61 protein-coding genes and 1 pseudogene (1 of these 62 cut by a window edge) are annotated in these 54,907 nt (G+C 64.1%); 28 read left to right on the top strand and 34 right to left on the bottom strand.

The genetic code is table 11. From position 1 onward, the window contains the following. From AB0876_RS32660 to AB0876_RS32645, 4 genes are all read right to left on the bottom strand, one after another. Positions 1-74 carry the start of a hypothetical protein gene (locus AB0876_RS32660; RefSeq protein WP_526044076.1) on the bottom strand. It extends 175 nt beyond the left edge of the window, so the window shows 74 of its 249 coding nt (coding positions 1-74); its start codon is at positions 72-74; its stop codon lies beyond the left edge, outside the window. Between the two features lie 208 nt (positions 75-282). After that, a complete protein-coding gene (locus tag AB0876_RS32655; protein WP_526044075.1) occupies positions 283-861 on the bottom strand; it encodes an ATPase in 579 nt (192 codons plus the stop codon). Positions 862-898: 37 nt separating this feature from the next. Beyond that, positions 899-1,288 carry a TA system antitoxin ParD family protein gene (locus tag AB0876_RS32650; protein WP_491841650.1) on the bottom strand — a complete coding sequence of 130 codons (390 nt, stop codon included), beginning with the start codon at positions 1,286-1,288 and terminating at the stop codon, positions 899-901. 67 nt (positions 1,289-1,355) lie between these two features. After that, positions 1,356-2,372 (bottom strand): TIGR03617 family F420-dependent LLM class oxidoreductase, encoded by a 1,017-nt coding sequence (locus tag AB0876_RS32645; protein ID WP_491841649.1) that lies wholly within the window; start codon positions 2,370-2,372, stop codon positions 1,356-1,358. A 163-nt stretch (positions 2,373-2,535) separates the two neighbouring features. Between AB0876_RS32645 and AB0876_RS32640 the strand changes: the two genes are divergently transcribed. The 4 genes from AB0876_RS32640 (at position 2,536) to AB0876_RS32625 (ending at position 6,976) form a co-directional block, all read left to right on the top strand. Next, positions 2,536-3,891: an alpha/beta hydrolase-fold protein gene (locus AB0876_RS32640; protein WP_491841648.1), complete on the top strand. Its 1,356-nt coding sequence runs from the start codon at positions 2,536-2,538 to the stop codon at positions 3,889-3,891. A 397-nt stretch (positions 3,892-4,288) separates the two neighbouring features. Continuing rightward, complete coding sequence (locus tag AB0876_RS32635; protein WP_491841647.1) at positions 4,289-4,699, top strand: transglycosylase family protein; 411 nt, start codon at positions 4,289-4,291, stop codon at positions 4,697-4,699. 500 nt (positions 4,700-5,199) lie between these two features. Beyond that, positions 5,200-6,450, top strand: a complete 1,251-nt coding sequence (locus AB0876_RS32630; RefSeq protein ID WP_526044099.1) for a S1C family serine protease — start codon at positions 5,200-5,202, stop codon at positions 6,448-6,450. Positions 6,451-6,580: 130 nt separating this feature from the next. Beyond that, positions 6,581-6,976 (top strand): tautomerase family protein, encoded by a 396-nt coding sequence (locus tag AB0876_RS32625; protein WP_491841646.1) that lies wholly within the window; start codon positions 6,581-6,583, stop codon positions 6,974-6,976. Here the strand turns inward: AB0876_RS32625 and AB0876_RS32620 are convergent. From AB0876_RS32620 to AB0876_RS32610, 3 genes are read right to left on the bottom strand one after another with little or no spacing between them, the layout of a single operon-like run. Continuing rightward, complete coding sequence (locus tag AB0876_RS32620) at positions 6,960-7,595, bottom strand: methyltransferase family protein (protein WP_491841645.1); 636 nt, start codon at positions 7,593-7,595, stop codon at positions 6,960-6,962. The two genes, AB0876_RS32625 and AB0876_RS32620, sit on opposite strands and share 17 nt — an antisense overlap. A 14-nt stretch (positions 7,596-7,609) precedes the next feature. After that, positions 7,610-8,248 (bottom strand): cation efflux transmembrane domain-containing protein, encoded by a 639-nt coding sequence (locus tag AB0876_RS32615; RefSeq protein WP_491841644.1) that lies wholly within the window; start codon positions 8,246-8,248, stop codon positions 7,610-7,612. Further along, positions 8,248-8,577 carry an ArsR/SmtB family transcription factor gene (locus AB0876_RS32610; protein WP_491841643.1) on the bottom strand — a complete coding sequence of 110 codons (330 nt, stop codon included), beginning with the start codon at positions 8,575-8,577 and terminating at the stop codon, positions 8,248-8,250. The genes AB0876_RS32615 and AB0876_RS32610 overlap by 1 nt, the downstream gene beginning before the upstream one ends. 140 nt (positions 8,578-8,717) lie before the next feature. Between AB0876_RS32610 and AB0876_RS32605 the strand changes: the two genes are divergently transcribed. Beyond that, a complete protein-coding gene (locus AB0876_RS32605; RefSeq protein ID WP_526044074.1) occupies positions 8,718-9,365 on the top strand; it encodes a hemerythrin domain-containing protein in 648 nt (215 codons plus the stop codon). A 5-nt stretch (positions 9,366-9,370) separates the two neighbouring features. On the opposite strand, the gene AB0876_RS32600 is transcribed toward AB0876_RS32605, so the two are convergent. Both AB0876_RS32600 and AB0876_RS32595 read right to left on the bottom strand, forming a co-directional pair. Further along, positions 9,371-9,706, bottom strand: coding sequence for a hypothetical protein (locus AB0876_RS32600; RefSeq protein ID WP_491841641.1), 336 nt, complete (start codon positions 9,704-9,706; stop codon positions 9,371-9,373). A 254-nt stretch (positions 9,707-9,960) separates the two neighbouring features. Then, positions 9,961-10,872 (bottom strand): MBL fold metallo-hydrolase, encoded by a 912-nt coding sequence (locus AB0876_RS32595; RefSeq protein ID WP_491841640.1) that lies wholly within the window; start codon positions 10,870-10,872, stop codon positions 9,961-9,963. Between the two features lie 120 nt (positions 10,873-10,992). On the opposite strand from AB0876_RS32595, the gene AB0876_RS32590 reads away from it, so the two are divergent. After that, positions 10,993-11,427: a VOC family protein gene (locus AB0876_RS32590; protein ID WP_491841639.1), complete on the top strand. Its 435-nt coding sequence runs from the start codon at positions 10,993-10,995 to the stop codon at positions 11,425-11,427. 37 nt (positions 11,428-11,464) lie between these two features. Here the strand turns inward: AB0876_RS32590 and AB0876_RS32585 are convergent, their stop codons facing one another. Together AB0876_RS32585 and AB0876_RS32580 are read right to left on the bottom strand one after the other, a co-directional pair. Continuing rightward, positions 11,465-11,977 (bottom strand): mycothiol transferase, encoded by a 513-nt coding sequence (locus tag AB0876_RS32585; RefSeq protein WP_526044073.1) that lies wholly within the window; start codon positions 11,975-11,977, stop codon positions 11,465-11,467. A gap of 109 nt (positions 11,978-12,086) precedes the next feature. Continuing rightward, a complete protein-coding gene (locus AB0876_RS32580) occupies positions 12,087-12,827 on the bottom strand; it encodes a cutinase family protein (RefSeq protein ID WP_526044072.1) in 741 nt (246 codons plus the stop codon). Positions 12,828-13,083: 256 nt separating this feature from the next. Here AB0876_RS32580 and AB0876_RS32575 point away from each other — a divergent pair, with 256 nt between their 5' ends. Together AB0876_RS32575 and AB0876_RS32570 are read left to right on the top strand one after the other, a co-directional pair. Then, positions 13,084-13,845, top strand: a complete 762-nt coding sequence (locus AB0876_RS32575) for an alpha/beta hydrolase (protein ID WP_526044071.1) — start codon at positions 13,084-13,086, stop codon at positions 13,843-13,845. A gap of 63 nt (positions 13,846-13,908) precedes the next feature. After that, a complete protein-coding gene (locus AB0876_RS32570) occupies positions 13,909-14,412 on the top strand; it encodes a GNAT family N-acetyltransferase (RefSeq protein WP_491841635.1) in 504 nt (167 codons plus the stop codon). 10 nt (positions 14,413-14,422) lie between these two features. On the opposite strand, the gene AB0876_RS32565 is transcribed toward AB0876_RS32570, so the two are convergent. The 3 genes from AB0876_RS32565 to AB0876_RS32555 form a co-directional block, all read right to left on the bottom strand. Beyond that, positions 14,423-15,286 carry a hypothetical protein gene (locus tag AB0876_RS32565; RefSeq protein ID WP_526044070.1) on the bottom strand — a complete coding sequence of 288 codons (864 nt, stop codon included), beginning with the start codon at positions 15,284-15,286 and terminating at the stop codon, positions 14,423-14,425. Positions 15,287-15,323: 37 nt separating this feature from the next. Further along, entirely contained in the window at positions 15,324-15,974 is a 651-nt protein-coding gene (locus AB0876_RS32560; RefSeq protein WP_526044069.1) for a maleylpyruvate isomerase family mycothiol-dependent enzyme, read from the bottom strand. Positions 15,975-16,039: 65 nt separating this feature from the next. Then, positions 16,040-16,495, bottom strand: coding sequence for a DUF1942 domain-containing protein (locus AB0876_RS32555; RefSeq protein WP_491841632.1), 456 nt, complete (start codon positions 16,493-16,495; stop codon positions 16,040-16,042). 136 nt (positions 16,496-16,631) lie between these two features. On the opposite strand from AB0876_RS32555, the gene AB0876_RS32550 reads away from it, so the two are divergent. After that, the gene (locus tag AB0876_RS32550) at positions 16,632-17,033 is read left to right on the top strand and encodes a type II toxin-antitoxin system VapC family toxin (protein WP_526044068.1); all 402 of its coding nucleotides are present in this window, start codon (positions 16,632-16,634) and stop codon (positions 17,031-17,033) included. 27 nt (positions 17,034-17,060) lie between these two features. Here AB0876_RS32550 and AB0876_RS32545 read toward each other — a convergent pair whose 3' ends face one another. Continuing rightward, positions 17,061-17,522 (bottom strand): DUF805 domain-containing protein, encoded by a 462-nt coding sequence (locus tag AB0876_RS32545; RefSeq protein ID WP_491841630.1) that lies wholly within the window; start codon positions 17,520-17,522, stop codon positions 17,061-17,063. Between the two features lie 34 nt (positions 17,523-17,556). Continuing rightward, positions 17,557-18,294 carry a hypothetical protein gene (locus AB0876_RS32540; protein ID WP_526044067.1) on the bottom strand — a complete coding sequence of 246 codons (738 nt, stop codon included), beginning with the start codon at positions 18,292-18,294 and terminating at the stop codon, positions 17,557-17,559. A gap of 838 nt (positions 18,295-19,132) precedes the next feature. On the opposite strand from AB0876_RS32540, the gene AB0876_RS32535 reads away from it, so the two are divergent. Further along, complete coding sequence (locus AB0876_RS32535; protein ID WP_491841628.1) at positions 19,133-19,561, top strand: cellulose-binding domain-containing protein; 429 nt, start codon at positions 19,133-19,135, stop codon at positions 19,559-19,561. Positions 19,562-19,996: 435 nt separating this feature from the next. Further along, positions 19,997-20,683: a hypothetical protein gene (locus AB0876_RS32530; RefSeq protein WP_526044066.1), complete on the top strand. Its 687-nt coding sequence runs from the start codon at positions 19,997-19,999 to the stop codon at positions 20,681-20,683. Between the two features lie 18 nt (positions 20,684-20,701). On the opposite strand, the gene AB0876_RS32525 is transcribed toward AB0876_RS32530, so the two are convergent. Continuing rightward, entirely contained in the window at positions 20,702-21,385 is a 684-nt protein-coding gene (locus tag AB0876_RS32525; protein ID WP_526044065.1) for an MspA family porin, read from the bottom strand. 272 nt (positions 21,386-21,657) lie between these two features. On the opposite strand from AB0876_RS32525, the gene AB0876_RS32520 reads away from it, so the two are divergent. Next, positions 21,658-22,266 carry an LGFP repeat-containing protein gene (locus tag AB0876_RS32520; protein WP_526044064.1) on the top strand — a complete coding sequence of 203 codons (609 nt, stop codon included), beginning with the start codon at positions 21,658-21,660 and terminating at the stop codon, positions 22,264-22,266. Between the two features lie 2 nt (positions 22,267-22,268). Then, entirely contained in the window at positions 22,269-22,817 is a 549-nt protein-coding gene (locus AB0876_RS32515) for a nuclear transport factor 2 family protein (RefSeq protein WP_491840041.1), read from the top strand. A gap of 13 nt (positions 22,818-22,830) precedes the next feature. Here AB0876_RS32515 and AB0876_RS32510 read toward each other — a convergent pair whose 3' ends face one another. The 13 genes from AB0876_RS32510 to AB0876_RS32450 form a co-directional block, all read right to left on the bottom strand. Beyond that, on the bottom strand, positions 22,831-23,397 hold the full coding sequence (locus tag AB0876_RS32510; protein WP_526044063.1) for a dihydrofolate reductase family protein: 567 nt from the start codon (positions 23,395-23,397) through the stop codon (positions 22,831-22,833). A gap of 99 nt (positions 23,398-23,496) precedes the next feature. Next, positions 23,497-26,106, bottom strand: a complete 2,610-nt coding sequence (locus AB0876_RS32505) for an excinuclease ABC subunit UvrA (protein WP_526044062.1) — start codon at positions 26,104-26,106, stop codon at positions 23,497-23,499. Between the two features lie 150 nt (positions 26,107-26,256). Next, entirely contained in the window at positions 26,257-27,942 is a 1,686-nt protein-coding gene (locus tag AB0876_RS32500; RefSeq protein WP_526044061.1) for a GMC family oxidoreductase, read from the bottom strand. A 48-nt stretch (positions 27,943-27,990) separates the two neighbouring features. After that, positions 27,991-28,905 carry a decaprenyl-phosphate phosphoribosyltransferase gene (locus tag AB0876_RS32495; RefSeq protein ID WP_491840045.1) on the bottom strand — a complete coding sequence of 305 codons (915 nt, stop codon included), beginning with the start codon at positions 28,903-28,905 and terminating at the stop codon, positions 27,991-27,993. A 145-nt stretch (positions 28,906-29,050) separates the two neighbouring features. Further along, positions 29,051-29,860 carry an LLM class F420-dependent oxidoreductase gene (locus tag AB0876_RS32490; RefSeq protein ID WP_526044060.1) on the bottom strand — a complete coding sequence of 270 codons (810 nt, stop codon included), beginning with the start codon at positions 29,858-29,860 and terminating at the stop codon, positions 29,051-29,053. 95 nt (positions 29,861-29,955) lie between these two features. Next, complete coding sequence (locus AB0876_RS32485; protein WP_526044059.1) at positions 29,956-30,813, bottom strand: aldo/keto reductase; 858 nt, start codon at positions 30,811-30,813, stop codon at positions 29,956-29,958. A 43-nt stretch (positions 30,814-30,856) separates the two neighbouring features. After that, positions 30,857-31,171, bottom strand: coding sequence for an SDR family NAD(P)-dependent oxidoreductase (locus AB0876_RS32480; protein WP_526044058.1), 315 nt, complete (start codon positions 31,169-31,171; stop codon positions 30,857-30,859). A 59-nt stretch (positions 31,172-31,230) separates the two neighbouring features. Then, positions 31,231-31,842, bottom strand: a complete 612-nt coding sequence (locus AB0876_RS32475; protein WP_526044057.1) for a TetR/AcrR family transcriptional regulator — start codon at positions 31,840-31,842, stop codon at positions 31,231-31,233. A 108-nt stretch (positions 31,843-31,950) separates the two neighbouring features. After that, positions 31,951-33,108, bottom strand: a complete 1,158-nt coding sequence (locus AB0876_RS32470; protein WP_526044056.1) for a serine hydrolase domain-containing protein — start codon at positions 33,106-33,108, stop codon at positions 31,951-31,953. Between the two features lie 131 nt (positions 33,109-33,239). Continuing rightward, a complete protein-coding gene (locus AB0876_RS32465; RefSeq protein ID WP_526044055.1) occupies positions 33,240-33,722 on the bottom strand; it encodes a nitroreductase/quinone reductase family protein in 483 nt (160 codons plus the stop codon). Between the two features lie 23 nt (positions 33,723-33,745). Continuing rightward, positions 33,746-34,288, bottom strand: a complete 543-nt coding sequence (locus AB0876_RS32460) for a VOC family protein (protein ID WP_526044054.1) — start codon at positions 34,286-34,288, stop codon at positions 33,746-33,748. Between the two features lie 109 nt (positions 34,289-34,397). Beyond that, positions 34,398-35,015 (bottom strand): helix-turn-helix domain-containing protein, encoded by a 618-nt coding sequence (locus tag AB0876_RS32455; protein ID WP_526044053.1) that lies wholly within the window; start codon positions 35,013-35,015, stop codon positions 34,398-34,400. Positions 35,016-35,229: 214 nt separating this feature from the next. After that, positions 35,230-35,991, bottom strand: a complete 762-nt coding sequence (locus AB0876_RS32450; RefSeq protein ID WP_526044052.1) for an IclR family transcriptional regulator — start codon at positions 35,989-35,991, stop codon at positions 35,230-35,232. 177 nt (positions 35,992-36,168) lie between these two features. On the opposite strand from AB0876_RS32450, the gene AB0876_RS32445 reads away from it, so the two are divergent. Together AB0876_RS32445 and AB0876_RS32440 are read left to right on the top strand one after the other, a co-directional pair. After that, entirely contained in the window at positions 36,169-37,446 is a 1,278-nt protein-coding gene (locus tag AB0876_RS32445; protein ID WP_526044051.1) for a DUF6986 family protein, read from the top strand. Further along, a complete protein-coding gene (locus AB0876_RS32440; protein WP_526044050.1) occupies positions 37,443-38,270 on the top strand; it encodes a bifunctional allantoicase/(S)-ureidoglycine aminohydrolase in 828 nt (275 codons plus the stop codon). The genes AB0876_RS32445 and AB0876_RS32440 overlap by 4 nt, the downstream gene beginning before the upstream one ends. Before the next feature lie 19 nt (positions 38,271-38,289). On the opposite strand, the gene AB0876_RS32435 is transcribed toward AB0876_RS32440, so the two are convergent. Together AB0876_RS32435 and AB0876_RS32430 are read right to left on the bottom strand one after the other, a co-directional pair. Then, complete coding sequence (locus AB0876_RS32435) at positions 38,290-39,012, bottom strand: aspartate/glutamate racemase family protein (RefSeq protein WP_491840057.1); 723 nt, start codon at positions 39,010-39,012, stop codon at positions 38,290-38,292. Between the two features lie 12 nt (positions 39,013-39,024). Further along, positions 39,025-40,530 carry an NCS1 family nucleobase:cation symporter-1 gene (locus AB0876_RS32430; RefSeq protein ID WP_491840058.1) on the bottom strand — a complete coding sequence of 502 codons (1,506 nt, stop codon included), beginning with the start codon at positions 40,528-40,530 and terminating at the stop codon, positions 39,025-39,027. Between the two features lie 224 nt (positions 40,531-40,754). On the opposite strand from AB0876_RS32430, the gene allB reads away from it, so the two are divergent. From allB to AB0876_RS32410, 4 genes are all read left to right on the top strand, one after another. Then, positions 40,755-42,122, top strand: coding sequence for an allantoinase AllB (allB, locus tag AB0876_RS32425; protein WP_526044049.1), 1,368 nt, complete (start codon positions 40,755-40,757; stop codon positions 42,120-42,122). Between the two features lie 59 nt (positions 42,123-42,181). Further along, positions 42,182-42,835 (top strand): DUF4304 domain-containing protein, encoded by a 654-nt coding sequence (locus AB0876_RS32420; RefSeq protein WP_491840060.1) that lies wholly within the window; start codon positions 42,182-42,184, stop codon positions 42,833-42,835. A gap of 87 nt (positions 42,836-42,922) precedes the next feature. Then, positions 42,923-43,162, top strand: coding sequence for a type II toxin-antitoxin system Phd/YefM family antitoxin (locus AB0876_RS32415; RefSeq protein ID WP_491840061.1), 240 nt, complete (start codon positions 42,923-42,925; stop codon positions 43,160-43,162). Then, a complete protein-coding gene (locus AB0876_RS32410; protein ID WP_526044048.1) occupies positions 43,159-43,584 on the top strand; it encodes a type II toxin-antitoxin system VapC family toxin in 426 nt (141 codons plus the stop codon). Before AB0876_RS32415 ends, AB0876_RS32410 begins: the two co-directional genes overlap by 4 nt. 45 nt (positions 43,585-43,629) lie before the next feature. On the opposite strand, the gene AB0876_RS32405 is transcribed toward AB0876_RS32410, so the two are convergent. Then, positions 43,630-44,181 (bottom strand): YaeQ family protein, encoded by a 552-nt coding sequence (locus AB0876_RS32405; protein ID WP_491840063.1) that lies wholly within the window; start codon positions 44,179-44,181, stop codon positions 43,630-43,632. 256 nt (positions 44,182-44,437) lie between these two features. On the opposite strand from AB0876_RS32405, the gene AB0876_RS32400 reads away from it, so the two are divergent. Continuing rightward, on the top strand, positions 44,438-45,226 hold the full coding sequence (locus AB0876_RS32400; protein WP_526044047.1) for a ParA family protein: 789 nt from the start codon (positions 44,438-44,440) through the stop codon (positions 45,224-45,226). 268 nt (positions 45,227-45,494) lie between these two features. Next, on the top strand, positions 45,495-45,635 hold the full coding sequence (locus AB0876_RS32395) for a hypothetical protein (protein ID WP_526044046.1): 141 nt from the start codon (positions 45,495-45,497) through the stop codon (positions 45,633-45,635). A gap of 63 nt (positions 45,636-45,698) precedes the next feature. Here the strand turns inward: AB0876_RS32395 and AB0876_RS32390 are convergent, their stop codons facing one another. Then, entirely contained in the window at positions 45,699-46,355 is a 657-nt protein-coding gene (locus tag AB0876_RS32390) for a TetR/AcrR family transcriptional regulator (protein WP_526044045.1), read from the bottom strand. A 107-nt stretch (positions 46,356-46,462) separates the two neighbouring features. Here AB0876_RS32390 and AB0876_RS32385 point away from each other — a divergent pair, with 107 nt between their 5' ends. From AB0876_RS32385 to AB0876_RS32355, 7 genes and pseudogenes are all read left to right on the top strand, one after another. Beyond that, entirely contained in the window at positions 46,463-47,593 is a 1,131-nt protein-coding gene (locus tag AB0876_RS32385; protein WP_526044044.1) for a VOC family protein, read from the top strand. Further along, entirely contained in the window at positions 47,590-48,528 is a 939-nt protein-coding gene (locus AB0876_RS32380) for a fumarylacetoacetate hydrolase family protein (RefSeq protein WP_526044043.1), read from the top strand. The genes AB0876_RS32385 and AB0876_RS32380 overlap by 4 nt, the downstream gene beginning before the upstream one ends. After that, on the top strand, positions 48,519-50,411 hold the full coding sequence (locus tag AB0876_RS32375) for an acyl-CoA synthetase (protein WP_526044042.1): 1,893 nt from the start codon (positions 48,519-48,521) through the stop codon (positions 50,409-50,411). Before AB0876_RS32380 ends, AB0876_RS32375 begins: the two co-directional genes overlap by 10 nt. Beyond that, positions 50,408-51,928 (top strand): FAD-dependent oxidoreductase, encoded by a 1,521-nt coding sequence (locus AB0876_RS32370; RefSeq protein ID WP_526044041.1) that lies wholly within the window; start codon positions 50,408-50,410, stop codon positions 51,926-51,928. The genes AB0876_RS32375 and AB0876_RS32370 overlap by 4 nt, the downstream gene beginning before the upstream one ends. 49 nt (positions 51,929-51,977) lie before the next feature. Then, a pseudogene (locus tag AB0876_RS32365) lies at positions 51,978-52,448 on the top strand (DUF5131 family protein); the annotation flags it as partial. 223 nt (positions 52,449-52,671) lie between these two features. After that, positions 52,672-54,267, top strand: a complete 1,596-nt coding sequence (locus tag AB0876_RS32360) for a DUF6119 family protein (protein ID WP_526044040.1) — start codon at positions 52,672-52,674, stop codon at positions 54,265-54,267. A 51-nt stretch (positions 54,268-54,318) separates the two neighbouring features. After that, on the top strand, positions 54,319-54,648 hold the full coding sequence (locus AB0876_RS32355; protein WP_526044039.1) for an antitoxin VbhA family protein: 330 nt from the start codon (positions 54,319-54,321) through the stop codon (positions 54,646-54,648). Positions 54,649-54,907 lie beyond the last annotated feature (259 nt).

Below are 54,907 nucleotides of genomic sequence, written 5' to 3'. Positions count from 1 at the left end.
AGGCCAACGTGAAACCAGCGATACGCAGCTACCCGCACAACACCGTTGCGCACAGCCCACGCCGGCAGATTCATACACCCGTTCCTACAGCACACCACCGACAACAAACGACCACTCACACCGCAACAGCTGACAGCCCCTGGCGTCGGTCGGCTATGTCAACTTCGCGGGGAAAGCCGGCAGCATCACCACTTTGTACGAGGATGACCGCTTTCGTAACCGCCAGGTGCTGGAACTCTCCGCGACACAACACCTGGCAGCCGCGGACCCGAGCTGAGGTCGCTACCGGTTCCATCGGGCATTGAGCGTCGCCGGCGTCCATGTCGGCCACCTGGGTGATCCGACGACGAACCCGCCGGCGATCTGAGCGACGATCCGCGGACCCGTGACAGTGCTGTTGTCGTAGAACGTTGCCAAGTCCACCCGGGTCGCGGCGATTGCGACGAGATCCCAAAGGCGTTGGTAGCGTTCACGAATCTTCGCCTCGGGGACATGGTGGCCGCCCGCCTGCACACGGTGGCGCACTCGTAGCACCGCCAGTTCTTCAGGAATCAGGATGCAATGCAGGATCACGGTGTATCCGGCGGCCTGGGCGTCGTCGATGAGTACGAGTTTGGAGGGATGGGAGAACACGGTCTCAGCGATGAAGGACTCGCCGAGTTCGATGAGTTTGCTCCGGGTTTCGGCAGCGACCAGCGCAGCCTCATACGAGTGCGGGGCCGGATCCGCGGGCCAGCGACGCTTGGCGATCTCGTCCGCGTTGACGAAAGGGCTGCCCGGAAGCAGAGGGGAGAGAGTGAGTTCGACGAAAGTGGACTTGCCGGCGCCGTTACATCCGACGACGAGATCGAGACGCTTCACTGCGCGACGGTGCGGCCCGTGTCAGCGTGAGGCGGGATCACTGCTGCGGCGTCAGCACCGTGGTGCTGCCGTCGGGCTGGTACTGCACCATCTCGCCGTGCTCGTCGAGGGCGACCGTGGTGATGCCGCGGGCGGCCAGCGTCGCACCGTAGTCGGCGCGGGCCAAACTCTCCTCGATGGAGGCCGCGATCTCGGCGTCGAACACCGCGCCTTCCTCGGCGGTCAGCTCCCGAAGCGCGATATCGCCGGCCAGGGCGGCCTCGACCTTCCGGCGGGCGGCGCTGTGCCGGCTCGACACGGCACGACCCACCCGCGCCCAGTGGTCGAGTTGCTGCTTGGCCGACCGGCTCTGACGTGCACCTTCTGCGGCCGCACTGTCGACGAGGTCCGCGGCGAAACGGGTCACCCGATCTGCGGTCTCGGTCATGAGAACCTCCCTGGTAGCACTCTGAAACAAGCGTAGCAGAATGCAACGGGGTTGGCTCGGACCTGCATCATCCTGCCGCCAACTGCTTGGCGATCTCGCCGTATCGTTCGAGCCGTTCGGGCCCGCCGAGCGCGTTGTAGAGCACGACGCGGGTGGCGATTCCTCCATATTTGGCGGTCAACGCATCCGCCAGTCCGTCCCACGTGGATTCGGTGGCGAAGGCGGCGATGTGCTCATCGGTGATCTGGGCTGCCATGCCGGCGATGTCACCGGCCTTCTGCTTCTCCCGAAGGCGGGCGGTCGTGCCCTCGAAGCCGGCCTCGTCCCAGATGAACGCGTAGTTCGGTGTGCTTCCGTAGAAGCTCATGCTCACCCGCACGAGCTCGCGCTCGTTGGCGCGTTCCTCGTCGCTGTCGCCGACGATCGTCATGACCGGGATGATCCGGGCGATGTCGGCGGCGGAGCGGCCCGCCTTGGCCGCACCGGCGGCCAGATTGGGCAGCACGTGCCGCGCGATGTAGCCCGGTTCGCCGATCGGATGGATGTGCACGCCGTCGGCCACCTCGCCGGCCATGCGAAGCATCCATGGATTCACGGCGGCGATGTCGACTTTGGGATCGGGAGCATCGATCGGTCCGGGGTTCCACTGCGGAGTGATGAAGTCGAGGTCATAGAAATCACCGTGATGCTCGAGCTTGCCGGTGCGGAAGGCAGCGAAGCATGCCTTGACTGCCGACACGTAGTCGCGCAGGCGTGGACCCGGCTGTTCGAAGGGCATTCCGTAGCGGCGCACGACATGCGTGCGGACCTGGGTACCGATACCGAGCCGGAATTTGCCGCCGGTGGCTTCCTGGAGCTCCCACGCCGATGCCGCGGTGACGAACGGGCTGCGCGGAAAGGCAACGGCGACACCGGTCGAGAGCTCCAAACCCGGCGCGGACTGCGAGGCGACCGCCGCGTTGAGATACGCGGTCCGGCCGGTCTCGGTGAGCAGGAGTCCGGAGAATCCGGCCGACCGGGTACGGCGGGCAAGGTCGCCGATTTGAGACAGCGGCTGCGGAACGGTCATCACGTCGACGTACACGTGGGGAGCGTACGTGAGTGAGCGTGCCAGGGACCCGTAATGCCTTAGAAGTCAAGCATTTCACGCTGTCGGCCACAGGCCTAGACTTGTTGACATCAGGGCAACCGGCGTCGTTACGACAAGCGCCAGGACCAGAGCTAGTTGCGACTGAAGGAGGGGAACGATGGTCAGGATTCATACGGTGGTGCCGGGGGAAACGCTGTCAGCGTTGGCATTGCGGTTCTACGGGGATGCCGAACGGTACCGACTGATCGCCGCGGCCAGCGGAGTGCCGGATCCCAACGTCATCCAGGTGGGGCAACGGCTGCTCTTTCCTGACTACGCGCGATACACCGTGGCCGCGGGGGATACGTTGCCCGGTCTGGCGTCACGCTTCTATGGGCAGGCCGATCTGTCGCGGTTGATCGCCGCCGCAAGCGGCGTCGCTCCGGATGCCGGTATCGATCCTGGCCGGCAACTGATCATCCCGGAAGTCAGAAAGTACCCGGTTGCCCCGGGAGATACGTTGTCGGCGTTGGCATCACGCTTCTACGGGGACGCCACGTTCTATCCACCGATCGCCAGCGTGAACGGCATCTCCGACCCCGGCGCGATCACCCCCGGGCAGACGCTGGTGATATTCACCGGGCGCGGCGACGGATTCGGTCTGCGGATCGTGGATCGCAACGAGAATGATCCTCGCCTGTGGTACTACCGATTCCAGACCGCGGCCATCGGTTGGAACCCCGGCGTCAACGTCCTGCTTCCCGACGATTACCACACGAGCGGGCGTACCTATCCGGTGCTCTACATGTTCCACGGCGGCAACGACGATTTCCGCTCGTTCGATTTCATGGGCATCCGCGACTGGACCGCCGGAAAGCCGATCATCGTGGTGATGCCCGACGGTGGGCATGCCGGCTGGTATTCCAACCCGGTCACCTCGTTCGTCGGCCCGCGAAACTGGGAGACGTTCCACATCGCCCAACTGTTGCCCTGGATCGAGGCGAACTTCCGGACGTACGCCGAGTACGACGGCCGCGCGGTCGGCGGATTCTCGATGGGCGGCTTCGGTGCGCTGAAGTACGCGGCCAAGTACTACGGGCACTTCGCCTCGGTCAGTGCCCACTCGGGCCCGGCAAGCCTGCGCCGTGATTTCGGGCTCGTCGTGCACTGGGCGAATATCACGTCGGCAGTTCTGGATCTGGCCGGTGGAACCGTGTACGGCGCGCCGCTGTGGGACCAGGCCAGGGTCAGTGCCGACAACCCGGTCGAACGGATCGAGAGCTACCGCAACAAGCGGGTTTTCCTTGTCGCGGGCACCAGCCCCGACCCGATCAACTGGTTCGACAGTGCCAACGAGACGGAGGTACTCGCCGGCCAGCGCGAGTTCCGCGGGCTGCTCGACCACGCCGGAATCCCATACGAAGCGCACGAGGTGCCGGGAGGCCATGTCTTCCGCCCCGATATGTTCGCCGTCGACCTCGACGGAATCATCGCTCGACTGCGGCCTGCTGCCGTGGCGAGCAATGTGATGTAACAACAACCACATCCATCCCATCAGTCACATTTGCAACAGAATTCAATTCTTTCACTGCTATCGCAGTGGAAACTGAATTCACAATAGACTGCAAACTTCACACCGCCGACGCCGAACTCTGTGAGACGGAACGCGGATGCACGTTGGCTGCCGATCTCCTGCGGTGATGGACCTGAAGTGCAGTTTTATGGTTGAAGGGCGGTATCGAACTGTTCCCAACGGCCACACCAGGCCCATAACTATTAAATAAACTCAAAGAAGATAATTAGACTCTCTAGCACGGGTATTTTACTTTCGCCCCATCGGTAAACTCAGTATCACGATGGGCTGAAAATGGTCTGTCGCCCCGCCATTACCGGCGCGCACCGCAAGTGCACGCCGCCATGAAGGGATCGACATGCGCATGCGCAAGGTCGTCACCGTATTCGGGTTCGTCGGTGCGATCGCCCTGGCTCAGACACTTGTGGCAGTTCCGAACGCCGGCGCCGAACCGAACTGGGATGCGATGGCTCAGTGCGAATCGGGCGGAAACTGGGCGGCGGACACCGGCAACGGCTTCTATGGCGGACTGCAGTTCACCCCCGCCACGTGGTCCTCCCACGGAGGAATGGGGTCGCCTGCCGCGGCGAGTCGCGAGGAACAGATCCGGGTGGCACGCAACGTCCTGCAGACGCAAGGCCTTGGCGCCTGGCCGGTCTGCGGCGGGCCGATCGGTCAGGCTACGGGAACCTGTCGCCAGGTGATGGTCTGGATTCCGCTGAGGAATCTGCCGCGGCTGTGCACCTTGGTGCTCAATCCGCTGGGCTGAGGCCGATTAACGCAGCGGGCGCGGCAAACCTCGCGGCGCTTCGCCTCGCCGACCGGCCGGGGTTCGCCCGAGCCGGAGTATTCGAGCAATTCAATGCCGAGCAGGTGCTGGCCACCGCTCGACTGGGGGCCGTCCTGCGGCACTGGCGCTTTCACGCGTCGAGAAAGTCTTGGGCAGCACCGAGCCCACTCTCAGCAAACCCTCAGTAGTGCACTGCACCATCTAGGGAGGCGCCGGCACGGCGCATATATGTCGGTGTCGCAAAGGAAGAAGCATCACGAATGAATCAATGGCCTGGGATGTCACCGCAGAGTAGTAACCCTCAGTGGGACGCCAAACAGGCGGCAGAGCAAAGGAATCCAACTTCAAGCCCGTGGAGCCGGACCGGTTATCAGCAACCGTCCCCGCCGTATGGTCTGCATCCCGAGATGACCCACAGGTTCGATGCACCTCCGGTGCAAGACGTTTCGCCGCCGAGAAAGAAGTCCCGGGTCGGCGTACTGGTAGCAGGCACGGCCGCGGTGGCCATGGCCACCGGTGCCGTCGCAGCGGTCGCGGTGTTGGATCAGTCCGGAAAGCCCGCGACTGTCGCGCAGGCGCCGGCCGCTGACCACGCGCGTCTCCCGGCGGCCGGATCCGTGCCGGTGCAGCCGAATGCATCCGCGCCCGCGGGTTCGGTCGAACAGGTGTCGGCCAAGGTGCTGCCCAGTGTGGTGAAGCTGCAGATCGAGACCGGGCAGGGACGTGAGGAGGGATCCGGAATCGTCCTCAGTGAGGACGGGCTGATCCTCACCAACAACCATGTCGTGGCGGCCGCCGCCCGCGGCGCGGGTGGCCAGGGGCCGCTGGCCGCCGAGGACTCACCGGGCGGGCAGTTCCCCGGCTTGCCGCGTGGCATGTACCCCGGTGGACAGTTCCCCGGTGACGACCAGTATTCGCCTGACGGACCGTCGGCCAGGAATTCCGGTCGGGCCGGCGGCGCAATGCGGGCGACTGTGACCATGTCGGATGGGCGCACGGTGCCGTTCACCGTCGTCGGGACCGACCCCGACGACGACATCGCGGTGGTGAAAGCGCAGAACGTGTCCGGGCTGACGCCGATTGCGATCGGTTCCTCGAAGGATCTGAAGGTGGGGCAGAATGTCGTCGCGGTGGGCTCGCCGTTGGGCCTGCAGGGGACTGTGACCACCGGCATCATCAGCGCCCTGGATCGTCCGGTTGCCACCGGCGATGAGCAGAGCGGCCAACACTCGGTGATGAGCGCCATCCAGACCGACGCTGCGATCAATCCGGGTAACTCGGGCGGTGCACTGGTCGACATGAACGGTGACCTGATCGGGGTCAACTCGGCGATCGCATCGTTGGGCGGCGGCCAGGGTTCGCAGGGCGGTGGACAGGCCGGTTCGATCGGTCTGGGCTTCGCGATCCCGGTGGATCAGGCCAAACGCATTGCCGACGAACTGGTTTCGACCGGAACCGTCCAGCACGCCTCGCTGGGTGTCCAGCTCTCCGGTAACGACTCGAACGGTGCAGCGGTCGCCGGTGTGGTCGCCGGGGGCCCGGCAGCCGCGGCCGGTCTGCCTGACGGTGCGGTGATCACCGAGGTCGACAATCAGGTGATCGACGGTGCCGATGCCCTGGTCGCTGCTGTGCGGTCCAAGGCACCGGGGGATACCGTGACGCTGACCTACGAGGACCCGTCGGGCGCTTCGCGCACCGTCGACGTCACCCTCGGGCAGGTCCAGGCGTAGCGCAGAAGCAGTCAGTGGGCCCCAGTCGGTGTTCCGGGCTGGGGCCCACCGCTGTGTCGGCTGTCAGTACGGCAAGGTGGACCGAGAAATTCGGGTGACCGCGCCGCCGGCTGTGTGTGACGATTCCCGGATGCCCAGCACACTCATCGAGGTACGACGGCCCTACCGCCCGTCCGAAGAGGTGGCCATCATCGACGCGGTGCACGACGCACTTGTGGTCGCCTTCCAGATCCCGGCCGGCGACAAGCATGTCCGGCTGATATCCCATGAGCCGCACCGGTTCTCTCATTCGCCGGGCGTGGAGCAACCCGAGCTGTACACGCTGGTGACGATCGACTGCTTTTCTGGTCGGTCTGTCGACGCCAAGCGAAATCTCTACCGGCAGATAGTCAATCGTCTGGAGGCGCTGGGCATCCCACCGAACCACGTCACCATCCTCGTTCGCGACAGCGAGCTGCAGAACTGGGGCGTTCGTGGCGGACAGGCAGCCTGCGATATCGACCTGGGTTTCAACGTGAACGTGTGATCGGCTCCTGGCGGCCCCCATCGCGTCCCACACCGGGCACGAATCGTCCGACGGCGACGCAGTAGTCACGATAGGCCTGACCGTGGGTCCGCATCAGGTAGGGCTCTTCCACGACACGGACCTGCAATTCGATGGTGGTCGACAACACGATGAAGGCCAAGAGCGCCACCGGGTTCGGTGTCATCAGCGTGACACCGCCGGCGAAGACCAGCATGGCGGTGAAGATCGGGTTGCGGACCAATCCGAATACTCCGTTGCGCACCAGTGTTGTTGTCTCGCTGGGATCGACCCCGATACGCCAGGATTCACCCATGTCCAGCTGGGCGTAGACGGTGGCGGCGATTCCGGCAACGGCGAGCACCGTACCCAGCGACTGGATCCATGGAGCCTGCAGGAAGGCGATCGGTGCGGTCAGTCCGAGATATTGCAACACGGGCGCTGCCACGCCGACGATGATCGACACGATGAAGCCGACACCGGCGAACCATTCCAGCGAGCCCGGCCGTCCGTTGATGCCACGAAATCCCGTCGACCCCGTTTGTCGGTACTGGACCCAACTACGCCAACCGAACCCCAGTACCGCGAAGATCAGGTAGAGAATCAGTGCGGTCACGGCCATGTTCATCTCCTCGGTTATCGGTCTCCACAGCAGGTTTCGCCGCGCCACGCCTCGCGTCCTTCGTTGACGGCAACGCCGGCGAGGATGAGTGCGGCAATCGGATCGGCCCAGCTCCAGCCGAGCAGGCTATTGAGCACCAGTCCGGCGAGGACCACCGCGGACAGATAGGTGCACAGCAGCGTCTGCTTGGAGTCGGCCACGGCTGAGCGGGAACCGAGTTCACGGCCCGCACGGCGCTGGGCCCAGGACAGCAGCGGCATGATGACCAGGCTGGCCGTGGTCAATCCGATGCCGATCGCCGAATGCCCGGCCTCAGCTGCTCCGCTGAGCGATCGGATCGATTCGATGGTGACGTAGCCCGCGAGTGCGAAGAACGACACCGCGATGATCCGCAGTGCGGTCTTCTCGCGTGCCTCCGGATCCGGGCCGGAGAACTGCCAGGCGACGGCGGCAGCCGAGGACACCTCGATCACGGAGTCGAGTCCGAAGCCGATCAGTGCGGTCGACGACACTCTGGTGCCCTCGCCGATCGCGACGATTGCCTCGATCACGTTGTAGGTGATGGTTGCGGCGACGAACCATCGGATCCGCCGATGCAGCAACGCCCGACGCGCGGGTGCCAGGGGAGACGGAACCGGGGTATCCGGGGTCATCAGCAGCAGCCATCCGATGCCGAGTCGGGGCACTGCTCGGGGTCGCCGGCCAGCACCACGTGCAGCAGATCGTTCAGTGCGTGGGCGAGTTTGGGATCCGCGAGTTCATAGCGGGTTCGTCGGCCTTCCGCGACGGCGACTACCAGTCCGCAACCACGAAGGCAGGCAAGGTGATTGGACATGCTCTGCCGAGAGACGCCCGCCGCCTCTGCCAGGTCAGCCGGATATCCCGGAGCGTCCTTGAGTGCGAGCAGAATCTTGGACCGGGTCTGATCCGACAGGGCATGACCGAACCGGGCCAGCACTGCGACCTGCGTCAGCGTCTCCATGGGCCTGACAGTACATCAGTTTCTGAATTCAGAAAATAATGAACTAAAAATGTGGGGTAGCCGCATACTCGTGGCGAGGCCCCACGTCCGGCGCATGCTGGCCCTGAATGGTTGGCGCCGTTCATCGAAGGGAGCTTGCGATGCCGGTCAACGACTTGGACATGTTGCTCGTCCACCGCGTGTTTCGTCGCGAGCTCGACGACCTGGCGTGGCTGATCGCCAGGGTGCAGCCCGGCGACAACTCACGTGCGCGGGTAGTCGGTAGCCACCTGCGATTCATGACAGAAGCACTGCATCACCACCACGCGGCCGAGGACGAGCTGGTCTGGCCGATCGTCGCGGTCAGGGCGTTGGATCGGAAATCGGACATCGAGCGGATGCAAGCGCAGCACGGGCAGATCGCAACGGCGCTCGAGGAGGTGCAAGCAGCTCGTGTGGCGTGGACGAAGTTCGTTCAGCGATCGACGACTGCCCGGATGAGGGAGGCCTTCGCGCAGCTGTCCGAACTGGTGTTGGCCCACCTGGACGAGGAAGAACGTGACGCATTGCCGGTGATCGTCGAGTATCTGACCCCGACGGAGTGGGGAACCGCTGTGAAGAGGGGAGCGTCGTTCTTGACCAAGAACCCACGGTGGGGCGTCGTCCTCGGTGGTCTGGTGCTGGATTACGCCACCCCCGAAGAGGGCCGCTCCTTCCTGGGGGGAGTGCCACTGCCACAACGGTTTTTGGTCAAATCGCTGGGACCGCGGTCACTGGCTGCGTACCGCAGGAAGTTGTACAACGTGTGATGCGACTAGATGGCTCCGGGTGTGCCGGGCGGGCTCATCGACCCGTCGACATTCGGCACCATTGCCGGGGCCGGAATGCCTCCGTCCGCCGCGTTGTCTCCTGGTATCCCGTCGTCTGGCGTCTGGTCGTACATGCCTCCCCAGCAGGCGGGATTCCATCCTTCCGTGGCGCACGCCGGATCATCTGGGCTGTTGGGGGAGTCGAGAGCGGCGGGTATGCGGGGTGCTGCCGAGGCGACGGCCACCGGAGTGACTGCGCCCAGCACCGCAATCCCCGAGATTGCCGCCAGCGCCGATCTCGTCAGCAGGCGTCGCACCTCAGAAGTCATCATCGTACGCATCTTCCGCTCCTTCATCCCGGCTGAACACGGCAGATCAACGTTTGCCGACGCTGCGCCGTTACGGCCATGCTCGCAGTTCCGCGCCCGCTGCGGGTGGAAACCGCGACTTCGCTGGCGGAAACTCCAACGCTGCCTTGAAGTTTGACGCGGATGTCAAAAATGAAGAGGCGGCGGTGCCGCCGTCCGAAACGTGGATGGCCGGCGGCCTCCGTGGAGAACGCCGGCCGATCACGACCGGTGACCCGGTAACCCGATCAGTAATCCCAGGCGGCGGGCACACACCGGAAGACGTCGCCGGCGGTCGCCACGTGGCACACGGACGGGAATGGCAGGTGGGTGGCCACCAGCGCTTCTCCGGTCGCGGCCAATTCGCGCAGCAGCTCGATGCGGACGCGGGCTGCCTCTTCGGGGTCGTGTTCGAATCCGTTCTGCCACTCGGGGTTGTCGAACCCGGGGGCGAACACGGCATCGCCCGCGAATGTCAGTTTCTCGCCGCCGGAATCCAGGCGGACCACACTGTGTCCGGGGGTGTGACCACCGGTGCGGGTGACGAGTACGCCCGGCGCCACCTCGTATTCCGTCTCGAATGTGCGCAGCTGGCCCCGGTAGTCGTCCAGGAACTGCGAGGCGACCCGTCGGAGTACATCCGGTATCGGCTGCGGCATGACAGTGCGGGAGAAATCAGGCTTCTCCCAGAACTCCGCCTCGGCGGCCGCGGCGTGGATCCGCAGATCGGGCCGCAGCCGTTCCTTAACTCCTTCGGTGATCAGTCCGCCCACGTGGTCCATGTGCATGTGGGTGAGCACGACGTCGGTCACCGAACCGAGGTCCACACCGGCGGCCTCCAGGCGCTGGACCGTCTGGCCGGCCCGGGGGAAGTCGGGGAATTCCAGGCCCAGCCCGGCGTCGACGAGGATGGTCCGATCGCCGCTGCGGACCACCACGATGTTCAGCGGCCAGTCGATCACCTCGGGCGGCAGGAAGTTGTCACCCAGCCAGACCGCCAGGTCGGTCGGGTCGGCGTTGGTGGCCAACGTCGAGGTCGTAATGGGCAGCACTCCGTCGCTGATCACCAGAACCTCGATGTCGCCAACCTGTACCGCGTAGCGCGACGGAACCAACTCGTCGACCGGACCGCCCACCCGTGCACTGCTGTCCAAACTCATACTGTTCCTCCTGAGGGCTGCACTGAAGACACGTCGAATGACCTGTCTTACTCGTGGGAACGCCGTCGTGCCGTCGGAACTATCCAGCGATCGAGCGCAGCAGATGGCTAGGGTCGGCTGATGGCCTCCGTGAAGCAATTCCAAGTCACTTTCGATTGCGCAGATCCCGAGCGCGTAGGTCGCTTCTGGTGCGAAGTGCTGGGCTATGTGCTGCCTCCGCCGCCGCCGGGGTTCGACACCTGGGCGGATTTCGATCGATCCCTCAGTCCGGAGCGCCAGGGGTCCGCGTTCGCCTGCATCGATCCGTCGGGTACCGGCCCGCGACTGTATTTTCAGCGCGTACCGGAAGGCAAGGCCGTCAAGAACCGAGTGCACCTCGACGTCCGGGTGGGCGGCGAACTCGTGGGTTCAGAACGCCTCGCGACCCTGGAAGCGGAGTGTGCACGCTTGGTGGCGCTCGGGGCCGTGCAGGTGCGGGTGCTGCCCGCCGACGGCTTCGAGGAGTCCTGCATCGTGATGCAGGACATCGAGGGCAACGAGTTCTGTCTCGACTGAGGTAGGCCCGGGTGCGGGAACCCAAGCCGGGTTCAAGTCAAGAAGTTTCGGTGGTGCCGCGGTCAACGCGGGCCTGATCGATCTGTTCGCGAAGGATGTCGCCGTGGCCGGCATGCCTGGCGAACTCTTCGATCATGGCGAGCAGCGTCCACCGCATGCTCACACTGCCCTCGGCGGGGATGTCGATCGTGGCGTCGAGGTCGAAGCGGGCGGCGATGTCGCGGGATCGTTGACTGGCGCGCTGGAACTCGGCGATCACGTCGGCGACCGACTCGTCTTCGGCGACGGCGAACGTACCCTCGTCTCGCCTCGAGTATCCGTCGCACTCGGATTCGTCGAGATCGCCCCAGAACCGTTGGAACCAAATCCTTTCCGCGGCAGCCGCATGCTTGATCAAGGAGATCGGGGTCGTCAGCGATGTCACGAGGTGTCGCCGTGCGTCGGCGTCCGTCAGCCCGCGTGCGGTGGCGATGAGTGCTTCACGATTTCGGTCGAGTGTGTTCTCGATGAGCGTGCGCTCGGTTCCGTTGGTGATTCGGTTGGTGCCCATACGTTTACTCCGTTCGGTGGTGCGGGTGTGCAGACATGGTTCAAGTGCCGTTCGCCCAGGCACGAGCATCCGCAACCAGGCGGACGGGAAAGGATCAGCGGTGGGGTCGCTACAAGCGGCTGACCGCAAACTGCGCGGCCTGGTCGACCATGCCGTTGGCGATGTACGAGTTGTGCGCGCCGGTGGGCGGTCCTGGCGCTGCACCGTTACACACGCTGTCGCCGGTGGCGCACAGATCGATGGTCTTGGGCGCATACAGCGGCCCGATGGTGATTCGCGGCGCGCCGGCGTCGCTGAGGAACTGGTTTGACGGTTTCCCGAACAGCGCCACGGCGGCCACGTGCGAGGCAATCTCCGGCGGCATCGGCGGCGGCACGAAGGCCGCCGGGACACCTTCTGGGATATCGGCGGCGGTGGTGAATGCCGCCACGGCTGCACCCTGGGAGAATCCGCCGAGCACCATCTTGGTGGCGGGGCAGTCGGCGGCGACCGCCTGAATGTGGGTGGTTGCGTCCCTGATGCCGTCGATGACCGTGAGAGCAAACTGGATGCCATCGGCGAAATCGGCGCTGGCCTGGTAATTCACCGGGTACTCAGCCACCGACTTCGCGCCGGCCTTGGCGCGGAGGGCATCGACGAACGCCTGCCCGATACCGCCGGCACCTGGCGGCTCGCCGGTCCCGCGGGCGAACACCACCTCGGCGTCCGGGCATGGGGCCGCGTTGGCAATGGGCGCCGTGGCGCTCACCAGTGCCAGCGCGGTGAATGAGGCCGCGACCAGCCCCGCGGGCCCGTAGATCTTCCGTCGGTTGCGCACCGCGGAAGTTTGGTTGCCATGAATTGCGTGCATAGGAGAACCTTCGCGTCGGGAGAGGACGGCCGATTGTCCGAACTCGATGGTACGTAATACGGACGCGCACGAAAACCGTTGGACGGGGTCGCCGTCGCATTGATAACGTGCCTGCGACCGTGACGGCACGCGAGGAGGTGAGACCCATGGACGTTGTAACCCTGTGGGTGCTCCCACTCGTGTTCACGGTCGGGCGATCGAGGTAGGTGTCGCCGGGAGCGCCTGAACATTGGCACTCCCGAAAGGGCATCACATCATGCAATTCACCTCTGAGACGTCGTCGAACGGCGTCATCGAACGCACCTTCACCCTCGGCGATATCACCGGTGTGCTCTGGTCACCGGAAACCGATTATGACGGCGCTCCTGTGCTGCTGGCCGGTCACCCCGGCGGCTTGGACAAGAGGGCCCCGGGGCACGTCGCCCGGGCCTACTCTTCGGTGCGCACGGATGGTTTTCACGTTGTCTCGATCGACGCGCCCGGGCATGGCGAACGGCCACGCAGCGCAGCAGATGTTCGTCTGGTCAACGCTTTCCAGCAGGCGCGGGCAGAAGGCAGCCCGTCGTTCGGTCGGCACCTCGCGGACTACTGCCACTCGGTGGCCGAACGCGCCATCCCCGAATGGCGGGCCACCATCGACGCCGTCCAAGCCCTGCCACAGATCGACCCACGAGCGCCGATCGGCTACTCCGGCATGACACTGGCGAGTGCGGTCGGAATACCGCTGGTCGCGGTCGAGTCCAGGATCACCGCCGCGCTCTTCGGCTCGGCAGTCGAACACCCTGAGCTGCTGGTGGCGGCGAAGCAGGTGGCCATCCCTGTCGAGTACCTCCTCCCGTGGGACGACAAGGAGATCCCACGCGGATTCGGCCTCGAGCTGTTCGGCGCTTTCGCCTCGGAAGACAAAGTGCTGCATGCCTTCCCTGGCCGGCATCACCCGGTGCCTACCGATGGCCGGATCGACACCCGGTTCTTTCCCCGCCACCTCGGACGCTCGTCCGGCACTGTGCCGGGTTGACGGACCGGGCAGAATACATCGTTCACGTCGCATGAAACACCGTCAGAGAGTGGAAGATTGGATATGTGGAGTACCCGAGTTGAGCAGCCAGAGGATGTCGAGCGCATCCATGCCGTGAATGCGGCCGCATTTCCCACCGAGCTGGAAGCGAACCTCGTCGACGCGCTCCGCGAAGACCCGACCGCTTGGATCGACGGACTTTCCGTCGTCAGTTGCGACGTGAACGGTGAAATGGTGGGCTTTGCGTTGCTCTCGCGATGCACTGTCGACGGTCATCCCGCACTTGCGCTCGGGCCCTGCGCGGTCCTGCCCGATCTCCAGCGAAGTGGGGCTGGGTCGGCAGCGATTCGCGCAGGGCTGGAGCGCGCGCGCCAACTGGGGGAGAACCTGGTTGTCGTCCTGGGCCACGCTGATTACTACCCGCGGTTCGGGTTCAGCCCGGCATCGCGGCTCGGCATCACTGCGCCGTTCGAGGCGCCGGACGACAACTTCCTGGCCCTGACTCTCGATCCTGATGCGGCGGTACCCCGCGGTGAGGTTGCGTATGCGAAAGCCTTCGGCGTCTGACGCGCAAACGCTACTTGTCCGTTAGCCGAATCAGCTGCGATTCTGCCTGCGCCACAGCTGCTTCGGCGGTTCGCAACCGGCTCTGCAGCTCATCGGCGGATTGTTGCGCGAGGTCGAGTTGCGCTTCGGCTGCCTCGAGGTCGCGCTGCGCGGCTGCGAGGGTCTCGAGGATTTTCTCGTAACGCCGACGTGCGGTTGCGACCTTGCTCCGGCGCTGCTTCAACGTTGCGAGCGCGTCGTCGTGTGCGGCGCGGGCCTCGCCCAGTTCGGATGTGGTGGCGTCACGGCGGCGCTGGGCCTCCTCGACCGCAGCAGCGTCCTCGTGTGACTGTTCCTCTGGAGGCGGTGGGTTGACTTTCGCCGAGGACCCCGTGTCGGGACGGGAACGCGTGGTCACAACAGACGATGCGCCGAAGTCACCGAATCCTGACCACTCTTCTGCTCTCGACAGCCGGCCCAGACGCGCAGCGACTTCGGGATCGGCGATCGCTGCCTGGAGCGTTCCGGTGACGTCGTCGCGCAATGCTGCTGTCGGATCGGACAGTTCGGCGGCCGCGAATCCAGCGCGGGTCAGGTCCTGCACGAGGGTTCGCTGCGTCGCGGACAGCTCGCGGATGCGTTGTCCATCCATGGCCGCGTGTGCGGCGCGCAGCGCTTCGTGCAGGTTGGTCAATTTCGGGCGGACTGTCGCGTCGGTCAGTGCGAGCAGGTTCACCACCCACGCCGCCGTCGTCGGCCGTCGGGCTGAGGCGATTGCCTTGGCCGCCGACGCATCTCCACGCTTCTTTGCCGCTGTCGCGAGCTCATTGCGCCGGCCGGTGAACTCTTCGGGCCGCATGCCGTAGAGCGAGTCGAGGTCGTCATCGACAGTCAACGCAGCCTCACACCGGCCCAAGTCCATTGTCCGCCAGTCATACTCGTCCACCGAATGCGCGGAGCTCCTGCACCGTTGCGCTGGGCCCGGCCATGGTGATCTCACCTGCTGCTCGTCGACCCGCCAGCCACCGGACCAGATCCGGGGCAGAGCCACCGAGAATCACTTCCGGTCCCGACGTCGGCCCGACTGACCACCGCCGGCCGCCGTCGCTCGTGCTGACCGTGACCCGAACTCCCAGCGGCAACTTCTTGACCTGATACCGCAGTACCAGCGGAATGACCTCCGCAAGCGTCACCGGCACGGCGTGCGCTTCGTTTTCGAAGCCGACGCGGTCCTCGTGATGCGTCCAGTATTCGAACAGAGCCAGCGGCGCCACCGTCGGTTGCAGCAGCAGCCGCGGCATCGGCCGACGCAACCGGCCGATCACTGCCGCGAAGCCGTGTCGTTGTTCCCGGCGCAGCGCAATGTCGACCATCTTCGGTGTACCGGACACCGAAACGCCACGCGTCACCAGGGATCGGGCAATGAAGGTCGTCACACCTCCGTAGCGTTCTTCACCAGCCAGATGGGCTGCAAGGTGCAGCGCGGTCCACCCGCCACACGCGGTCGGGGCTGACGGGCCCAACTCGGTCAACGACTCCGTCAATGCTGCGCGTTCGGCCTTGACGTCCTCTGCGATCGTCATGACCAAAAGTGTTACCGCAGGACGACGTCAGCCGTCACCTTTCCGTCGATTCCACGGATTGGTGGTCAGTCTTTCCAAACCACCTTGTCGGTACCACCGGCGTCCCGATAGACCACGCTGTCGGGCGCCGTGCCTCCTCGTACGTCAAAGTAGAGCCGCCCGGTGGTTTGAGACCCCGGTGCGATCGGTTGGTTGGCAAGACCGTCCGTCTGGTTGCCCTTCATGTCCGCGTAGGTGGAGCTGTTGACGGCCCGAGCGTTGAAATCGGAAATGTTCGGGGTCGGGGAGCCGCTCACGGCCTCGGCCGTTACATCGGCATACCAGATCCCGTCGTTATGACCGCTGGGCTGCAAGTTGCTCACGGTGTAGTCGATGGCGCCATTTGGACTGGGAACTTCTGCGGTTTGGCCGAACTGGAGCGTTTCCGGATCTGCGTATGCCGGAGTCGCTGCCACCATTCCAGCTGCCGCGATCCCGGCCGCAGCTGCCATCGTTTTCATTGCGATCTGCGAGAATGCCACGTCGGGCTCCCTCCGCCGTATTCCTGTTGTCTGCAGGAGTTAGTTACCTTCTTCTTCACCCGAGGGGTATCCAAACTCAGGTCCTTCAAACGTGCGACCCGCTACCTGTGGCTCGTGTCCGTGCGAAGCTACTGGTATGACAGCGTTTGTCATCGATGCCCCGGTGGCCGTCAAGCTCGCCGCCGACAAGGCGACGATTCCGCCGGAGCACAGCCTGGTGGCGCCCACGCTGTTGCGTTCGCAGGCACTCGCCCTCGTGTACGAGTCGGTGCGACGCGGCGAGATCGACAAACCGGGCGCCCGCAAGGTCCTCGACGGCATCCGCGGGCTGCGGATCCGGCTCCTGGGCGATCGGGTACTACAGGACCGCGCTTGGCGAATTGCCGCCCAGTTGGACTGGCCGGACACCTACCAGGCCGAGTACATCGCACTGACCCAGCTGCAGGCGGACGCGCTGGCCACTGCGGACCGGAAACTCGCCGATGCTGCGCGTGCGTTCGTCGAAACCGTTTCTCCAACAGAGATTCTGCGCCCGTAGGGTGTGGGTCCGATGGCCGCGAGGGTCTCACCGTCGGTCGAAGCGTTCCCCGAAGTGTTTCGACGGAAGCACTCCGAAGACGATCTGGATCACGAATCCTATGTAGGGCAACACGGTCAGCAGGGACAGCCAACCTGACAGGTCGGCATCGTGGAGTCGGCGGACCAACAGTGCCCAGCCGGGGATCGCGCACGCGAGTGTGAGTATCAGCAGTATCACCAGGAACGTGAGTCCAAGTGTGCTGTCCTCTTCGGCCGCACCGGCCAACATTCCGCAGACAAAGGCGACGATTCCGAGGGTGAGCATGACCCACCAGTACTCGCTGCGAGAGGCGCGACCGGAGAAACGGGCATAGCTGCGAAAGAACCGCGACAGTGCCTGGCCGAATGTCGCCCCGTACAACGGCAGCGTGAGATCGCCTGGATCGGTAGCACCGACGGGTTCGTACTCGGGGTGTGTATCGAAAGGGGTTCCCTCGCTGTGGATCATCGGTGCCTCTGCTCGTTTGATTGGTGCATCGCGTCTACTTCAGGACGATAACCACGGCGTAGCCGTCATGGTCACCGGTTGTCGTGGTGGCGGTGTTGTACGAGTTGTCCAACGCGACCATGCCGCCGTAGGTCGCCTGGCCGCTGGCGAGCAGCCGAATCGCTAGCGCATTTCGGGCGAGGTTGGACGAGACGTACGCGTGCCGGGGTAACAGGTCGTAGATGACGAACTGTTCGGTGCTGAACGAGCCACTCCAGACGTAGCCCGCGCTGGTCTCCACCGGGTCGGGCCCGAAGATTCGGCCGTGGTTGTTGGGAAACAGGAAGAAGTTGTCCGAGTAGCCCAGTAACAGGCCAGTGGGCTGCTGCCCGTAGGTCACGTCGTCGATCGTGCCTTGGAACCCGGTGCTGTGAATGGGCTGGGCAGGGTAGCCGGACCAGAACATCACCGTGTTGAGCTTGCAGGCGGCCTCAGCTGCCGATGTCGACGTCGGGTCGACGATGATGACGTTGACCGGCTCCAGGACCGTCCTGCCCTGGTACGGCAGCCCACCGTAATTGGATATCTGCCCGTTGGATTGCAGCATCCATTTGCCGATCTCGCCGTACACGGTGGGGACCTGATCAGCGGGGGAGGGCACCCCAGGTGCGATCGCCGGAACGGCATTGACGCCGATCGGGGTGGTGCTGGCCGCCGGCCGGAAGTGGTTGGCGCCGAGGGTGAAGCGTTCGACTTCCCGGTGGACGAGCTGCAGCACCTGCACCATCGGCATCGGAACTGCCGGCGCGCCAACGGTATTCGCCGCCGAAGGCAGGGCGACGGGCAGGTCCGCCGCGGGCGAGCCGGTGGGGGCCGGGCTAGCGGTCGGTGCGATGGCCCGGCGTGAGCGGATCGAAGTGGAGTTGGGACGCACGCTCGTGGATGAGGTCGACAACCCGGTCGCTCTGGCAGGTGCGCCGGAGCTCAGGGGAGCCGGGATCTTCCGCGAAATACGCACGGACAACCCCGGTATCGATGCCGGGCCGGCACCGGGTGCCTGCTCATCGCCGATCGGAGCCCGGCGGCTGTCGGCCGGTCTGATCCTTGACGTGGGTGACGCCCCGAGCTTGCGGGTCTTGGCACCAGGCGATCCGACGGAGGGCGGCCTCTTCACCGGGCCGGCACCGGCCGATGGATCCGAAGAATGTGCGGCGGAACCACCGGCGTTATTGTCCGGGGAGCCTTCGGCATTGGCGATTCCGGCGCTGCCCGCCACCACCGCACCGATGCCCAAACCCAGCGCCAACAAACCGACGCGCCCCAGATGGATTGCTGCTCCCGGCCCGGTCTGTCCGGTGGAAGGTCGATGTTGCGCTGCGATATGCGAGGCACGGTGCCGACCCATGGCTGTCCCGATCGTTTCCGGCGGATCACCACAACTGTCCGCATGTTCCCAGCCATCGTCGGCTGACGATGTTTATACCTGCGCGGTTAGAGGCGGGCGTGAACGTTTCATTCAGCGAATCAGGCGAGACCGGAGATTTCGTGATGGTTTCAGTTGGGCAAAGGTACTGCAGCAGGGCCGCGATGCGACGCGCCCACATGGCCCGTTTGGCTCTAACTTTGCCACCATGGCGGGATTGGGCATTCACGTGAAGCGCTGGCGCACAGCGGTTCAGGTAGCGGTGTCGGCGTTGCTGGTTGCCATTCCCGGGCTTGCCGTCACCCCCGTAGCTCATGCGGCTGCGCCCGCGGCGAGGTTGTGGGTGTCATCGACATGGCAGACCGGCTTCATCGGCCACTTCACGATCACCAACCCGAGCGCGGTGCCGCTATCCGATTGGAAGCTCGAATTCGACCTGCCGATGGGCGAATCCGTCTCGCACACGTGGAGCAGCAACATCACGCGCTATGGCACGCATTATGTGCTCACGCCCGCGAATTGGAACCGCATCATTGCACCGGGCGGTACCGCCACCGGCGGCCTGAGAGGCGTGTTGTCCGGGTCGTACACGCCACCCTCGAATTGCGTGCTCAACAGTCAATATTTGTGCACCTAGCGGCGGATAAATAACGCGCCAGGATGAGCCTCGGCAAACGGAAAGCCGATCATCGATGAGGCGTCCTTTGGCTGCGGTCAGGGTCAACCTGTACTGGCGTTTTGCCAGATTTCGGATGTTCTAATACAGTTCTCCGCTAATTACTACACCTCTGTAGTGCCAGGTAGAGTGACGCCAGTCACATTGTGGCAATAAGGGTGGTAGTTGCCATAAATGTGACGTGTCGGCGGCGGGCTGACTCTTGCGTCGCCCCGGCCGAATCGCGCATAGCAAATTCTTAGTCGCGTGCATTTGGTCGGATCGGCGCGTGGAAGCCCCAGAGTGACCGGTGCACGGTCCATCCCTGTCTACTGGCGCCTGAATGGCGGTGGGACGGGGCGGGCGTGTCGGACACGGCTCCACAAATTTTCACAGCTGACAGAAGAGAGTACGACCATGCCGAAGTTCGGCGGACCAACCGAGACGTTCGGAAAACAGAACCACGTACGGAAAATCATCACCACCGCTCTGGTCGTTACCGGGCTCGGCGGCGCCACTCTGCTTTCTGCTCCGACGCACCGGCACGCCGTGGTCGCGGTTGAGCAACCGCCGGCGGTGGACCCGGTCACCAAGAACGCCGCAGCCGTCGTCCCCACCCCACCGGTGGTGGTGGTCACCAAAGACTCCAGCGCGCAGGAGATCGTCAAGGCCATCGTGAGCCAGGGTCACGCTGCCAGGCTGAGCGAAGATCAGATCAAGACCGTCATCGCCACTGCGAAGATCGAGTCCACGTTCCGCCCGACCGTGTCCGGCGGTGTGCAGGCGTATGGCAGCTCAGGGGGCGCGGCTGATGAAGTCATCGGCCTGTTCCAGGAGAAAGCCAGTTTCGGCACCGTCGCCGAGCGTCAGGACCCCAACAAGGCGATCGCCCGGTTCATCGCCCGGTTCTCCGAAGCGTCCAAGAAGTACGCCATCAACGGTGACAGTGTGCTGGCGGCCACGCTGGCGCAGAACCCGCAGCTGTTCAAGTACCGCGGCGGCGGCGTGGGAACGCACTACTACAACACCATCAAGGCCGCGTTGAGTGCGGCGGCTGACTTGTACAGTCAGGCCGCCGGCCCCGCGCTGCAACCGGTCACCTGACCTTTCGGGCAAAACCCGTCAGACCGACTTGGTGATGCCGTAGTAAGCGATCACATCGTCGGTGTCGGTGGTGGAGCTGGTGAGGGTCGCGTACGAGCGCAGGAAGGACTGGCCCACGCAGCCGTCCACCTTGATGTGGACGTCCTTGAGGGTGACCCGTACCGGCGCTGCCTTGAACGACTTCTTGTTCACCGAGACGTTGGTGACGGTTCCGGGCTTGGGGTGGATCTCCACGGTGCCCGACATCGGCATGCTCACACCGGTCGGGATGATGCCGGCCAGCGTCGAGCCCGACGTGCTCAGACCGATCGAACCGACCAACCGGACCTGTCCCAGTTCGATACCGCAGCCGATCTGGTAGCCGGTGTCCAGCGTGCCGCCGGTCAGCGAGGTGGATCCGCCGCCGGTAACGGTGCCGGTGAACGTGCCGGCCACGAGGTATTCGCGCGACGACGCGGCGGTGGTCAGCGGTGCGATCGGCAGCTGGCTCTCGTCTTTGGCCGAGACCGTGAGCTTCCAGCCGTCCGGTGTGGTGACCACGCCCGGCTCGGCCGAGGCGACCAGGCCGTTGTCCGGCGGTGGGCCGGCGTCAACAGGTGCCGCGGGGTCCGGCGGCGGTGGCGGGTCGGCCGCAGCGAAGGGCGCCAACGCGACCGGGGCCAACACGCAGACAGCGGCCAGCGTGGCGAAACGATTCAACATGTGTGTCAACGCGCCTCTCGTGGTTGAAATCCGGGATCGAGGTGCGACGTCGGATTCGGTAGGAGTGCCCGGTCACGCTATCCGCAGCGAGGATAAAGCTCATTGAGTTCTATTCGCGCAGAAGTTATCTAGGGGCTGTGCCGCTACGCCGTCGAACGGTGGCGTGAGGCTGCGATCGCCTGCGCCACTCAAGTGGTTGGGTTATAGTCCCGGCCGGACGAGGGTTCAGCTGTAACTTGACCCACACCGCAGGTACACGCGAGAGGAAACCCATGAGGACGAGCGCATACCGCCACGCGGCACTTGCCGGGCTGGCAGCAGTCGCGCTGATCACCGCGGGCTGCAGCAACGACAAGAGCGTCGACGCATCGATGTCGCCTCAGGTCGGATTGATCTCCACCTCCACGGTTCAAAACCCGGCGCAGACCGCACCGGTGAAGCTCATCGGTGAGAGAGACGTCGAGGTGACGCTTACCGGCCCGATCGCTGCCAAATACGCGTCGGCCACCGACAAACAGAAGGAACTCCTCGGCAAGCCGCTGACGGGTGACCGTAATGCGGGCACCCGGGACAGCGGCGTGGTGTTCCAGCAGTTCCAGGGCGGGGTGATCGTCGCCAAGAATGACGAGGCGGGCACGCCCGCCTACATCACCTCGGGCAAGATCCGGGAAGCCTGGAATGTCCCACGCGACCCCGCCGGCGTGCCGGCGGTCACCGGCGACAACGGCTCGGCAGGCCCGTTGGGTGTCCCCACCAGCGACGAGAACGCCGACGGCGATCTGCTGGTGTCGACGTTCGAGCACGGCAAGGTCGAGTACGACGCGAAGACCGGTGAAGTCAAGGTGACGGTCAACGACAAGGTCGTACCCTCCGGCCTGTAGAGATGTCGTCTGCCACGCCGGATCCGCTCGTGCAGGAGATGCTCGACGAATTCGCATTGCGCAAGCTGGTGCACGGGTACTGCCGGGCCGTCGATCGCGGGGACATCGTCACGCTCCGGAGCCTGTACCACCAGGACGCGGACGACGACCACGGCGCCTTCTCCTCGGGGTCCGTGGATGATTTCCTGCGCACGCTCGTTGACACCCGTCCGTATCTCCGGTCGATGCAACACCACATCACCACCGCGAACTTCGCGATCAGCGGCGACCGCGCGGAGGGGGAGATCTACAGCATCGCCACCCACACGTTCGTCTCGGGCGACGGCGAAACCGAGCTCATCATCGGTGGGCGGTATCTGGACAAGTATGAAAAGCGCGATGGTGCATGGAAATTCACCGCCCGGCAGATCGTTACCGATTGGGCGCATGTGCACAATCCGTCGACCGTCGACATGAGCCATCCGATGACGCGCGCCGCTCCATCCGGTAGTCCGGGACCAGATGACCCGTCATACACGTTCTTTTCGCTGCTCGGACAGAACGCGGAGTAACGCGACGACGAGATCAGTTGCGTTTCGTCTCATAGCGCAACAGGACAGTGCCGCCCGGGAAGGTGCGGTTCTCCAGCAGTCGCAGCGAGATCCATGACGGCAGTGTCGGGAAGAACGGTGTACCGCCGCCGACGGCGGTGGGCGCGATCACGATCCGGTACTCATCCACCAGTCCGGCCTGCACGATCGGTGCGGCCAACGTCGCGCCGGCCACCTCCATCTGTCCTTCGGTCTCGGTCTTCAATCTCGTCACGACCTCGACCGGGTCGCCGCGTTCCAGTCGGGAGTTCCAGTCGACGGACTCCAGAGTGCGCGAGAACACGACCTTGGGCATGTCACGCCAGACGTGGGCGAAGTCAACGATCAGAGGCGTGGCGTCCGGAGCTTTGTCGGCGGTCGGCCAGTATGCGGACATCAGTTCGTAGAGCCGCCGCCCGTAGATCGACAGGGCGGTCTCCCGCTCGAAGTCGTTCCAGTATTGGTGCAATTCCTCGCTCGGCTCGGACCAGTCGATGTTGCCCTGTGCGTCGGCGATGTAACCGTCCAGCGACACGTTGAAGCCATAGATGAGTCTGCCCATGCAGATCAGACTGCACCGGGGGACAGAACTCATCGCGACGAATCACGAGATCTGCTCGCATCGTGGGTGAACGGGCGAACGCAGGACCGGGCGGATTGCTCAGGGCGTGAGCGCAGCCGCCAGGTAGGGCGCAGTAGCGCTGTCCGAGCACTCCGCAATCTCAGCAGGCGTGCCCGTGGCGATGATCCGGCCACCGGCAGCGCCGGCGCCGGGACCCATGTCGACGACGTAGTCAGCCTGTGCGACTACGCGCATATCCAATTCGGCGGCAACCACGGTGTTGCCCGCATCGACGAGCCGGTGCAGGTGTGCGAGCAGCCGGTCGGTGTCGGCGGGGTGGAGTCCTGCAGTGGGCTCGTCGAGCAGGTAGAGGGTGTCGCCCCGGTGCGCACGCTGCAGTTCACCGGCGAGCTTGACGCGTTGCGCCTCGCCGCCGGACAGTTCGGTGGCTGGATGTCCGAGTCGTAGATAGCCGAGCCCGACGTCGCAAAGTGCCTCGATAGCTCGAAGTATGTCCGCCTCGCCGTCGAAAAACCCCCGGGCCGACGAAACGCTGAGCTCGAGCACCTCGGCGATGTTGTGGTCGTGCCATCGGATTTCGAGGGTCTCTGCGTTGTACCGGGTTCCATGGCAGTCCGGGCACGGGCTGTAAACACTTGGGAGGAACAGCAGTTCGACCATCACCCACCCCTCGCCTTCGCAGGTTGGGCAGCGTCCGCCGGCGACGTTGAAAGAGAACCGCCCGGGCTTGTAGCCCCGAGCCTGGGCCTGCGGAGTCTCGGCGAACCTTCGCCGGATGTAGTCGAACAGTCCGGTGTAGGTGGCGACATTGGATCGCGGCGTGCGGCCGATCGGTTTCTGGTCGATGCAGACGACTCTGCGGATGCCGCGGGGGTCGCCGACCACCTCGCCCGACGCGAGAGGCGCGGCCTCGGCGAGCAGGTCGTCGTCACCCACGTCGTCGAAGCGGACGGGGCGGCCCAGGTGATCGCCGACGATTTCGGCGAGTGCGTGTGCGACGAGGCTTGACTTACCCGATCCGGATACTCCCGTAACTGCGGTGAGACACCGTAAGGGGACCGACACAGAAACATCGTGCAGATTGTTGCGCCGCACGTCGGCGAGCTCCAGCCAGTCGCTCCGATCCCGTGGGGTGCGCGGCTTCGTCTGTGCGCCATTGCCGAACAAGTAACGGCGCGTGACGGATTCAGTGACTTTGGCGAGACCTGCCGGCGGCCCGCTGTAGAGGATCTGACCGCCGTCCACTCCCGCACCCGGCCCGATATCGACCAGCCAGTCTGCGGCGGCGATGATATCGAGTGAGTGCTCGACCACGAAGACGCTGTTGCCGCTGCGTTTGAGCCCCTGCAAGATGTCGCGCAACGCGTCGCGGTCGCGAGGGTGCAGACCGGCCGAAGGTTCATCCAGCACGTACACGACTCCGAACAGCTGAGACGACAGCTGTGTCGCCAGCCGGACGCGCTGCAGCTCTCCTCCCGAGAGCGTCGGGGTGCTGCGTGCGAGAGATAAATATCCGAGCCCCAAGTTGATCAGCGGTTGCAGTCGCTCTTGCAGATCGGCCACCAATCGCTGTGCGGCGGCACGCTTCTCGGCTGACATGTTGGGTGTCTGCCGAACATCTGGCGCCGCGATATGGGCGGACCCTCCAGCTTCCACCCGGGCCTTGACCGCCGACCTTCGTGTCTTCTTGTCGAGTACCTCACGGGACACCTCGGGCGCCCAGTCCGGGCCGAGCACCGTGCTGCAGAGTTCAGCGAGTTGGTCCAACGTGAGCCTTGACAGCGCGGCGATGTCGAGACACTCGAAGGTCACCGAGAGCGCCTCAGGTTTCAACCGCTTCCCGTGGCACGCTGGGCATGGTCCACTTCCGACGAACTGCGAGACGCGCTTCTTGACGCCGGCGCTTTTGGTGGTGGCGAAAGTATCCAGAACGTACCGGCGAGCACCGATGAAGGTGCCCTGGTAGCTGGGTTCCCAGTCGTCCTTGATGGCACGGCGGGTTTGTGCCGGGGTGAGCCCGGCGTAGACCGGCACCGTTGGGCGGTCTTCGGTGAACAGGATCCAATCGCGGTCTTTGCGCGGCAGCATTTCCCAGGGGACGTCGACGTCGTAACCGAGCGAGACCAGGATGTCCCGCAGGTTCTGGCCGTACCAGGCGGGGGGCCACGAGGCGATTGCGCGCTCACGGATCGTCAGTGTCGGGTCCGGCACCATCAGTGCCTCGGTCACCTCGTATACGCGGCCCATGCCATGACAGGTGGGACAGGCGCCCTGGGGCGTGTTGGGGGAGAAGTCTTCTGCGTAGAGCATCGGCTGCTTCGCCGGATAATTGCCCGCACGCGAGTACAGCATGCGGATCAGGCTGGACAGTGTCGTCACGCTGCCGACGGACGACCGTGTGCTGGTGGCACCTCGCTGCTGACGCAGCGCGACCGCGGGCGGCATCCCTTCGATCGAGTCGACATCCGGAACGCCCACCTGGTCGATCAGGCGACGGGCATACGGCGCAACGGATTCCAGGTACCGCCGCTGGGATTCGGCGAACAGTGTGCCGAAGGTCAGGGAGGATTTACCCGAGCCGGACACACCGGTGAATGCCACGAGAGCATCGCGCGGGACATCCACATCGACGTCTCGCAGATTGTGCTCGCGCGCGCCACGGACCCGAACTCTGTCGAACGAGCTCATTTGCTCACGTCCTTCCTGTTCTGGCCACCTCCAATTCGCCTGTTCCCACCGACGCTACCTACATGCATGGCCACCCGCCGACGGTCGACCAGATCCGGCACCGACCAGTGCGAAGTCCGCACCCATCCCCGCGGGCGGTGTGTAGTCACCTCAGCCCAGGATGGCCCGCGCAGCACGCTCGGCGATCAGCATGACCGGCGCGTTGGTGTTCCCGGACGTGATGGTGGGCATCGCCGAAGCATCGACCACTCGAAGACCGGCGACGCGGTACACGCGGCAGTCGGTGTCGAGCACCGTGGCGGACGACCGCGGAAGTCCTTGTGCGTCAAAGGCTCCCATCGTGCACGTGCCCACTGGGTGGAAGATCGTGGTGCCGAGTTCGCCGGCCGCCGTCTGCAGGTCGTCGTCGCTCACCAGTTGCGGACCGGGCAGCAACTCTTCTGGGTGGTAGCGGGCCAGGGCAGGTGCCGCCATGATCTCCCGGGTCATCCGGAGGCCGCGCACGGCGATTTCACGATCGGCGTCGGTGGACAGGTAGTTGCAGGAGATCTTCGGGTTGGTCAGCGGATCTGCATCGGCAATGCGCACATGACCGCGCGAGCTTGGTCGCAGGTTGCAGACCGAGGGAGTGATGGCTCCGAAGGGGTGCAGGGGGTCACCGAACTTGGGCAAGGACAGGGGCTGTACATGCCACTCCAGATCCGGACTGGCCAGCGCCGGATCACTTTTGGCGAATGCCCCGAGGGTGGAGGGCGGCATGGTCATGGGTCCTGATCGCAGCGCCAGGTACTGAAGTCCCATGCCGCCGCGGGTGATCCAATTTCGGTACAGCGTATTGACGGTCTGGGCGCCCTGGATGCGGTAGACGGTTCGCAGCTGCAGGTGGTCCTGGAGGTTTTCACCCACTCCCGGCAGGTCGACTGCCACCGGCACGTGGTGCTGGGAGAGTAGCCCGGCCGGGCCGAGACCTGAGGCCTGCATGAGCTGCGGCGAGCCGATCGCGCCGGCGCTCAGGACTACCTCCCGACGGGCCTTGACGTTGATGATCTGGCCGTCCTTGAGCAACCGCAGGCCAGTCACGCGGTGCGCAGCCGTGGTCCACGCACCGTGACGCTGAGTCTCATCGACCTGGTCATCCATCAGCAGTTGCAGGGCCTGCGTCTGGGTGTAGACGGTGAGATTCGGTCGATGGGCGACAGGATGGAGGAAGGCGTCGGCCATCGACCAGCGCCGTCCGCGCCGTTGGTTGACGTGAAAGTACGCGCTGCCGGAGTTGTCGCCCCGGTTGAACTCGTCGATCGGGGCGATGCCGACCTGGGCAGCGGCGGCCTGCCAGGCGTCGAGGATCTTCCAGCGCACCCGCGGCCGCTCGACGGGGATCTCACCGCCGGTGCCGTGCCACTCGTCGGCTCCGCCGAAGTAGTCTTCCAACTTCTTGTAGATCGCCAGTGTCTCGCCAGGACTGTCCGGGCCGCCCCAGCGCCATCGGTCATCGCCGGTGGCCTGTGCCCACAGGTCGTAATCGCTGGCCTGTCCGCGCATGTGGATCATGGCGTTGATCGACGAACAGCCTCCGATCACTCGGCCCCGTGCGTAGTGAATGCTGCGGCCGGCCAGACCTGGATCGGCCTCGGTGGTGAAGCACCAGTCGGTGCGGGGGTTCGCGATTGTGTAGAGGTAGCCCACCGGCACCTTGATCCAGAACCAGTTGTCGTTGCCACCGGCCTCTATTAGGAGCACGCGGTGGTCGGGGTTGGCGCTGAGTCGATTGGCGAGCAGGCAGCCTGCGCTGCCCGCTCCCACGATGATGAAGTCGAATTCGGCGACTGGGCTCATCCCGCCATCGTTCCTAATCTCCGGAGGTGTCGGGCAAGAGTCAACAACTCAAGCTGCAGCGATTGCAGCACACATGATCGCGATCCATGCGAGGCCGAGTACCTGCAGCACGCGGTCTTTCAGAACGATATCTTCCGGCTCGCCGGCTATGCCGCCGTCGACGTCGACGGCATAGCGCAGGACTGCGATCGTGATCGGGACCATTGAGACGGCGAACCACGACGCGGAATGGCCGTCCCGCTCGAATGCCCAAAGTCCGTAGCACACAACGACAGCCGTGGCGGACATCGTCCACACGAACCGCAGGTATGTGCTGGTATAGCTCTCCAGCGACTTGCGTATCTTCGCGCCGGTCCGCTCAGCGAGCTGCAGTTCGGCATAGCGCTTGCCGGCCACCATGAACAGCGATGCGAACGCCATCACCAACAAGAACCACTGCGACAGCGGGATGCCGGTCGCCGCACCGCCGGCAATCGCTCTCATCAGGTAGGCCGAGGAGACGATGCAGATATCGAGCACGGCTTGATGTTTGAGGCCGAAGCAGTAGCCGAGCTGGATCGCCAGATATACGGCGATCACGAGTGCGAGGGATGGTGCAATCATCGCCGAGATCGCCAGCGTGCTCGCGGCGAGCGCGATCGCCAATCCATAAGCGAGGACAGGGGAGACCACTCCGGCAGCGATAGGCCGGAAGCGCTTGGTGGGATGCTGGCGGTCGGCATCCACATCGCGCGCGTCGTTGACGAGATAGATCGAGGAGGCGGCCAAGCTGAACGCCACAAACGCAATGCCTACCTTGAAGAAGAGATCTCGGTAGTCGTAGTGGACATCGCCGCCGAGAGTCGCCAACGGTGCTGCCACCACCAGGACGTTTTTGATCCATTGCCGAGGTCGCAGCGCTTTGACAATGCCGGCGGCCAGGTTGGGCGGCGGTCCGACCTGGGTCGATGCTTCATCGCTCACGAGTCGTGATTATTGTCCAGCGATTCCGTGCACGGCGTACCGGCGCGCCTGACAATCACGGCAAATGGTGACGGCACGCGGATCCGTCTCCTACCCTCACCGCCTCAAGCTAGGACGCTCCGTAGTAGATGTCGAGGGGCTGTGATCACCCGTTGTCCCGCCAGGTGATCACCTGCTTCAGAGACGCCAGGTCGTATCCGTTGTCGGAGGTGAGTTCGGTCTGGAACAACGTGACGCCGGCTTCGCGGAAGGCATCGGCGCTGTCGGCGTCCTGCCACAGCGTCGAGCGTTCGATATCAGCGCCGTTGCGACCGAACGTCGCCGCCAACTCGTCGACGCGGTCGCTGGACCTGCGGAACGCGTCGAGGTCCTGGAACGCGTGCCAGATGTCGGCGTGTAGGGCTACGGCGGGCAGCGAGCGCTTGGGACCCGTACCCCCGATGAGAATCGGTACCTTGCGCACGGGCGGTGGGATCAGTGCGGCGAGCCGGTTCTCGATGCGTATCAGGCTCTCGTCGAACAGATCGAAGCGGGAACCGAAGGTGCCGAAGTTGTAACCATAAGTGGTGTAGTCCTTTTCGTACCATCCGGCGCCGAGGCCTAGGATGAGCCGGCCGCCGCTGATGTGGTCGACGGTGCGCGCCATGTCGGCGAGCAGGTCTGCATTGCGGTAGCCGACGCCGGTGACGAGGAGCCCGATCTCGGCGTGCGAGGTGATCTCACCCCACGATGCGAGCGCGGTCCAGCCTTCGAAGTTGGCGACGTCGGGCTGCTCGTCGAACAGGACGGGCTTGCCGTCGACGAGGGCCTTCATCGCCGGGCGGTGGAAGTGGTCGTAACCGAAGATCACGTCGACGCCGAGGTCGTCGGCGGCCAGGACGGCTTCGCGCCACGTGCGGTAGTCGGGGGCACCGCCGGGCTGGATCTGCACGGCGATGCGAACGGGGCGGGTCATGTGGATGCTCCTGGGTCGAGGAAAGGCGACCCTTGAGCCAAGTTCACCAAGTGCGGGGTTTATTCCGGAGATCGGTAGGCAGCGGCGACTTCTGGCTACTTGCCGCTGTAGACGGGGAATACGCTGGAGTCGCCGTAGTCCTGAGCGTGCAGGTTTCGCAGTGCCTGCATGTCCGCATCCGATATGACGAAGTCGACCTGTGCGTTGGCGCGCATGTGATCGGGGTTGGCGGTCTTCGGCAGCGATACGGTGTCCAACTGCAGCGTGTAGCGGATGCACAGCTGCGGCACACTGACGCCGTACTTCTCGGCCATCCCCGCGACCTCGGAGTTGTTGAGGATCTCCCCGTGTGCGATCGGCGAATAGGCTTCGACGAGGATGTTCCTGTCCTTGCAGTAGGCCAAGAGGTCTGCCGGGGTGTTGCCCGCATGCACGAGCAGTTGGTTCACGTGGGGGACTACGGTGCCGCCCGACAGGATGTTGTCCAAGTCTGATTGCTGGAAGTTCGATACTCCGATCGCGCGGAGTTTGCCCGCGTTGTGGGCGTCCTCGAGGGCGCGCCACGCCTGGCGGTTGCCCTCGGCGTAGTCGCCGCCGCGGAAGTCGTTCCACGGCTGCGGGCTGTGGATGAGCATCAGGTCGACATACTCGAGCCCGAGCTTCTTCAGGGACCCGTCGATGGCGGCGACGGCCTCGTCGTAGTCCTTGATCTCGGCGGCCAGCTTCGTAGACACGAACAGTTCCTCGCGCCCTGTGCCGCTGGTGCGGACGCCTTCACCGACGCCGCGCTCGTTGCCGTAGGCCTGGGCGGTGTCGATGTTGCGGTAACCGATCTCGACGGCGGCGCGGACTGCCTGCGCAGCCTCGTCGTCGTCGATGAACCAGGTGCCCAGCCCCAGCTTGGGGATCTCCACACCGTTGGACAGGGGGTAGGTCTCGTCAAGGATCGTCATGGCTCTCTTCTTTCGTGAGGGTTCGTGGTCTTGATCTCTGCGCTCAGTGGGTGGTGAAGCCGCCGTCGACAGGCAGGGCGACGCCGATGACGAAGCTTGCGGCGGGACTGCACAGCCACAAAACCGCGGCGGCGATCTCGTCGGTGGTGCCCAGGCGGCCGATCGGCTGGTCCTGCATGATCGCGGCCATCGCCTCGGCCTGGCCCTCGAGCATGTCGGCGACCATCGGGGTCTCGATCGCGCCGGGACAGATCGCGTTGATCCGGATACCGCGCGGGGCGTATCCGCCATGGCGCCTGCGCCCACGGAGCCGGCAGAGTCCGATACCGCCACGCCGTCGGAATGAGATCCGAATCATGCTGCGCCGCACCCCGACTCTACGAGGCTCGTGTAGTTGTTTTCCCGCTGTCCGGAAGTTCATTGCCCCCGGCCGGGCCGGGCGGTACTCAGCAACGACGCCAGCATCGTGATCCGGCGGCGCTCGATTGCATCGCTGTGCGATAACACGCCTTGGAATATGGCGGCACCGTCGAATGCGTTGAGCAGCAATGTCACCAAGGCGCCGAAGCCCTCCACATCGGAGGAATCCAGGTCGTCGGTCGGCACTGACTTCGCAGCGTCGAAAATCTTCTGCTGATACGCGTCGATTTCATCTCTGAGCAGGGCCCGCAGCTTCTCGTCGGTCCGGGCAGCGACCAAAAGTTCGTAGATGACCCCGTTCGTCCGGTTATGGGTGATGTCGCGAAGAATCAGCAGAACTGCCTCCGGCCCTTGCCTTTCCGCAGGGATTTGCGCGATCCGGGTCGTGTACAACTCCAGTTGCCGTCGCCCAGCCTCCCGCAGGGTTGCCGCCATCAGATCCCTCATCGTCGGAAAATGGCGGAACAGGGCGCCGTCGGACACGTGAGCGCGCTTGGTTATCAGGGCAGCTGAGGTGCGGGCGTAGCCGACCTCGATGATGGTTTCGATGCACGCGTCAAGCAACCCGGCGACCGTCGCCTCACTACGTTCGCGCTGGGTCCTTGGCATATGCGACTCTAACCGGCTGATTGCGAACGATTTGGTGCAATCCGATGACAACGCGCTTGATGGGTCGTTGCTCGCCGAAGCGCCGAGCGTGTCAGTTGCGCCGCGGCGTCACAGCGCGCCGTATACCGCGTCGATGAGCCGATAGGCACGGCGATCGCCGGCCAACCAGTCGCGGCGCAGATTGGGCACGAACGCGAAGGCGACCTTGTGTTCGAGATCGGCCAGTCCCACCGAGCCACCGGCACCGGGGTGACCGAACGCAGTCCGTTGTGCCGGTTCGGGCACCACGAAGTTCTGCGACGGCAGCATGTAGCCGAGCCCGAATGCACTTTCCAAGCACAGCACCCGGTCGTTGCCACGTACGCGTTCTGTGGTCGCTTCCCGAAGAGGGCCCGGGGCGACCAGGGTTCCGCTGATCAAGTCGCCGTAGAATTTGGACAGATCGCGAGCGGTGGTGACGAGCCCAGCCGCGGGCCAGCCCGCTGCCAGTACTTCTGGATCGTTATAGGATGCAACGGGATTCGATGATGCCCGGATAAACAGTGATTCTGGATCGGACATCGCGGTGACCATCTCGGCGACGGTGTCGTCCGGTATCGGCGGCGCGTTCTCGGCGCTCCAGACGCGCTGCTCGGGCGGTGGCGAACTGACCCGGGCGACGTCGCGCACCGCCGCACCGGATGCGCCGATGAACAGCCGATCGCCCAAGTGGCGCCGGGTGAAGTCGCCGACAGTCATATCGCTGTGGCGGCGCACGAATTCGCCGACCAGCCAACCGAAAGACAAAGCGTGATAACCATGTTCGGTCCCGGGCTGCCAGAGCGGGTGTTGACCCGCCAACAGGTCGGCCATGGCCGCGGGATTCGCGGCTTGAGCCACCGAAACCGGGCGCTCCAAGACGGGCAACCCGGCTCGGTGGGCCATCAGGTCGCTCAGTGTGGTCTCGTGCTTGTCGTGTTGTGCGAATTCCGGCCACCAGGAGCTCACCGGTTCGTCGACACCGCGGCCGCATTGCTGGGCGACCATGAGGGCGGCGGTCGCGGTCACACCCTTGGTGCAGGAAAAGGTCGGACAAGCGGTGTCGCGCGTCCACGGACGTCCGGTCCGCTTGTCGGCGATGCCTCCCCACAGGTCCACCACTGGGCGACCGTCGACGAATACCGCCACCGCGGCGCCGAGGTCGTCGCCGTCGGCCAGGGCTGCTTCAAAGACGGCCTTCACTTCCGCAAACGCGGGGTCGGCGTGCCCCGTCGCTGAACTGGACATGGACCGAATTAGAACACGTTCTAGTGTTCGACGAGTGCGGTTCCTCGACATCCCGCCTTATTCGACTCGGCCGTATTCCTTCCGCCACGCAGCAGTTCCTCGTTCCAGATGTGGCGGGGGAGAGCTGCCTGTCATCCCATGGATCGAATGGGCGCGAAGCGGATCGTCACCAGTGGCACCGGCCTGTCGATCGTCGCCTGGAATTCGGCCAGCAGTTGGTTGTTTCGCCGCACCCAATCGGCGAACTCGTCGTACTCGGCACCCGCCAGGATCGTCGCCGTTCCCTGATGCGTCTCGGTCCCGATCTCGACAGTGACAGTCGGGTTCGTTCGGATGTTGTGGAACCAGTCCGGATCCCGATCTTCCCGGAACGAGCTGAGGTAGAGCCTGTCGCCGCGATAGTTGGGCGCCAGAGGCACTACTCGGAGCGCACCGCTACGGGCACCGGTCGTAGTCAACAGGATCAGCGGGTGCCCGGTGTAGTCACCGCCGACCTGGCCCGCGTTCGCCCGGAACTCGGCAATCACGTCGTCGTTCCAGTTCGATGGATCTTGGCCGGCTTCCTGGTTCCAAGGAGCGTCGGCGTCGTCATAGCTGATGTCTTCGTTCGTCATGATTGGACCCCTCTGCTGGTTGATCAGTTGTGGGGGTCAAGGACTTTGGGGAGTACCTGAAGCAGTGTGTCGTGGATGTAGGTGAGTTCGGGAGTTGGCTCCCACGCCGCCGAATCGTCCGTGTTGTCGGACCAGTCAGTGCCGGTGGCGCTCTCGCCCCAGTTGTTGTCCGGGGCGGTCCCGAGCTGGTACACCCACCACAGGTTGTGCCAGGGATCGAGGAAACGGCAGAAGACATCACCGAAGAACTCGGTTGGGCGGGTGATGATCTCGGCACTGCCGGTGGCCGCACGGTCCAGCACGACCTCGACATTGTCGACATAGACTTGCAGGAGTGCCGGCGTGAACGGCCAGCCGGGCTTCCGTTCGGCGAACATCACAGTGCTGCCACCGATCTGAAGCTCGGCATGCAGGAGGAGCCCGTCGTCGTCGACAGTGCGGGCGTCGGGATGCTCGACGGCGTCGAAGACATCGGTCAGAAAACGGATCAGCCCCTCGGTGTCACGCGTGACGATGAAGGGGTTGATCGTTGAGAAGCCGGCCGGTGCAGCGGGGACAGCAGTCATGGGTTTCCTTTCGTCACCACTATTTGATCGCGAGACCGCAGGCCAGTTCTTGAACCAGAACGACAACTCTTCGATGTCAGGCACCGTCACGGTGTCGTCGGCAGGCGTGTCAGCGCTGCCTACGCCTTTGGGCGGCAATGATCGCGGCCGGCGTCTGACCACGGATCAACCGCAGAGAGCGCGTCAGATGCGGCTGATCGGCGAATCCGGCCCCGGCCGCCGCTTCCGCAGGCGAGTGTCCGGTCTGCAACAGGAAGTAGCCGTGCTGCGCGCGGTGAAGTTGATCGATCTGCTGAGCGGTCAGCCCGACCGTGCGACGATAGCGGCGTTGCCAAGTCCGTTCCGAGGCGCCGATCCGATCCCCGTTCAGTGCCTTGCGGACCTCCTCGTCGACCAGTAGCCCGCAGTTCTCAGCCAGGTGATCGACCCAGTCTTCAAGATCGGGCCAGGTTGGCACCGGCCATCGGTGATCCCCGAGGAGGACGTGGCCGCCCGATACGGACAAGGTCACCGTCTCGCCGAGGATTGCACGCTTGGGCACGCCTGGGATTGCGACGTAGGCGGCGAGTTCGACGCCCCAGTAGCGCTCACCCAAATGCCCGTCGACGACCCGATTGCGCAGGCTCGGACCATCCAGCTCCGCGGCCAACTCTCCGTCCCGGCGACGGATGAACGACAAACCCCAATACTCGGATCCGATTACCGAATAGCGTTCGGGACTCTCCACGTTCGCGCGCCAGACTGTGCGTACCCACGGTGATCGGCCCGCCCGTTCCTCCCACACCCGAGAAAACATACTGCCCGGCGTCCCTGCGTGTAGGGCCGCCCGCGGGCCCGTCAGGTGAGCGTCTCGCCGCTCTTTCGGTGGTGACGGGTAGGTGGACAGGGGAGCGCCGGCGAGGTCGACGTGGATGCTCTAGGCCTGGGACGCAGCGTCTACATCATCGCTCCCTCGCCCCGATCAGGGCTTCCGAGATCACGCCTGTCGCCTTCTTCAGTGCGGGAACGGCTCGGGCGATGAATTCCTCACTGACATGAGCCGAGGGCCCGGAGATGCCGATTGCCATCGGAGTCGGGGCACCGGGCACTGCCATCGCGACGGCGCGAACGCCGATCTCGAACTCCTCGTCGTCGATCGCGTAGCCGTCGATGCGCACGCGCTCGACGTTCGCGAACACGGCAGAAAGGGTGGACGCACTGTTCTCGGTCGGTGCGGGAAGTCCGGACTGCGTGACCAGTTTCAGAATCCGCGCATCGTCCAACTCGCCCAGAACGGCCTTGCCCACACCGGATGTGTGCAGACCGACGCGCTGGCCGACCTCACTGTTCGTCCGCGTCAGCTTCGACGGGAGAACCTGCTCGGTATAGATCACCATGTCACCGTCAAGCACCGCGAGACTCGCCGTCTCCGACAGTTCGTCGACCAGCGATTGCAGTACCGGGGCAGCGACCGCGCCCAATTGGCGGTTCGCAACTTCGCCAAGCCGAATCAATCTCGGCCCCAGGGCATAGCGCCGATTGGGTAGTTGGCGCACGTAGCCGATTCCGACCAGGGTGCGCAGGAAGCGGTGAATTGTCGGTGGCGGCAACGGCGACTCGGCCGACAACTCCGTCAGCGAGCACTCGCCTCCCGCACGCCCGATCAACTCCATCAACTCGAACGCGCGCTCTACCGACTGCACGCCGCCTGTCTTCTCCGCCATACGTTCCACTCCCGACCGACGACTGTCGTTCCATCCAACATGCGCAAGATCATTTCCGCAATATGGAAAAAGTGTTTCGATGAGGAAACGCACATCGTGCGCCGATTACACTCGCGTTAAACTCCACAATGTGGAATTCTGTCTATACAGGAACTTTCAGACAGGGGAGGCACATCTGTGACACGACGCCTCGACGATGCGGTGCTTGCCGACGTCGACCGCCGCCTCTCGGCCGCTGACACACAACTGGTGAACCGATACCCCGGCGACGACGGTCGTCAGCAGCCGGTCCACACCGTCTACATCCCGGGTAACCGGTACTCGGCGACGCTGCCCGCAGACTGGGGAGCCACCGCCCTCGCCGCAGGGAAGGACGCGGGCGGGCTCGACGCCGTGGCCGCACTCGTCGGCGCGAGCGGCGGAACCGACTGCGAACCCGAGACTCTCGCAGTCCTGGTCGAGAACAAGCTGGCCACCCAGCCGATCGAAGACCTCCGCATCGACTTCGAGGACGGCTACGGCACCTTCGACGACGCGACCGAGGACGCCGACGTCGCACAGGCGGTCGCCGCACTGCGGATCGCGCTCGACGCCGGCACCTCGACGCCGTTCGTCGGTACCCGCTTCAAGTGCTTCGAGGCAGGTACCCGTGCGCGCGGTCTACGCACGCTGGACATGTTTGTCAGCGGGCTCGTCGAATCCGGCGGCCTCCCGGACGGCCTGACCCTCACCCTGCCCAAGGTGACATCCGTCGACCAGGTCGAGGCGATGGTCGTGGTCGCGAGCGCACTCGAAGGTGCGAACGAACTGCCGGCCGGCCGCATCCGCTTCGAAGTACAGGTCGAAACGCCGCAGGCGATCCTCGGCGCCGATGGCCGCGCACCCGTTGCCCAGTTCATTCACGCCGGCCAGGGCCGTGTCAGCTCGCTGCACTACGGGACCTACGACTACTCGGCGTCCCTCGGTATCGCCGCCGCCTACCAGTCGATGGAGCATCCAGCGGCCGACCACGCCAAGAACGTCATGCAACTCGCCGTCGCAGGCACCGGCGTGCACATGTCCGACGGCTCGACCAACATCCTCCCGGTCGGCGACCCCGACAACGTCGCGGTGGCGTGGAAGCTGCACGCGCGCCTCGTCCGGCGCCACCTGGAGCGTGGTATCTACCAGGGCTGGGATATGCACCCCGCCCAACTCGTCACCCGATACCTGGCGACGTACGCGTTCTACCGCGGCGCCTTCGCGCCGGCCGCGACCCGCCTGCGCAACTACGTCCACCGACTCGACTCGATCGTCATGGACGAGCCGGCCACCGCCCGCGCGCTCGCCAACGTGATTCACCGTGGTAGCGCGTGTGGCGCCCTCACTGTCGATGAGATCGAGACAGCCACCGATCTGTCCATGTCCACCGTGCGCGACATCGCGCTCGGCCGCACAACCAGGAGCAACCAGTGACCCCCCCAAGGACCCAAGCGTCGTACTACACGCCCCGCGGCGGCCTGCCCCCGCAGACCGATCTGCTGTCCGACCGCGCCATCGTCACCGAGGCCTACACGGTGATCCCGCGCGGCGTCCTCTCGGACATCGTCACCTCGGTGTTCCCGGAGTGGACCGATACGCGCGCATGGATCATCAACCGGCCGGTCGCCGGTGGTGCGACGACGTATTACCAGGCGATCGTCGAGGTCAAGCCGGGCGGCGGGGCGCAGCGGCCGGAGCCGCAACCCGAGGTGCAGAGCTTCCTGTTCGTCACGTCCGGTGCGCTCACCGTCGACGCGGCAGGTCAGTCGCAGACACTCACCGAGGGCGGCTTTGCCTACCTCCCGGCGGGGACCGACTGGTCAGCCCACAACAACGGCGACGCTGACGCGACTTTCGTGTGGATCCGCAAGCGCTATGAGGCCATCGAGGGCCACACGCCGTCGGTCAAGTTCGGCAACGAGCAGGACATCGAACCGTCAGCCATGCCAGGAACCGACGGCAAATGGCGCACGACACGCATGCTCGACCCGCAGGACCTCGCGTACGACATGCACGTCAACGTCGTCACCTTCGAGCCCGGCGCAACCATTCCGTTCGCCGAGACCCACGTGATGGAACACGGCCTGCTGATGCTCGAGGGCAAGGCCGTCTATCACCTCAACGGGGACTGGGTCGAAGTGCAGGAAGGCGACTTCCTCTCGCTGCGCGCCTTCTGCCCGCAGGCCTGCTACGCGGGCGGGCCGTCCAACTTCCGTTACCTGCTGTACAAGGACGTCAACCGCCAGATCATGCTCTGAGGCGACGAGATCGGCTGGCCTACAACTGGAATGGCCAGCCGATGACCGTCTTCTTGCGGGGAGTCGCATAGGTCCGCACCTTCGACGTGGACAGACCCATCCGAACCAGCCCTTCGGCGATCGTGACCGCCGCGCGGACTCCGTCGACAATCGGGACGCCGGTCGCGGCCCGTACCTTCGCTTCGAGCTCGGCCATACCACCACAGCCGAGACAGATCACCTCAGCGTGATCGTTCTCGACAGCCTCTCGAGACTGGCGGACGATCGCCTCGACCGCCCGCTCGGGATCTGATTCGAGTTCGAGCACACCGAGGCCCGACGCCCGCACCGAGGCGCATCGTGCGTCGAGTCCCGCGAGCTTGAGACGGTCCTCGATCAGCGGGACGGTGCGGTCGAGCGTGGTGACGACCGAGTACTTGTGGCCCAGATACATCGCCGTCGACGCGGCCGCCTCGGTGATGTCGACCACCGGGACGTCGAGCAACTCCTGCAGACCTTCCCGACCGTGCTCGCCGTAGCCGGCCTGAATCACCGCGTCGAACGGCTCGGGGTACGACGTGATCGCGTCCATGACCGCGATGGCCGCGAGATAGCTCTCGAAGTTCCCTTCACACGAGTCCGCGCCGAAACGCGGTGTGATACCCACGATCTCAGTGCCAGGCGATGCGACCCCGCGCGCCGACTCGGCGATCGCATCGGTCATCGAGGCCGTCGTGTTGACGTTGGCTACGAGGATTCTCATGGCGGTTCCTGTCTAGTGCGTGCTCGCCACGGCGATAGGCTCGCCGGAGATGTCGTGGAACGGTCCTCGGCGGTCTGCGACCGCCAGGTACACGATCGCGCCGAGCCCTGCGCCGATGAACCAGGAGAACTCCGAGACAACCCTGAACGCGGGAACGAAAGCGAGCAGGAGTGCCACGACCGCCGTGATGACGAGGGCGACCACGGCACGCACGTTGATGCCCTTCGCGTAGTGGTATTCACCCAGCGCATCGGTCGAGAACAGGGCGGGAACGTTGATCTTGGAACGACGCACCAGCCAGTAGTCGGCCATGATGATGCCGAACAGCGGTCCGAGGATGGCGCCGAGGCCACCGAGGAAGTAGTTGATGACGGCGGGGGAGTTGTACAGGTTCCAGGGCAGGATCACCAGGCCGATGACGGCCGAGATGAGTGCTGCGCGACGGAAGTTGAGGTGCTTCGGGAACAGGTTGTTGAGCGCATAGATCGGGGCGACGAAGTTCGCCATCAGATTCACGGCGATGGTCAGGATCAGCAGCGCGAGTCCCGCGAGCACCAGCAGTAGGGTGTTCGGCACTTCCTTGACGATGTCGGCGGGCGATTCGATGATGCGTCCGTCGATGCGGAACTGAGCGCCGGCCAGGGTGACGACGATGCTGCCGAACACCAGCATGTTCAGGGGGATGCCCCAGAAGTTACCTTTCACGATGGCCCGCTTCGACGTCGCGTTACGGGTGAAGTCGCAGAAGTTGAGGACGAACGTGCCGTAGATGGCGACCCACAGGCTGGCGCCGCCGACGATCTTCAGCCACATGTCGACGCCGGTCAGCGAGTCGGGCGTGGTCCACGCGATGGTCCAGTCGGCGCTGCTGAGCATCCAGACCGCGAGTGCGACCATCGTGATCAGAATGACCGGACCGGCGACTGCCTCGTACTTGCGGATCATCTCCATGCCGTAGCTGACGATGACCACCTGGATCACCCACAAGCCCAGGAACGCGATCCAGCCGAGTGTCGACAACCCCAAGAAGCTGTTCGAGTCGAGGGTCGCAGCCGACGGTGCGAGCGCGACGATCAAGATGCGCAGCACCACCGACGCGAGGTAGGTCTGGATACCGAACCATGCGATCGCGACCGCCCCGCGGACGACGGCGGGGATCTGCGCGCCGCGGATGCCGAACGAGATGCGGCTCATCACCGGGAACGGCACGCCGGTCTTCTCTCCCATGAACCCGGACAGGCTGAGCAGAAGGAAGAGGAAGGCGCCGCCGAGTCCGAGCACCAGCAGGATCTGCCACCCGCCCAGGCCTAGCGCGAACAGGCCGATGGCGAATGAGTAGTTCCCCAGGCTGTGTACGTCGTTCGCCCACAACGTGAAGATGTTGTACGCGCCCCACCGTCGACCTTCGCGCTTGGTGGGCGCGAGATCGGCGTTGTACAAAAGCGGGCTCACGTCGGCGAACGGGGTCGCATCGGTACGACTGGAGTCGCCGATGAGCCCGGTGGACTCTGTGGTCATGGATACGCCTGTCACGGTCGGTGCGACGACGCTCAACGCCGGCGCATACATTCCATTATGTGGAAGTAATATTCCACGAATTTAGTAAGTAAGTCGCATCTGGGCACCCACTGTCAAGCTTTTGGCGCGATTGACTGTGTCAGCGCTCACACTTAGAGTTGCCCGAAGGGTGGAGTGTCATTTCCACGATGAGGAATTATGCTGCTAGCCATGGAGAGCTGCCGATGACCGCCAACGCGCCCGAGACGCCGAACCACCCGGAATTCGACCTGGTGGTCCGCGGCCGACGCACGCTGACGACGGCGGGAATCGTCGCCCGCGAGATCGGTATCCGCGACGGTCGCGTCGTCGCGATCGAGCCGTTGGGGAGTGGCCTCACCGGCGCGGAGATCGTCGAACTCACCGACGAGCAGGTCATGATCCCCGGCTTGGTCGACACGCACGTGCACGTCAACGAGCCGGGCCGCACCGAGTGGGAGGGGTTCGACTCCGCTACCCGCGCAGCCGCCGCCGGCGGTGTGACCACGCTGATCGACATGCCGCTCAACTCGATCCCGCCGACGGTCAACGTCGAAGCACTCAACGCCAAGCGTGCGGCGGCATCGGGCAAGACGCACATCGACGTCGGTTTCTGGGGCGGCGCGATTCCCGGCAACACCGACGATCTGCGGGGTCTGCACGACGAAGGCGTGTTCGGCTTCAAATGCTTCCTGCTGCACTCCGGCGTCGACGAGTTCCCGCATCTCGATGCGGACGAGATGGAGAAGGACATGGCCGTGCTGGCCGACTTCGACTCCATGATGATCGTGCACGCCGAGGACTCCCGCGCCATCGACCATGCCCCGACGGCCGAGGGGGACCGGTACGAACGCTTCCTGGCGTCGCGACCGCGCGGTGCCGAGAATGTCGCGATCGCCGAGGTCATCGAGCGTGCTCGATGGACCGGTGCCCGCGCGCATATTCTGCACCTGTCGTCGTCGGACGCATTGCCGATGCTCGCGACCGCGAAGCGCGACGGCGTCAAGATCTCTGTCGAGACGTGCCCGCACTATCTGACGCTTCTCGCCGAGGAGATCCCCAACGGTGCAACGGCATTCAAGTGCTGTCCGCCGATCCGTGAGGCGTCGAATCGCGAACTACTGTGGCAGGGCCTGCTCGACGGCACAATCGACTGCATCGTGTCTGACCACTCACCGTCGACGGTCGACCTGAAGGACGTCGAGAACGGCGACTTCGGCGTTGCGTGGGGCGGGGTCGCGTCGCTGCAGCTCGGCCTGTCGTTGATCTGGACCGAGGCCAAGCGTCGGGGGATAAAGCTCACGCAGGTGATCGAGTGGATGGCGGCCAAACCCGCCGCGCTCGCCGGACTGAACAACAAGGGCAAGATCGCGCTCGGCTACGACGCCGACTTCGCGATCTTCGAGCCTGAGTCTGCGCAGGTCGTCGACGTGCACAAGCTGCACCACAAGAACCCGATCAGCCCCTACGACGGGCGTGCACTCGCCGGTGTCGTGACGAGTACCTGGTTGCGCGGCAAGAAGATTGACTTCGAGACCGCACAGGGTCGGATGCTGCGCCGCGGCGGCGTGTAGCGCAACGCGGCTCTAGATTGGTGCGCGGAGGGTCTGTGCCGACGACCTAGCCTTGGGGCATGGGCGAGGGGATGGCCGTCGGATCATTGCGACGGGCTTACGAAGCGATGGTTTGCGCCGACGTCGGACCCTTCCTGCGGTCGCGTGGATTCGACGTGTCCGGTCCCAGCTTCGAGCGGAAACGGGGACCGCTCTATGACGTGATCAACTTTCAGGGCGACCGGCACAACGGGACCATGTCGTGGCATGGATTCTTCGTCAACGTGGGCATCGGATCGGCTGAGATCGATGCCGCGTGCCCCGGATACGAGCGAGCGGGGCATCCGCTCAAAGGTTCACTACTGCAACATCGTTGGGAACATTTGGTACCTGATTTACCATACGAGGTGCGGTTCGCGCATGGCACCGACATGCGGCAGTTCGCCGCAGCTCTCTGCGACGGTTTCGACTTGACTCTGGCTGAGATGGAACGGATAAGCACTACTGAGCAGTTAGTGCGATATGCAGTCGAGAACAACTTGCTCATCGAATACGACAAGACCTGCCGATACCTCGCCGCAATCGACGACATCGACACACTGACGGAATATGTCACGACGTTGCATAACTGCTTCGGGCATCAAAGCCGTTGGTCGATCTTCGACCGCAACATCAGCACGGCTGTTGGGCGCTGGGCGGAGGTACTGCGGGAGCGAGAAATTCTGGACCCGTAACCATGGCAACGCGGCCATATGGCCAACGTGTCGAACGGGTTTGCAATGACCTCCGCAGGTGTGTCTCACCGGTGATACGCTTGCTGCATGACCGAGGTAGTGACAGTTCGCGACCTACGCAACCACGGTGGGGAAGTGCTGCGCAGGGTGGAACGGGGTGAGCGGATCGTGGTGACGCGTGATGGCACGGCGGTGGCCGAGCTGAGCCCGCTACCGCGTCGTAGTGTCAGTCCGACTGAACTGATTCGCCGTCGCCGAAACCTGCCGCGCGTGGACGTGGAGACGTTGCGTTCAGATGTGGACAGCGTGATGGACACAGCGTTGTGACAGGGCCGGCCGACCAGTCACGAGGCATGCTCGACACGTCCACGGTGATTCTGCTCGGCCACCTGGCGGATCCGGACGAGCTGCCAAACGAATCCGTGATCAGTGCGGTAACCCTCGCTGAGCTGTCCGTCGGGCCGCATGTGGCGCAGACGGATGCGGAACGTAGTGCGCGGCAGCAGCACCTGCAGCAGGCAGAGGCGGATTTCGAGGTCCTTCCGTTCGACGCCGAGAGTGCGCGGGCATTTGGGGGTGTCGCTGCAGCGTTGCGTACTTCGGGCCGCAAACCCGCCGCGCGGGCCTATGACGCGCTCATTGCGGCCAGCGCCGTCGCGCATGGTGTGCCGTTGTACACGTGCAACCCAACTGACTTTTCCGGGATACCTCAGCTGGACCTACGCACGGTTACTCACCCGGACCATTAGAGGGTGGGCGCCAACGCCAGCGACCAGCAGCTCGGGCTCAGGCGGTCACTGCAAGGGCTCGGGCGTGAAGGTGACGTCGACTCCGCCCACGGTCATCGTCACCTGACCTTCGATCACCATCACCTGCGCCGAGACTCGTCGATCGACAGTCTGGGCCAGTTGCTGGACCGGTGCGTGCGGTATCTGCACCACCGACAGATTCGCCAGCCCCGCCACTTTGGGGCCGACGGTGCGCCACCAGGTCGCCACGCCAGCGGCGAACGGGAACAGCAGCACCTGGTCGGCCTGACTGGCGGCCTTGCCCAACACGCGTTCGTCGGGCTGGCCGACGTTGATCCACTCCAAGATCCGGCCGGTGTAGTCGGCGAGACGCAAGTCCGGTACGCCAGGGGTGGACAGACCCGCCCCGAACGCCAACTCACCGTCGACGTCGCTGAGTCGGTGTGCGCGCAGCCCAAACGCCAACAACCGCACCACCATCCGCTCATCGGTCTCACTGGGATGGCGGGCCACCGTCAGCGTGTGATCGGCGTAGTAACCGTGATCGACATCGGAGACGCCAAGTTCGACTTTGAATACTGTTGCGGAAAGGGCCACGTCATAGTGTCCACCCAGATGGTGTATCCCGAGTAGTCGGGGCCGCTTGGAGTGGTCAGGCCGCCACACCAACGACTTCCCTGGCTTTGTGCGCGCGAAGTAGGCATGGACCTGGCCAGGGGATTCTCGCCAGAAGCCGGGAGGAAATGGTCGTGTTTTGTTCACCACATAGGATCAAGGCTCCGATCAGCCCGCCGTGATGTCCGCTTGCATCGGGTGACGAAGGGATAAGAGGCTCACATTGGTAGCTGTTTCGGTGCTGGTGCTTTCGGGTAAAGGCGGAACAGCGAAAACGCTATGGCAGATGATGCTGGCGGGGGAGGCCTCGCGTGCCGGGATCTCCACGTTGTTGGTCGACGCAGACCCAGAGCGAAACCTGTCTAACCACTTTGGAGTGTCGCAGCATTCGACCGGCTTGGGGTCAGTGCTTGAGGCTGCCGATATCAGTTTTTGGGGGGATCCCGACAAGGGCGCGAAGCGAATCGATGAGGAGATCATTGAAACTAGATGGCCCGGCATCGATTTGCTGCCTGCAGGTGCTTCCTTAGGCCGTGTTGCGGGTTTCGGCGTATCGGACACCGGCTTGTTGCGGGCCATCTTTGATGAGGCCGGCATCTTTGGTCGCTATGAGGTTGTCCTAATTGACACTGGCGGCCGCACTGGCTCTCTGGAAGCCCTGGCAATGCATCTAGGTGATGTTGCGTACGCGCCGATCACTCCGACCCTTGATGCGGTACGCAAAGCCCGCGAGGCTCGTGACAGAGTTGAGCGCATCCAACGAACACATCCACTCAGGTGGTGTGGTGTGGTCTTATCCGGTTTCGACCGTAGAAACGGCATCGACCAGTCGATCAGGGAACGGGTACAGACGGAATTTGGCGACGAGGTCCGCGCTGAGCTGCCACGTCGGGCCGTTATCAATGAGGCATTTCAACTGGGTAACCGACTCGGTGACAGCTCCGACGCAACCGCGCAGAATCTCGCGCGAATCTTCCGAGATTTCCTGGAGCGCGACCTGCTGGGTCGAAACCCGAGAAACCGGTGACAGCGGGGAAATGTGTTGGGGAAGAACGTAATAACGAGTGTCGCATGCCGCGTATGACTGGTGGCCCTGCAGATGATCGCGATCCACGCCACGCCCTGCCCAGTACCTGCAGTTGAGAGTGCACAGGTCAGGCTGTTGGATCAGTCTTAGGCGAGACCGATCTCATAGTTGCCTCTCCGCTGGAAACTGGTGCGCGGCAGGCTCTTCAGAAGCGCTTAGGCTGTGAGGGCGGACGCCGGCCACGAACCGCTGGGGAGGAAAGCTCGACATGACTGTTGGAGTACTCACTGTGCCCGTGTACTCCGAGGACCGGACTGATTGGGGTTGCCAGCACGCCCCTCCGCCGGCTACAACGTGGCTGTCGATGTCCTACCTTGCGAATCCGGTGGCGGGTCTGCTGCACGAATAGGTGACAGTTACGGTCACGCGGCCTGACTGGGCAGTTCCAAAAATCAATCGACAGTGACCTAAGTCAGGTCAGGCGGCCGTCCCTGCTTGTGTCGAGATCTGGTAGTGGTCGGGTACAGACCTCGTGGGCTTCAGACGCTGAAAGGCCGAACAGACGCAGGATGTCCTTGGTGATCTGGTCGGCGGCCGTGGCATCATCGCGGTGCGGTTCGTCCAGCAATAACTTGCCGAGCCCCAGCAACGCGCCCGTCGCGACAGCCAACGCCAGCTTGGGATCGTCGATGGTGAACCGACCGGCGGCGGCGGCCCGTTCGATGTCTCGTAATGCGCGCGGGCCGAGGCCACGCTTTGAACCCATCAGGTTGAGGCCGCTGACGAGGAGGATGCGGCTCTCCTGCGGCCGGCGCCGGAAGAGCCGGCCGGTCAGGCGGAAGCTACACGCGAATGTCTCGGCGGGATCGTCGATCGACTCCGTGAGCTGATCCAGCAGGGCCCCGTGGTTGTCGAGCACATCGGCTACTGCCGCTTCGAACAGCTCTTCCTTGCTGTCGAAATGGTTGTAGAACGACCCCATCCCGACGTCGGCGGCCTGAGTGATCTCCAGAACCGGCACGTTGGACTTGCCACTCGCAAGGAAAGCCTGCGCGGCCTGAATCAACGCGGCACGCGTGCGCTGTTTGCGCCGCTCCAGCCGATTAACTGTGTCGCCTTCTTCGCTCACAGAGCCCACGATAGCAGAGATACTCAGGTTTGAGGTTTTCGTCAGTCAGCACTTGACTGAAGCTATCGTCTTATGTGATGGTTTCGTCAGTTGAAGAGGAGTGTGCGATGAGCGACCTGAGTGGTGCCCACAGTCACCTGCATAGCGAGCGCGGCGCCCGTAGCGGCGAGCACCGCGGCCGATCCAGCAATCCCGTGATCAAGGTGCAAGATCTCGCTTGGCTGGAGTTTGAGAAGCCCGACCTCGTGGGCGCGCAAACCTTCGCCCATGCCTTTGGCTTCACTACCGTGCTACGCACCGACGACGAGCTCCATCTGCGCGGCGCCGATTCGGGCACTCGCTGTGTGATCATTCGCCGCGGCTCACGTTCACGGTTTCTCGGTGCCGCCTTCGTTGCAGCTGACGCGATCGACCTGTCGCGATTGTCGGAGGCGACGGGAACCCGCGTCCGGCCACTGCCGGAGGCGGTCGGCGGACTGTCGGTCGACCTGGTGGACCCCAGCGGGCTACATGTGCGCGTTGTCGCGGACACCCATCAACTCGAAGGGTTACCTACCCAGAGCCCACGTATCATCAACGTCGCGCACGACTTGCAGCGCGTCAACGCCGCTCAGCGGCCGGCGCGGGAACCTGCTCGCGTCCAGCGGCTCGGACACGTGGTGCTGCAAACCACCAAGTATGTGGAGTCGCTCAACTGGTACCTCGACAACCTCGGCATGATCGTCAGCGACTTCTTGTTCTTCCCCGGCCAGCGCGACCGCGGCCCGACGATGAGTTTCATTCGCTGCGACCGAGGCTTCACCCCTGCGGATCACCACACGCTGGCGTTGGCGCTGGGACCTCAAAACCGTTACGTACACTCGGCCTACCAAGTCAGCGACCTGGACGCGCTTGCCGCGGGCGGTCAATTCCTCTTGGATCGCGGTTACTACCGGTCCTGGGGCATCGGTCGACACATTCAGGGCAGCCAACTTTTCGACTATTGGCGCGACCCTGACGGATTCTTGGTCGAGCACTTCACCGACGGCGACATGTTCGACTCGACCCTCGAACCAGGGTGGGCACCGTTCACCGCGTCGGGTCTGGCGCAATGGGGCCCACCAGCCACCAAAAATTTTCTCGGCGTGAATCCCAAATCACTGCCCCACGAGGCGCGTTCGATGATCGCCGCGCTACGTGACGACAACGAATTCAACATCAACCGTCTCATCGGCCTCCTGAAAGTAGCCACCTCATGACAATTTCCGTCTTCCGCACCGCCGACTCGTGGTGGGCTCAAACACCCACCGGCGCAGCGAGAATCGTCACCACCGCCACCACCACCGGTGAACTGCTCGCCGACCGGCCGGCCATCGACGCTGCCGCCCACAGCGCCGACACCGTTCCCGTAGACTCCCTCGACCTCGTGTCACCGGTGACCACGCCCTGTCGTGTGGTCGCCCAGATGACGAACTTCGCCTCGCATGTCGAGGACGCGGGCATGGATCCAAAGTCCGTTCCGCTCACCTTCTTTCGCAAGGCGTCTGCCTCCATCAGCGGACCGTTCGACGACATCGTCAAGCCGCGACACGTCAAGCTCCTCGACTATGAGGTCGAGGTCGGTCTGGTGATCGGTCGGTACATGCCGGTGGGCACCCAGCTCAGCGAGGCCAACCTTGCCGACTACGTGGCTGGCCTGGTCGGGACGAACGACGTGTCGGCACGCGACATCCAGTTGCCGCAAACCCAGTTCTACGAAGCGAAGTCGTATCCGACGTTCACTCCGGTCGGACCGGCCTTGGTGCTGGTCGACGCCGATGAACTCAAACGTTTCGGCGATCTGCGCCTGCAGCTCCGGGTCAGCGGCGAGATACGACAAGACATGGTCATCGACGGCGACATGATCTACAAGCCGCTGCAGGCGCTGCAGGCGCTCACGCGATTCCAGAACCTGAACGCTGGAGACCTCGTCATGACGGGCACACCTGTCGGGACTGCGCTGAGCGCTCCGCCGAAACCCGTCCAGATCATCAGCTCGCTGCTACCGCCGGCAGTCAAGTGGAAAGCATTCTTCAAGCAGCAGGCGAAGAACGACAAGTATCTACAGCACGGCGACATTGTGGAACTGTCGGTGGCCACCGACGACGGCGTACTCGATCTGGGCACCCAGCGCACCGCGGTGAAATGCGCGTGACGGATCTGCTCTGGCCCCGCTACTCGGGTCCCACGGATCTGGCGGACATCGAGTCGGTTCCGCTTGCGCAACGGGGGCTGCCCGAATCCACTTACGCGCTGCTGGCTCGTGCGGCCACGCTCTGGCCGACGCGAGCGGCGGTGACGGTGCTTGCCGACGCCGCCCGATGGGAAGAGCCCACGCGCCGCACCTTTGGAGAGGTGCTCACCGACGTGCACCGGACCGCGAACCTGTTGCGCGACATCGGTGTTGGGCGGAATGATGCCGTCGCTCTCATCAGTCCCAATTGTGACGAGCTCATCACGGCCACGCTGGCCGCCCAGCTCGCAGGCATCGCCGTCCCGATCAACGGCGCCCTATCGCCCCGCCACATCGGCGAACTCGTCAAGAAGTCGGGCGCACGGGTACTGATCGCAGCCGCTCCGGAATTCGACGCTGCGAGCTGGGACACGGCCAGACAGCTCGCAGCCGCAGGCCGTATCGACACCGTTGTGCTGGTTTGTCCGTCCAGCCATGCCACAGAATCCACACCTACGCCCGAGGTGGGCGGCGCCACCGTTGCCTATCTCAATGAACTGGCCCAGAAGTACGACGGGTCCGCGTTTTCGGGCAAACCTCCCACGTCCGGTGACCTGGCTGCGCTGTTTCACACGGGAGGTACGACGGGCGCGCCCAAACTGGCCGCGCATACCCACACCAACGAGGTGGCCGACGCGTGGATGATCGCGGCGAACTCGACTCTGGACCACGACGCGAACGTGTTCGCTGCATTGCCGCTGTTCCACGTGAACGCCCTGGTAGTCACCCTGCTCGCCCCACTGCTGCGCGGTCAGCACGTCGTGTGGGCAGGACCCCTGGGCTATCGCGATCCGGCACTCTATGCCAACTTCTGGAAAATCGCTTCACACTATGCGATCACCACGATGAGTGCGGTGCCCACGGTTTATGCCGTCCTGGCCCATTGCCCGGTGGACGCCGATATCTCCAGCCTGCAGTTCGCATTGGTCGGTGCCTCAACGCTACCCATCTCGGTGCGACGAGAGTTCGAATCACACACCGGTATTCGATTAGTTGAGGGGTACGGGCTGACCGAGGCGACGTGCGCCAGCGTGCGGAGCTTTCCCGACCATCCGCGGCCAGGTTCAGTCGGTCAGCGATTGCCGTACCAGCAGGTGAAGGCGGTGCGCATCAACGATGACGGGTCCTGGGTCGATCTGGCAGCTGGAGAGGCGGGACACCTGGTCATCAGCGGGCCGACTGTTTTTCCCGGCTACGTAAGCGACTACGGTGGAGCCGGTTTCGCCTTCGATGGGCAGGGCAAGCTCGTCGATGGATGGTTGGACACCGGCGATCTGGCGTGGATCGATTCACAGGACTTTGTCCATCTGACCGGCAGGGCGAAGGATCTCATCATCCGGGGCGGCCACAACATCGATCCAGGCGCCATCGAGGAAGCGCTGCTGCAGCATACGGCCGTCACGGCAGCGGCGGCCGTCGGTCGGCCCGATCCCCATGCCGGCGAGGTTCCGGTCGTCTACGTCACCTTGGCGCCTGGTTGCACGGTCACCGGCGATCAGTTGCGCGCCTGGGCTAGCGAACACGTCGTCGACAACGCCGCCGCGCCCAAAGCCGTCACCGTCATTGATTCGCTGCCAGTCACCGCCGTGGGCAAGCCGTACAAATTGCCGCTCCGGGCTGACGCCGCCAAGAGAGCGGTCAGTGACGCCTTAGCCGGGCACTTCGGAGTCGAGAAAGTCACCGCAACAGTGGAAGACAGCACGGTAGTAGTCACTGTCGCCCTGGATTCGTCCGCCGACCGCGCGGCCGTCGAGGGCACGATCGGGCGCTATACCATCGTGTCGCGGATCGAAGAGCAGCCGTGACTACCGCCTCGGTCGTCATCGTCGGCGCCGGCCCCACCGGTGTCACCGTCGCCACATTGCTGGCGCAGTATGGCATCAAGACTGTGGTGCTCGATCGGTGGTCAACCGTGTACCCGCAGCCCCGCGCGGTTCACATCGACGACGAGATCTTCCGGATCGTCGCGCGTCTGGGCATCGCCAAGGAGTTCGCAGACATCTCGAGACCGGCGCTGGGCCTGCGGCTGCTCGACAACACGACCCGCGTGTTGGCCGAGTTTCACCGCGACCCGGCTCATAGTGCGCATGGCTTCCCGCAGGCCAATATGTTCGACCAACCGGACCTCGAAGCACTGCTGCGCGCCAATCTCGAGCGCTACCCGTGTGCGCAACTGTGCGGCGACGCCGAAGTTACCGACATCGTCGATGACGGGCAGGGACGAATCCTGGTGACCTACGGTGACCGCACCGACGGTGCCAAACACGTTGTCGAGGCGGACTTCGTACTCGGGTGCGACGGCGCCAACAGCGTAGTACGTGCGTGCGCTGGCATCGGCATGCATGATCTCAAGTTCGACCAGCGCTGGCTGGTCGTGGACATCGCGACCACTGCCGACCTGGATCAGTGGGATGGGGTGCACCAGATCTGTGATCCGATCCGCGCGGCGACCTACATGCGCATCGGCGATACGCGCTATCGCTGGGAATTCCAGTTATTGCCCGGCGAGACAGCGGACGACTTCGACTCACTCGACGCGCTACGCCCGCTCATTGCGCCCTGGGTTGGCAACGTCTCACCCGCAGATCTGACACTGGTTCGTGTGGCTGAGTACACCTTTCGCGCGAAGTTCGCCGAGCGATGGCGCCGTGGCAACATCTTTCTACTCGGCGACGCCGCGCACCTCACGCCGCCGTTCATCGGCCAAGGAATGGGAGCGGGGTTGCGAGACGCGATGAACCTGGCATGGAAGCTCGCCGCAGTGCTGCACGGCAGTCTGCCGCCCTCCACCTTGGACACCTACGAGCAAGAGCGAAAACCACACGCCCGCTTAATGATCGGAATGGCCCTCGGGATGGGTTGGGCGATGACCGCAGGCGGGGACATCGGCAACTTTATCCGTCGGCTGATCCTACCGCGGCTGAGCTTGATCCCCGGGTTGCGTAACAAGCTCGTTGAAAGTCGAACACCCTCCCTACCCAAGTCCGAATTGATCGCGAAGTCGCGTACGCCATGGGAGTTGGCCGGCACCCTGTGCCCAAACCCCGTGCTGCGCGAAGGTCAACGCCTCGACGACATCGTGGGCAACGGCTTCGCCGTCATCACCACCGTGCGCCCGCTCGCATTCCAGTGCGCCCTGCTCGACGAGCGCGGCGCGCTGCTGCATGTCGCCGAGCCCGGTGGTGACCTGGATACGTGGCTGCGCCGCGGCCGTGCCACCGCCGCCGTCATCCGACCAGACCGCACAGTTATGGCCGCAGGGCGCAACTTCAGCGCGTTGTGCGCAGCAGTGCCCGCACTGAGCCACCATGCAACACACTAAGAAACTCCGATGCCGTCTTACCGTACAGATTGGGCTGATTCGCCACCCGGCCGACACACCTCGGCACACGTATCAGATTCTGACCAAGCGGTCGTTGCGCCTGAGTAGGCTCGCCGAGAAGCTGGATTGGCCTGCCAATGTGTGGATGGGTGTGTCAGTGGAATCGTCAGCGGTCATTGATCGCATCGACCATCTGCGCACCGTGCCGGCGGCGACCCGATTCCTGTCGTGTGAACCGCTGCTCGGGCCGCTCAACGGCCTGCCTCTCGACGGCATTGATTGGGTCATTGTCGGTGGCGAGTCCGGTCCTAGTGCTCGGCCGATGGCCAGCCAATGGGCGCTCGACATCCGTGATCAATGCGTGTCAGCCGATGTCCCGTTCTTCTTCAAACAGTGGGGCGGGCGTACTCCCAAGCAGAACGGGCGGCTGCTCGAGGGGCGCACCTGGGACCAGGTGCCAAGTTCGGCTCGCGCCGGCGGGCCGCGGCGGGAGTCGGCGACGCTGCCCGTGACCGCCTGATCGTCGGCTGGCAATGCTAGTCGTGTGGGCTCGCTTCGACGTCTTGATCGGAAAGCGTCGGTGGGCCAGGCCTGTGGCCGGGTGCCTGCGTGGTCGGCGGTGTGGTGGCTTCGGTTTGGTGAATAGATGAATCGGGCTCCCTTTCGTGATCGACGTTCCAGAATCGACAGACCGACACGGGCAGGGTGTGCGGCAGTCGGCATCGCATTGAGGAGGGGTGCGCATGACGCAGCGGCTCACGATCTATCTGCTTCAGAACATCGGTACGCCCGAGGACGCACTGGCAGAAGGTAAAAACCCGGTGAAGGTAGCTGTGACTGCGGATCTGGGTGCCCGCAACAGCGCCTTTTACTTCACGTCGCGTCCTCCTGTGCCACCGTCGTGGTTGGCGTTTGTGCGCCAGGTCGCGCCTGAGGTGCCCGCGCTGTCGTCGTCGTCGGCTTCTGGGCTCTTGGTCGTTGAGGCCGACGGACGTCATTTCGCTTTGACCTTTGGCTATGGGCGCAGCCTGCTCGACCTGTCGAAGATTGAACGGCAATTCGGCTTGAAGGTCGCCCTCAATCGAATCGACCCTGCGCAGCTGCGCAGTATGGACACTAAGACATTCGAAGATCTGGTTGTCACTCGCACGACCCAGTCGAGCAGAAGCACTGACTTGCCCACGTTCGGTGTCGATGTCTCCAGCGATATCCTGCGTGCTGTCACCGGCGAGCCTCGCGACACGGCGCTGTCGAAGAAGCTCTCCGGCGCTGACGCTTTGGTGTTGAGCACCTCGCGCGATGCCGCTGACCTTCCCGCCATCTTGTGCGATCTGCTGGCCGCGTTCTCCGAGGGGACATACAAGGAAAATTTTGCCTGGGTGGACCATCTGGGCCTGGTCAACGACGCATCGCTCGTCGCTGTTCTCGATGCTGCATTGGCGGCGCAACTTGCCGATGGTGATACGCACAACACCCACATGGCGACCCCGGAAGTCATCGGCTGGGAAGAGATCGAATCGTTCAAGGTCACCGGCAGCAAGGCGATTTTCGACGATCTCGACCTCGACGATTACCTCGACGCACTCGGTCCTCGCCGGTCACAAATCTCCGTTCCGGTTTTGAAGGGACGCCAAGTGTCCGTCAAGTTCAGTCGGTCGGGTGATTTTGAAGGCCGCTGGACTCTGTACAACTGTCTCATCGCCGAACAACGTGTAGGCGACAAGCTGTATGTACTGATCGAGGGACGTTGGTTAGCGGTAAGTGACAGCCTCGCAGCCGAAGTCGACACCTTCGCCGCCTCGCTGCCCTCCAGTGCCACGGCACTTGTTGAGTCGAGCATGGGGGAGAAGGAAGCGGACTACAACCGACGGTTGGCAGGTGATCCCGCCGGCGAGTTGTTGCTGCTCGATGCGAAAATCAAGATTCCCGGCGGTGCCTCGTCGGGCATCGAACTGTGTGACCTGTTGTCCTCGGAGGGGGAGTTCATCCACGTAAAACGGAAATCGCGTTCGTCAACGCTGAGCCACTTGTTCGCCCAGGGAACGGTCAGCGCGGCGACCTTCCTCAACGACGGTGGCTTCCGTGAACGTTTTCGACAAGAGATCGAGGACACCGTCGCGCCCGAACACCAGGGCAGATGGCTTGACTTGATTCCCGGCGCGACGAGCAGCGTGGACCGTTCCAGGTACACGGTGTCCTACGCGGTAATCGCCAGCAGCAACAAGGAGGGCACCGACTGGCTGCCGTTCTTCAGCAAGCTGAACTTGATGCAGCAAGGAAAACAGATCCTCAGCCTCGGATTCCAGTTGTCGATTTCGAAGGTGACCGTCGGGCCATAACCGCGCAGCTGGGGCGCGACCGATCGCGCGCACTCGACATAGACTATCGGAGTGAGTCGCGAGATCGCCGACGATGAACCCGACAGCTCGACCGTCCTGGCTGAGCTCCTGCACGGCAGCGACCTGTCAGCCACCCGGAAGCGCGCGGTGCACGACGCTGTCGTCAGCAGCGAGCTCGAAGGTGCAACACCTGATCGCACTTCGATGCTCCGACTCATCGAGTTCGCCGCCGGACGCATCACCTTCGACGAATGCAAAAGGCAAGTACTCCATGCGCGCACCTCGACCCTCAACCACGAGCTCGCACAGGCCGACGCCGAGTATGCAGCCGGCAACACCATCGTCGGTGAGGATCTGCGCAAACGCTACGGACTCACCTGATCCCCATCAGCCCATTCGGATGTGCGCACACTGACGCTTGTCTGCCAACCTCAATGAGATTCAATGGCAAAGTCGTACGCTGCCCGATCAAATGAGAAACCTGCCAGATCACATGAGACCGGACAGAGGATGAGCGTGATTCATCTGGTGAAAAAGGAGTACTTTACTGGTAACCCTCAGTATTCGATTCAGCCGTAATCCGGTGATTGTTGATATCGATAGGGTCGGCAGTTTCGGGATGGGCGGCTGGCAGCAGCTG

Source organism: Mycobacterium sp. NPDC049093, assembly GCF_040704635.1.
Classification (GTDB): Bacteria; Actinomycetota; Actinomycetes; order Mycobacteriales; family Mycobacteriaceae; genus Mycobacterium.
Note: the sequence above shows the minus strand (reverse complement) of the source record. Positions and strands in the feature narration are given on the sequence as shown.

Bases quoted from the DNA above. Each gene is read 5' to 3' on its own strand.
- AB0876_RS32470 (WP_526044056.1), bottom strand. From the start codon at position 33,108: ATGTCCAGTTCAGCGACGGGGCACGCCGACCCCGCGTTTGCGGAAGTG.
- AB0876_RS32545 (WP_491841630.1), bottom strand. From the start codon at position 17,522: ATGATCCACAGCGAGGGAACCCCTTTCGATACACACCCCGAGTACGAA.
- AB0876_RS32525 (WP_526044065.1), bottom strand. From the start codon at position 21,385: ATGTTGAATCGTTTCGCCACGCTGGCCGCTGTCTGCGTGTTGGCCCCG.
- AB0876_RS32450 (WP_526044052.1), bottom strand. From the start codon at position 35,991: ATGGCGGAGAAGACAGGCGGCGTGCAGTCGGTAGAGCGCGCGTTCGAG.
- AB0876_RS32460 (WP_526044054.1), bottom strand. From the start codon at position 34,288: ATGACTGCTGTCCCCGCTGCACCGGCCGGCTTCTCAACGATCAACCCC.
- AB0876_RS32485 (WP_526044059.1), bottom strand. From the start codon at position 30,813: ATGACGATCCTTGACGAGACCTACCCCCTGTCCAACGGTGTGGAGATC.
- AB0876_RS32385 (WP_526044044.1), top strand. From the start codon at position 46,463: ATGAGCGACCTGAGTGGTGCCCACAGTCACCTGCATAGCGAGCGCGGC.
- allB (WP_526044049.1), top strand. From the start codon at position 40,755: ATGACCGCCAACGCGCCCGAGACGCCGAACCACCCGGAATTCGACCTG.
- AB0876_RS32520 (WP_526044064.1), top strand. From the start codon at position 21,658: ATGAGGACGAGCGCATACCGCCACGCGGCACTTGCCGGGCTGGCAGCA.
- AB0876_RS32580 (WP_526044072.1), bottom strand. From the start codon at position 12,827: ATGCACGCAATTCATGGCAACCAAACTTCCGCGGTGCGCAACCGACGG.
- AB0876_RS32430 (WP_491840058.1), bottom strand. From the start codon at position 40,530: ATGACCACAGAGTCCACCGGGCTCATCGGCGACTCCAGTCGTACCGAT.
- AB0876_RS32500 (WP_526044061.1), bottom strand. From the start codon at position 27,942: ATGAGCCCAGTCGCCGAATTCGACTTCATCATCGTGGGAGCGGGCAGC.
- AB0876_RS32615 (WP_491841644.1), bottom strand. From the start codon at position 8,248: ATGACCCCGGATACCCCGGTTCCGTCTCCCCTGGCACCCGCGCGTCGG.
- AB0876_RS32560 (WP_526044069.1), bottom strand. From the start codon at position 15,974: ATGACGATCGCAGAGGACGTCAAGGCCGAACGCGCAGCATTGACGGAG.
- AB0876_RS32575 (WP_526044071.1), top strand. From the start codon at position 13,084: ATGCAATTCACCTCTGAGACGTCGTCGAACGGCGTCATCGAACGCACC.
- AB0876_RS32585 (WP_526044073.1), bottom strand. From the start codon at position 11,977: ATGGGCACCAACCGAATCACCAACGGAACCGAGCGCACGCTCATCGAG.
- AB0876_RS32510 (WP_526044063.1), bottom strand. From the start codon at position 23,397: ATGGGCAGACTCATCTATGGCTTCAACGTGTCGCTGGACGGTTACATC.
- AB0876_RS32590 (WP_491841639.1), top strand. From the start codon at position 10,993: ATGGCCTCCGTGAAGCAATTCCAAGTCACTTTCGATTGCGCAGATCCC.
- AB0876_RS32375 (WP_526044042.1), top strand. From the start codon at position 48,519: ATGCGCGTGACGGATCTGCTCTGGCCCCGCTACTCGGGTCCCACGGAT.
- AB0876_RS32490 (WP_526044060.1), bottom strand. From the start codon at position 29,860: ATGACCCGCCCCGTTCGCATCGCCGTGCAGATCCAGCCCGGCGGTGCC.
- AB0876_RS32605 (WP_526044074.1), top strand. From the start codon at position 8,718: ATGCCGGTCAACGACTTGGACATGTTGCTCGTCCACCGCGTGTTTCGT.
- AB0876_RS32505 (WP_526044062.1), bottom strand. From the start codon at position 26,106: ATGAGCTCGTTCGACAGAGTTCGGGTCCGTGGCGCGCGCGAGCACAAT.
- AB0876_RS32595 (WP_491841640.1), bottom strand. From the start codon at position 10,872: ATGAGTTTGGACAGCAGTGCACGGGTGGGCGGTCCGGTCGACGAGTTG.
- AB0876_RS32480 (WP_526044058.1), bottom strand. From the start codon at position 31,171: ATGATTCGGATCTCATTCCGACGGCGTGGCGGTATCGGACTCTGCCGG.
- AB0876_RS32415 (WP_491840061.1), top strand. From the start codon at position 42,923: ATGACCGAGGTAGTGACAGTTCGCGACCTACGCAACCACGGTGGGGAA.
- AB0876_RS32530 (WP_526044066.1), top strand. From the start codon at position 19,997: ATGCCGAAGTTCGGCGGACCAACCGAGACGTTCGGAAAACAGAACCAC.
- AB0876_RS32620 (WP_491841645.1), bottom strand. From the start codon at position 7,595: ATGGCCGTGACCGCACTGATTCTCTACCTGATCTTCGCGGTACTGGGG.
- AB0876_RS32550 (WP_526044068.1), top strand. From the start codon at position 16,632: ATGACAGCGTTTGTCATCGATGCCCCGGTGGCCGTCAAGCTCGCCGCC.
- AB0876_RS32650 (WP_491841650.1), bottom strand. From the start codon at position 1,288: ATGACCGAGACCGCAGATCGGGTGACCCGTTTCGCCGCGGACCTCGTC.
- AB0876_RS32640 (WP_491841648.1), top strand. From the start codon at position 2,536: ATGGTCAGGATTCATACGGTGGTGCCGGGGGAAACGCTGTCAGCGTTG.
- AB0876_RS32435 (WP_491840057.1), bottom strand. From the start codon at position 39,012: ATGAGAATCCTCGTAGCCAACGTCAACACGACGGCCTCGATGACCGAT.
- AB0876_RS32465 (WP_526044055.1), bottom strand. From the start codon at position 33,722: ATGACGAACGAAGACATCAGCTATGACGACGCCGACGCTCCTTGGAAC.
- AB0876_RS32360 (WP_526044040.1), top strand. From the start codon at position 52,672: ATGACGCAGCGGCTCACGATCTATCTGCTTCAGAACATCGGTACGCCC.
- AB0876_RS32515 (WP_491840041.1), top strand. From the start codon at position 22,269: ATGTCGTCTGCCACGCCGGATCCGCTCGTGCAGGAGATGCTCGACGAA.
- AB0876_RS32540 (WP_526044067.1), bottom strand. From the start codon at position 18,294: ATGCCGATGGTGCAGGTGCTGCAGCTCGTCCACCGGGAAGTCGAACGC.
- AB0876_RS32380 (WP_526044043.1), top strand. From the start codon at position 47,590: ATGACAATTTCCGTCTTCCGCACCGCCGACTCGTGGTGGGCTCAAACA.
- AB0876_RS32610 (WP_491841643.1), bottom strand. From the start codon at position 8,577: ATGGAGACGCTGACGCAGGTCGCAGTGCTGGCCCGGTTCGGTCATGCC.
- AB0876_RS32635 (WP_491841647.1), top strand. From the start codon at position 4,289: ATGCGCATGCGCAAGGTCGTCACCGTATTCGGGTTCGTCGGTGCGATC.
- AB0876_RS32420 (WP_491840060.1), top strand. From the start codon at position 42,182: ATGGGCGAGGGGATGGCCGTCGGATCATTGCGACGGGCTTACGAAGCG.
- AB0876_RS32475 (WP_526044057.1), bottom strand. From the start codon at position 31,842: ATGCCAAGGACCCAGCGCGAACGTAGTGAGGCGACGGTCGCCGGGTTG.
- AB0876_RS32600 (WP_491841641.1), bottom strand. From the start codon at position 9,706: ATGCGTACGATGATGACTTCTGAGGTGCGACGCCTGCTGACGAGATCG.
- AB0876_RS32625 (WP_491841646.1), top strand. From the start codon at position 6,581: ATGCCCAGCACACTCATCGAGGTACGACGGCCCTACCGCCCGTCCGAA.
- AB0876_RS32535 (WP_491841628.1), top strand. From the start codon at position 19,133: ATGGCGGGATTGGGCATTCACGTGAAGCGCTGGCGCACAGCGGTTCAG.
- AB0876_RS32570 (WP_491841635.1), top strand. From the start codon at position 13,909: ATGTGGAGTACCCGAGTTGAGCAGCCAGAGGATGTCGAGCGCATCCAT.
- AB0876_RS32395 (WP_526044046.1), top strand. From the start codon at position 45,495: ATGACTGTTGGAGTACTCACTGTGCCCGTGTACTCCGAGGACCGGACT.